Below are 57,671 nucleotides of genomic sequence, written 5' to 3'. Positions count from 1 at the left end.
TGATGTATGAATTCATGGTCGGCTTCAAGCATTACGAATTAAGCAGTTCCAGCAAGCTGGCCCAGCATAATGCACAGGGCCAGGCTGATAAGGAGAAGAAAGGGGAGAGAAGCTATGCCGTACAGTGACGGATTGAACATCATGGCGACAGGTCTAAGCTGGCCGTCATTACAGCCCGGCGGCCTCAACACTTACTTCAAATCTGTATGTGAACAGCTGTCTACCCGCAACCGGGTGCATGCGCTGATCTGCAGCCAGGAGACGCCGCCAACCCCGGAGGAGCTTATTATCCATAATGCCGGTGATCCGAAAGACAGCATCTGGAAGCGCAAGGATGCTTTTCAGCGCAAGGCTGCAGAGCTGATGGGCAACGGCAGCGGACGTATAGACGTTTTATACTCCCATTTTGCACCGTATGGCATTGGCCCTGCTATTGAAGCCAAGAAACGGGGCATTCCGGTAATTATGACCTTCCATGGTCCCTGGAATGAAGAGATGAAGATCGAAGGCGCGGGCATTAAACACCGGGTCAAGACCACCATCGCCAAATCCATAGAACGTAAAGCCTACAAGCTGGCTGACAAATTTATTGTGCTCAGCGAGACATTCCGTGACATGCTGCATACGCTGCACGGGGTGCCGCTTCATCAAATTATTCTGATTCCGGGAGCCGCCAATGTGGGACGTTTTGTCCCGGCGACCAACAAGCTGGCGATCCGCCGGACGCTGAATCTGCCGGAGGGGGCTACAACGGTCCTGACTGTGCGCAGACTCGTGAACCGGATGGGACTGCTTCAGCTGCTGGAAGCTTGGCGGCAAGTATCGGAACGCTTTCCGAACGCCATTCTGCTGATCGGCGGCAAGGGGCCGCTGCGCGGGGAGCTGGAGGCAAAGATCGCCGATTACGGGCTCAGCAACAAAGTGAAGCTGCTTGGCTACATCCCCGATCATGAATTGACCTCGTATTATCAGGCTGCGGATATGTTCGTAGTCCCTTCCCAAGCACTTGAAGGTTTCGGTCTGATCACCGTTGAGGCTCTTTCAAGCGGGCTGCCGGTGATGGCGACCCCGATTGGCGGCAACAAGGAGATCCTCCAGGGCTTCCGTCCGGAGCTGCTGTTCAAAAGTGCCGCAAGCGACGATATGGCCGAAGGTATGATTCATATGCTCAGCAACCGCAAGCTGCTCCCGGGCCGGGACGAATGCCGGGGGCATGTACTGGAGAAATACACCTGGGAGCATGTAGCGGATCAAGTGGAGTCCGTCTTCCTGGAATCGCTCGGGAAAGGGGTGGCGGCCGGATGCTGAGAGTAGCTTATATTGACCACACCGCGAAATGGAGCGGTGGAGAAGTGGCCTTGTTCAACATCCTTACCAATATCGGTGACCAGATTGAGCCGCTTGTCATTCTGGCGGAAGAAGGTGCCCTGGCCGAACGGCTCAGGGAAAAAGGTATCGATGTCCGCGTCATCCCGCTCGATGAGAGCATCCGCAGCCGTGGCCGGAATGCCGTCAACCTGGGTGCACCTGCGGCAGCCATGGGGCTTCTGGCTTACGGCCGCAAGCTGGCCCCGCTGCTGAAGCAGGAGAAGGTGGACTGCGTGCATACCAATTCCCTGAAGTCGGCGTTCTATGGAGCCGTCGCCGCCAAAAAGGCGGGCATTCCGCTGATCTGGCATATCCGGGATCACATCGGTGCCCCGTACCTCAAGCCGGTGGTAGCGAAAGCGATCCGGTTAATGTCGCGGATGCTCCCGAATGGGGTCATCGCGAACTCCCATTCCACGCTGAATGCGCTGGAGCTGCCGCGTTCCAAAAAGACCCTTGTGGTCTACTCGGCCTTCGCCAAAGCGATTGGGAACGGCATCGGCCTGCGGGACCAGAAGGACTTCAATGTTCTGCTGGTGGGCCGGCTGGCGAACTGGAAAGGCCAGCATATCCTGCTGGAAGCAGCCAAACGTTTCAAGAATGACAAACGGGTGAAATTCTGGCTGGCAGGCGATGCCTTGTTCGGCGAAGAGGCCTATAAGCAGGAACTGATAGATACGATGGAACGCGAAGGACTCACGAATGTAAGTCTGCTGGGCCATGTGGAGGATATTCAGGGCCTGATGCAGACAGCCGATTTACTGGTACACACTTCGATTACGCCTGAACCGTTCGGCCAGGTGATTGTTGAAGGCATGGCGGCAGGACTGCCGGTGATCGCCTCCAATGAAGGCGGACCGGTAGAAATAGTAGTGCCCGGTGTAACGGGGCTGCTGATCCAGCCTGGCGATCCGGTCATTCTAGCGAATTCGATTTCCTGGATGCTGAATCATCCGGAGGAACGGAGAACGATGGCCGAAAGTGGAATGAGGCGCGTAAAAGAGCATTTTGTGATCGAGAATACGGTCAAGGACATTGTCAACTATTACAAAGGTCTGCTGGCGGGCACCTGAATCTAAACGATGATGCTCCATAAAACTTTGAGGATGATTCACATGAAAATTGCGATAGCACACGATTACTTAATCCAAATGGGCGGAGCGGAAAGAGTAGTGGAGGTATTCCACCAGATGTATCCGGAGGCTCCGATCTATACCACTGTTTTTAATGGAAGCGGCTTGACTGACAACCTCAAAGATGCGGATATCCGGGCCTCCTGGCTGCAAAAGATTCCGGGAGTCAAAGCCAATTTTAAAGGGGTATTGCCGCTTTATCCTATGGCAATCCGTGATTTGGACTTTCGCGGTTTCGATATCGTCCTGAGTTCAAGCAGTGCTTTTATGAAAAGCATTCAGGTACCGAAGCATACCTTTCATCTGTGTTATTGCCATACACCCATGCGGTTCGCCTGGGACTATGACACTTACATGGAACGGCAGTCCAATTCCGGCCTGTTCAAACGATTGCTGAAGGTATATATGCAGCAGCTCAAGACCTGGGACCAGCGCACTTCTAAGAATGTGAACCAGTTCGTGGCCAACTCTTCCGTGGTGAAGACGCGGATTCAGAACTATTATCACCGTGAAGCGGATGTGATCTTTCCACCGATCAATACATCCCGGTTCGCAAGCTCGAAGTCCATCGGAGATTATTATCTGATCGTGTCGCGGCTGGTGTCCTACAAGCGGATTGATCTGGCGGTAGAAGCATTCAACCGCAACGGACTGAAGCTGTATATCGTAGGCGACGGCCCGGACCGCAAACGTCTGGAGGGAATGGCTAAAGACAATGTCTCCTTCCTGGGAAGACTTGAGGATGAACAGGTAACGGGGCTTATGGCGCAGTGCCGGGCGTTTATTTTTCCGGGGGAAGAGGATTTCGGGATTACACCGCTGGAAGCCAATGCTGCAGGAAGACCCGTAATTGCCTATCAGGCAGGTGGGGCGCTCGATACCATTATCCCCTATGTCAACGGCGTATTCTTCAAGCATCAGGAAGTCGAAGACTTGCTGGGCGCCATTAACGAGGTGGAATCCTATGATTGGGATATCAGCCAGATCATGGGCCACGCCCAGAAATTTGATGAACAGAACTTTATGGTTCAGTTCAAGCAGTACGTCGAACAGGCTTATGTGAATTTTCTAAAAGGAGGATGATTGTATGAAGCTGGCAGTAATCGGTACCGGCTATGTCGGTCTTGTATCAGGCGTGTGTTTTACACTGAACGGTAATCATGTCATCTGCGTGGATAAGGATCAAGAGAAGATCAGCAAGCTGAACCGGATGGAATCGCCCATCTATGAGCCGGGGATTGAGGCGTTGATTGAAATGAATCTCCGTGAGGGAAGGTTATCCTTCTCTGCGGATCTTCAGGACTCGGTTCGCCGCTCCGACATCGTTATCCTTGCAGTAGGAACGCCTTCCCTGCCTAACGGTGAAGCAGATTTGCGCTATATCGAAGGAGCTGCCGCCGAAATCGGCCAGGCCATGGAAGGCTACAAAATCATCATGACCAAATCAACCGTTCCTGTAGGCACAAATGAGAAAATCCGCAGCATGATCGCCGCTCATACGAATCATCCTTTCGATATCGTCTCCGCTCCCGAGTTCCTGCGTGAAGGCTCGGCGATTCAGGATACGCTGCATCCCGACCGGATCATTATCGGCCTGGATAACCCGGCACTCGAAGATACCATGCGTGAGCTGCACAAAGGGTTCACCGACAATGTCTTTGTAACGGATATCCGCAGTGCGGAAATGATCAAATATGCGTCCAATGCCTTTTTGGCCACCAAGATTTCATTCATCAATGAAATTGCGAATATTTGTGAAAAAGTGGGAGCTGATGTGACCGAGGTGGCGCAGGGAATGGGAATGGACCGCAGAATCGGTTCCTCGTTCCTTCAGGCCGGAATTGGTTACGGCGGCTCCTGCTTTCCAAAGGATACCAATGCGCTGATTCAAATCGCCGGCAACGTCGATTATGAGTTCAAACTGCTGGAGTCGGTGGTCGAGGTGAATAAGGGGCAGCGGTTCATGATTATCTCCAAGCTGCACGAATCCCTCGGAAGCCTGCGCGGGGCGGTTATCGGCATCTGGGGGCTGGCTTTCAAGCCGAACACCGATGATGTCCGCGAGGCGCCGGCCCGGGAAATCGTAGAGGCGCTTGTGGCAGAGGGTGCTACGGTTAAGCTCTACGATCCGATTGCGGCTGACAACTTCAGACAGCAATACGATCATCCGAATCTCCGCTGGTGCGGCCTGCCGGAAGAAGCCGCAGCAGGCAGCGATGCCGTCTGCCTGCTGACCGACTGGAGTGTCTTCAAGGACATTAACCTGCACAAGCTGGCGGAGAGCATGCGCCGCCAGGTACTGATTGACGGCCGCAATGTCTACTCCAAGGAGCAGATCGAAGGCACCGGCCTTACGTATCATTCCGTCGGCCGCCCGCAAATGGGCGGGCTCAGCGGGTACTCGGCGGATGCTGTCGGTGTGGTGTAGGGGTTACCTGCTGATCTTGGCGTCGATTAGCGGGAAAACCACCCGCTAATTCAGCGAAACAACCATTTATAGCCCAATCTCGCAAAATTAGCGGGCGGAATTCCCGCTAACTGACCAAAAGTAGCCAAAAGCAGCCCGTTAGCGGGTGGAATTCCCGCTAACGAGCCCTGGGAGTCCCGCCTGCGGCCGCCCGCAAATGGGCGGGCTCGGCGGGTACTCGCCGGATGCTGTCGGTGTGGTGTAGGGGTTACCTGCTGGTCTTGGCGATTAGCGGGAAAACCACCCGTTAATTCACACTAAGGACACCCAAATGATGAGTTAACGGGAAAAACACCCACTAATTCAGCGAAACAGCCATTTTTGGCCCAATCTCGCAAAGTTAGCGGGCGGAATTCCCGCTAACTGACCAGAAGCAGCCAAAAGCAGCCCGTTAGCGGGTGGAATTCCCGCTAACGAGCCCAGGGAGTCCCGCCTGCGGCTGGAACAGCCCGCGGGCATTGACTCCGACAGAGTTTAATCCAGCGTATCAGCTGGAAGTGGCGCACTTGCTCTTGACGTTGCCTTTGCTCTTAGCTCTTGACGTTGCTCTTAGCTCTTGACGTTGCTCTTGGCTCTTGGCGTAGCCAAACCAACCCGTTAGCGGGAGAAATTCCCGCTAACGGGTCCAGGGAGTCCCGCCTGCGGCTGGAACAGCCCGCGGGCAATGACTCCGGCAGGGTTTAATCCAGCGTATCAGCTGGAAGTGGCGAACTAGCTCTTGACGTTGCCTTTGCTCTTAGCTCTTGACGTTGCCTTTGCTCTTAGCTCTTGGCGTTGCCTTTTGCTCTTGCCTCTTGCCTTTAGTTCTTGCCCGTTCATTGCCGCCCATCCAAGCGGCCAATATGCGAATCTTTAGCAAGGAGTTTCACCGGAGCTGGGACAGCCCGATGGTGGATTGCCTTTAAAAAAAGAGTTAAGGAAGAGCGGAGAGGAATTTTGGAACTGTAGGAGCGTAGCGTCCGCCTTTGTCTCCGGATTTCTACCGCGGCAGTGGTATATCATCAGGAAATCTGGAGACAACAGCCGGCCGAAAGTCCAAACATTCATCGCAGCGGCCATCTTAACTATGGCTTTAAAGTCATTCCAGCTAGGCGTTAACAGCCAAGCTGAAGCTCATGTATAACCATTCCAATATTTCCGCGTCACAACATAACGAGGAGGGTTCACTATGAAACTGGTACTTTTATCAGGCGGTTCAGGTAAACGGCTCTGGCCACTATCCAATGACTCACGTTCGAAGCAATTTCTAAAGGTCCTGGAAAGCCCGCAGGGTGAGCCGGAATCCATGGTACAACGAGTGTGGAGACAATTGCAGGAGACAGGAATGGCCGACTCTTCCTACCTCGCTACAGGACGGGGACAGGTAGAAATGATCCAAAGCCAGCTGGGCAGCGAAGTGCCGATCATCGTTGAGCCGGAGCGCCGTGATACCTTCCCGGCCATTGCCCTGACCGCTACTTATCTGTATTCGGTAGTAGGGGTATCGCCTTCGGAGACGGTAGCTATTTTGCCGGTCGATCCATATGTGGAAGCGTCCTTCTTTGAAACTGTAGCGCAGCTGGAACAAACGATGCAGGAGAGCGGTGCGAATCTGGCACTGATGGGAGTAGTCCCTGAGCATGCTTCGGAGAAATACGGATATATCATTCCCACCACTGAACAGGCAGGGGAAAGCGGATATATGCGGGTCAGCCATTTTCAGGAGAAACCGGAACGTAAGCAGGCCGAAGAGCTCATAAGCCGCAATGCCTTGTGGAACTGCGGCGTGTTTGCCTTCCGTTTGGGATATCTGCTCGATATTTTGCAGCGTAAAGGGCTGCCTCTGAATTATGAAGAATTGCAAAAGCAGTACAAACTGCTGTCCTCCATCAGCTTTGACTATGAAGTGGTGGAAAAGGAAGAAAATATCGTGGTTCAGCCCTACGCCGGATTCTGGAAGGACCTGGGCACCTGGAACACGCTTACCGAGGAAATGAGCAGCAACCATGTAGGCAAAGGGTTTGTGACCGCCGACTCCGAAGGGACCTGCCTGGTCAATGAGCTGGACATTCCGATCACCGTGATCGGGGCGAAGGATCTCATTATCGCGGCCAGCCCGGACGGCATTCTGGTGACGCACAAAGCGGAAAGCCCGCGGATTAAGGAAGTGCTGAAGTCTTTTGAGCAAAGACCGATGTTTGAGGAACGCCGTTGGGGTCACTACCGTGTCATTGATTATGTGAAATATGAAGAGGGCAATGAAGTGCTGACGAAGCGGATTTGTATCTCTGCAGGCAAAAATATCAGCTACCAGCTGCACCGCAAACGCAGTGAGATTTGGACCATTATCAGCGGGGAAGCAAGCATTGTGCTGAATGAAAAAATGCATAATGTGAAGGCAGGCGATGTGGTGCGCATTCCGGAAGGGACCAAACATGCCATTCTGGCCCTGACCGATGTGGAATTTATCGAGGTGCAAACCGGCTCGGAGCTGGTGGAAGAGGATAATATCCGCATTACGCTGGACTGGGAAGACATAGAACTACAGCAGTTTATCTCATAGGCCTAAACTATCTATTTAACCAAACGGCAGCTGGATAAAACAGGTAAAAAGACTCATTTATTATAGAACTTTCGCAAATACACTAAACTATAATTTCATAGAGTCGATACTTACGTTAAGAGGGATGGAATTCCTTCAAAAACGAAAAGGCAAACCTATCGAAAGGTAGGGACGCAAAGCTATAGGGCCTTCGCAAGAGTGGCAGCCTGGCTACCGAAAGGAAGATGAATTTTGAAAGCTTATCGTACGTATCGACTTCTCTGCATGTGCCTGTCCTTTGTCTTGTTGCTGACGGCCATTCCCCTGGGAATGGGGTTGGCACCTTCAACGGCAGGAGCAGCCTCCGGCACTGACGCTCCGGTGAATGCACGGGCTTCGGCTGAAGCTGCTGAACTGCTGGAGTACCTGTATTCCATTTCCGGAAAAGCGACCATTGCTGGACAACACGACTATCTGGAAAGCCCGGATGAATTCAACAACAAATTGAAAGCAACCAGCGGCAAATATGCTGCACTGCATGGGTATGAGCTTGGGGCGATCAGCGGACAGTCTTCCGCCGCCGTGGCGTGGTATCGTCAGAATGTCGTGAACAGTGCCATAAAGTGGAGTAATAACGGCGGGATGGTCACGATGACCTATCATGCAAATCTGCCGGGTACCTCCTACGATTGGTCCAATGTCTCCAGAAGTCTCAGCCAGACGGAGTTCAATAAGTATGTGACACCGGGTACGGTGCAATACAACCACCTGATTGCCGAACTCGACAAGGTAGCCGTATCTTTAAAAAGCCTGCGTGATGCCGGTGTGCCCGTATTATGGAGACCTTACCATGAGATGAACGGGAACTGGTTCTGGTGGGGGAAGAAAAATAATTTCTCGACACTATGGAATATTATGTATGACCGTTTTGTCAACGTTCATCAATTAAACAATCTGTTGTGGGTCTGGAGCCCGAACGCACCGAATGCCTGGGCTGATCCTTATGCCCTGACCTATCCGGGTGCGGATAAGGTTGATATCCTGGCAGCAGATATATACGAAAATGATTATAGACAGAGCTATTACGACAGCTTGGTGAGCCTGGCCGGGAATAAGCCAATCGCCATTGGAGAGAACGGGGAAATGCCCGACCCGAATAAAGTGCTGCAAAAGCAAAACAGATGGGTATATATGATGAACTGGGGAAAAATGCTGTATGAGAACAACAGCAATACCACCATCAAAAATTTTATGAACAGCGACGTGACATTGACCCGGGAGGACTATAAATCGGGAGTGATCCCATCCGCTGCACCAACAGTAAAGCCGGCACCAACAGTAACACCGACACCGACACCGACACCGATAGTAACACCGACACCGACAGCCAAACCAACGGCAATCCCGACTACAACACCCGTTGTTTCCAAACCGACTCCTTCCCCTACCCCTGACGATAATAATGGAATTGAGCTTCCGCTGGTGAATGGGTTGAAGGGGGAATATTATAGCAATGCCAAGCTGTCCGGCGCTGCTGCTGTGACCCGGAAGGATAATGCCATTGATTTCAACTGGCGGCAGGGAACTCCGGATCCGGCACTTGGCGTGAACTATTTCTCCGTACGCTGGAGCGGGAAAATCAAGCCATTATACACCGAAACATATAATATTTACACGACTTCGGATGATGGCATCCGGGTGTGGGTGAACGGCCAACCGGTAATTGACAGCTGGGCCAAGCAGAGCGGCACTGAACGTATGGGCAGCATTGCTCTGAAGGGTGGCCAGCTGGCTGATATCAAAGTGGAATATTATGAAAATGAGGGAGATGCGCGGGTACGCCTGCTGTGGGAAAGTTCCAGCCAGGTTAAATCAATGGTGCCTTCCAGTGCATTGTTCTTAAATCCGCTATCTGCAAGCGAAGATGCAGCGGCCCTCCCTGTTGTGGAGATTACTGAGCCAACGGCTGCACCAACTGCAGTGAATGAGGCCACACCGGTCCCAACAGCGACCCCGGCTGCCACAAATGAGGCCACGCCGGTACCTGTACCGACACCAACTGCTGCAATTGAAATCACGCCATCACCTGACGTGACATCGGTACCCATGCCGGAACCGCTGCCTGAAATTATTGTGGAGCCTGCTGATCCGCAGCCTGTACTGAACGGGCTGCAAGCAGAATACTTCAATAATATGCAGCTTTCCGGTGAGCCGGAGGTGAGGCGGACCGATGCACAGCTTGATTTCAATTGGCGGTTGACATCGCCGGATGAGAGCAAGCTGGGCGCCGATTTCTTCTCGGTTCGCTGGAGCGGACGAATCAAACCATTATATAGTGAAACCTACCAAATCTACACGACTTCAGATGATGGTATCCGCGTCTGGATTGACGGCAATCTGATCATTGACAGCTGGGTTAAGCAGAGCGGCACCGAGCGCCAGGGAAGCATTAGTCTGGACGCCGGACAGCTCTATGATATCAAAGTAGAGTATTATGAGAATCAGGGGGACGCCAGAGCGCGGCTGATGTGGGAGAGTCCAAGTCAGTTGAAGGAAACCGTTCCTGGCAGTGCGCTTTTTCTCCCATAGGCTTTAGAACCCTGAACGCTGACATCCGCATGTCCCACAGCCGTTGATACCGGTTAAGCAGTTACGAGAATTCTTAATAGTCGAGCCTAAAGTGGCCCTGCTTATGGCAGGGCCACAAAGCTATAGTCCACATGGCCTCACAAGATGCTTGTCCTAGAAAAGGGTCATCATTCAGTGATGCCATGAGGGCCCAATGGCCAACGAAAGGGGAATTACGTTGAACACTTACCGTAAATATCGTCTGTTTACTATGTTTTTGCCAGTAGTACTGCTAAGTTTGCTCCCGTGGGGAGAGGCGAAAGACCTTACTCCGGTTACCAGTGCCACCTCGAAAGTCTCTTCAGTTTCCACCACGGTGAAGTTCGGCCATCCCGTCAATCCTTCGGCATCCCCTGAGGCCCGTGAGCTGCTAAGTTATCTGGTGAATCTCAGCGGGAAAGGCATGATATCGGGCCAGCATGATTATTTGGAGAGCCCGGATGAGTATAACAATAAGCTGAAGAAAGCCAGTGGCCAGCATGCATTTCTGCATGGCTATGAACTCGGCGCACTGAACAATCAGTCTGCGGAGAAAGTGGCCTGGCAGCGCCAAAACGTGGTGGAGAGCGCCATAAAATGGCATGAAGGCGGGGGCATCGTAGCGATGACCTTCCACCAGAATTTGCCGGGCACCTCGCCCGAGTGGTCCAATGTGTCCATGAATCTGAGCCAGTCCCGGTTTGACAGATACGTTACTCCGGGAACCTCGGAGTATAAGAGCCTTCTTGCCGAGCTGGACGATGCGGCTGTATACCTGGGAGAACTGCGTGATGCAGGGGTTCCTGTGCTGTGGCGGCCTTACCATGAAATGAACGGCGGCTGGTTCTGGTGGGGGAAAAAGGACAATTTCTCCGAGCTCTGGAACATCATGTATGATCGTTTTGTAAATACACATAAGCTGGACAATCTGCTGTGGGTCTGGAATCCGAATGCGCCGAATGATTGGGCCGATCCCTATAACGGCTACTATCCCGGAGCAGACAAAGTGGACGTACTGGCGGCTGATATTTACAACAACGATTACAAGCAATCCCACTACGACAGTCTGCTGGAGCTTGCTTCAGGAAAACCGATCGGAATTGGTGAGAGCGGAGAGCTTCCGGATCCGGCCGTCTTATCCGAGACTCAGAGCAAGTGGGTCTATATGATGACCTGGGGTAAAATGCTGACAGAAAACAACAGTACGCAGGAGATCAAGAGCTTCATGAGCAATCAATACACGGTCTCCAAAGAAGATTATTCCAAGGCGGCCCCACCCAAGCCTGTACCAGAGCCTGCGGAAACGGTCTCGCGCAATGGTCTAAAGGCAGAATACTTCAACAATGCCGAGCTGTCGGGTCAACCGGTGCTGAGCCGCAATGACAGCCGGATCGATTTCAACTGGCATAAAGACTCACCGGGAACCGGATTGGGCAAAGATTCCTTTTCAGTACGCTGGAGCGGCAAGATCAAACCGGTGTACAGTGAGAAATATACGTTCTCGGCTTCTGCCGATGATGGGGTCCGTGTTTATATCGACGGCAAGCTGGTCATTGACAGCTGGAAGAACCAAAGCGGAGTGGACCATAAAGGAAGCATTATGCTGACTGCCGGGACACTTTATGATATCAAGGTCGAATATTATGAGAACCGCGGGGATGCCAGTGTACGTTTGATGTGGGAAAGCGAGCGCCAGAAGTTGGCCATTGTTCCCCGAAATGCACTATTCTTTCAATAATGAAATAGTACATTATGGGCAGACATTCCGAAAGAAAGCGAGGCCAAGGGAATGAGGACGAAGATAACCACAAACAAAATCTTGAAGATTATTATAAAATTCGCAGCATTGACTGTCTTGTTTCTATTAACTGTCTCGGTCTTCGGAACGGATGGAACGAAGCAGGATAATGTGGAGGTTGACATGTCCGAATGGTCGGCGGCCAATGAGGCAGGTCCGGAAATGCCGGAAGGTACACTTCTGTGGAAGATGGGGGAGCATGACGGATCGTCGCGCGAGTTCGCTGAAGCGAGCTCTTCCCGTGCCAAGGGGACTCTGGATGTAACCTCTTCCTCTTCAAAGACTGCAAGGCTGCAGAGCATCCCCACCGGGCTGAACGGAGCGACCAACCCCGAGCTACGGATTAATTATCAACTGGATAAGATCCCGGCCAACGGGGTCTTATTCCGCGTAGGCATTATTGAAGCCTATAAGTCTGTACCGCAGATGAGCGTCTTTTCCAACCAGCAGCTGTCGGGCATCATTCAGATTGCAGGGGTTTCGGGGACAGACAATGATTACAGTTTCCGCAAAACCTATGAGCTCTACATCCCGAAGGAGCAGCTGCAGACAGGCACGAACGAGCTGAAGCTGCAGGCGGCCAGAGGGCTGTACTCCTCGGATAAAGAGGATCAGTACAACTGGTGGACCTGGGATGATTTAAGTCTGGAAGCGCTGAATGCTCCGATTAAGGAACCTATTCATGGCAGTTATACTCTTACGGGCACTATGGTGAACAACAAGCAGTTTTATTTTGACGAAGGCGCGGTTTCCCATCTGCCCTATATTATGAAATGGCTGGGTGTAGCCTACAGCGGAAATATTATGCGTACCAGTTGTGCCAGTGATGTAGGGCGCTCCTGCTCTAACATGGAGGAGTATTACAAGGTGCTGAAGGATTACAATATGCAGGCGGTTGCGCTGTATTTGTATACCGGAGATATCAAGCTGGAAGCGGACGGGTCGCTGCCGGAGGATGCGGAGAAAAAGCTGACGGATTATTTTGAGAAATACAGCCCGTATTTCCAGTATTATGAGGTCGATAATGAGCCGGGGTTATTCAACCGTTCCAAGGCAGTTAATCTGGCCATTGCCGAATGGCTGAAGTCGAAGGGCAAAACGATTGCCCCGCACCTGCAGACAGTTGCTCCGGGCTGGGCCTACTGGCCGGGCTTCAAGGAGGATACCTGCGGCAACCAGAAAGGCGCGGTTCGCCAATGCGGCGATCCGGATGGCTGGGAACGTGATCCGGATCAGCGGCTGGAGCTGGAGAAAGTAACGGATTTGACCAACGGGCACTCTTATGGGGAATCCTATATTTTCAGCGGCGGCGGCAGCTTTACAGAGAATTTGAAGACATTTGGCGGAGCGACAAACGGACTGAGCAAAAAAATGCTCACCACCGAATTCGGAACCTCCGACAGCCATGTCGATGCCTATCAATATGGAGCCAAACAGCGGACGTCGGCGGTGTTCGACCGGATTATGCGCGCGCATGTGGGTTATGCCGATATGTTTGTGCAGCATGCTGCTTTTTTCAAGGAATTCAGCTTGTTCAAATACGGCTTTAACCTGGAAGATCATGACCCGGCCCAAACAGAGATTTATTACACCAAGGAGGGTGAAGATTCACGCGTCAGCATCATGAGAAGACTTAGTCTGGCCTATGCCACGCATGGGGCTCCGCTGACCTACGAGATCACGAACAAAAACGATCTGGCCGACAAGCTGGTTTATGTCCGGGCTGTGGATACCTCAACTCTGGAGCCGCTTGCGGGTACAGGGGCGACCTCCAATAAGGTGCTGGTTAATTTTGTGAACTTCGAAAATACACCACAGACCGTCAGCGTAAATGTAACCATGCCCAAACAGACGGTATACGAAGGCGAACGCTTCGGCAATGGAGATACGTATGAGCAGGCCCGCAGTTATGTAACAGGTAAAAAAGCTTCGCCTGTGATGACCTTTACAGAGACTTTGGCCCCCGGTGAGGCGGTACAGTATATTCTGGAACCGTCCTCGGAGCTGAAGGCCTCTGCCCCGCAAGGACTCAAAGCTGCAGCTGCAAAAGGTTTAACTATGCAGCTCGGCTGGCTGGAGGCCCCGGGAGCAAGTTATGATGTGCTCCGGGCCGACGGCTCAGGCGGTGAACTAAAAGTGGTAGCTTCCAAAGTCAAGAGCACCCAATTTACCGACCGCAATCTGCAGGAGGGCGAAGTGTACACGTATGCGGTAAGAGTCACCGGGACAACCCTAAAATCCGAAAGTGTACAGATTACGGCGACCGGACTGGTCCCGCTGGACCGGACGGATTGGACGGCCACTTCGAATGTGAATCAGAAAGGCTCTAATCCGTGGAGTGCCATTGACGGGGACAGGCGTACCCGCTGGGATACCGGGAAACATCAAGCCTCCGGTGAATATTACCAGATTGATCTGGGGAAAGCCTATAGTATTGAACGGATTGACCTGGACAGCTCCCTATCCGCTTATGATTACCCCAGGGGATATGAAGTGTTGGTCTCGGATGATGCGAAGAACTGGAAGCGGGTAGATTCCGGCAAAGGTAAAATGGAGATGACTACCGCTCTATTCGATGCTGTAAAAACAAGGTATGTAAGAATTTTGCAGACCGGCTCTGGCGGAAACTACTGGTCCATCCAAGAAATTCAGATTTATTCCAGAGAATAAAGGGATCAGGCGGTGAGAATTCCCGTGCGTCTTCCTCCGAACAGCCTCCGTGCGCACCTAAGCCGCTGAGGTTTTTTGTGTTGTATGGGGGGTTGTCTCAAAAGTACCTTTTCTACTGGATTAGCAGCTTATGGGTGAAGTAGGGGGAAGCGCCCAGCGCTGGGGGGCCGCCACGAGAGGCATAAATTATTGCCTCAGGATGTGCCATATGGGCCAGATCGGCACGAACGAAAGGCAAAAATGCCTCAGGATGTGCCGTGTAGCCCAGATCGGCACGAACGAAAGGCAAAAATGCCTCAGGATGTGCCGTGTGGCCCAGATCGGCATGAATGAAAGGCAAAAATGCCTTAGGATGTGCCATATGGGCCAGATCGGCACGAACGAAAGGCAAAAATGCCTCAGGATGTGCCGTGTGGTCCAGATCGGCATGAACGAAAGGCAAAATGCCTTAGGATGTGCCGTATAGCCCAAATCGGCACGAATGAAAGGCAAAAATGCCTCACTTTTCGCCCAAAGCCGCGCCAAGCGTCCCGCGAGGAGGCATTTTGAAATGGTTGATCCGCACTTCCCGTTTACAAAGGGCGGTTTCCACATTGCTCATACATGTACCTCAAAGAGGCGTCCCTAGCAGCCACTTCATGGCTTCTGGCACCCCCTTTAAGGTGAAGAGATTTAAATGAAGTTCAGGCCCGACAAAAAAGGGAGGGGCAGCGTCCGGTGGGGATCTTCCCCCGGCGCATCCGGAGTCCGCAGCGGACTTGCCGGATCGAACAGCAGCGAGATCAGCGCGGCATCATCAGCATCTTCCGGTATGCTGATGTTCCTGGCGGTCCGCTCAGCAAAGGTCTGCTGCAGCAGCGCATCACGGTCGGCGATGCAGACCGTACCGCTGTTCGCGCCGCCGGCTACTGCGGCGCCGGCCTCCCGCAGCAGCGCCAGCAGGCTACGCTCCTGCCAGGGCACCGGCACGTGCAGCGCGTCCGTATTGCTGCACGTGGCCGCCTTGGCCAGCAGCGCCGCAACAGCCTGCGGCCGGCCGGCCCATTCCAGCGCCACCGCCGGGCGCGGCGCGGAAGACCCGTCAGCCGGTGGCAGCGCCACGGCTGCGAAGCCCTCAATGCTGCCGTCCCGGACGGCTACGAGCGTGCGCTGCGCATGGCGCAGCACACCCGCGTAAGCCCCGGCCCCCAGCAGCAGGGCCAGTTCAGCCGGACTGTGCACATGTCCGGCCTCCCGTTCGCCGAGCAGCCGGTTCACCTCGAAGAGGTCGCCCGGCTGCATCGGCCGCAGCGTCCAGGCGTTGCCGGACGCCTTAGCCAGGGCTTCAGCCGAGCGGCTGGACAGCTCGGCAAGGAGCGTGCCTCCGAACGGCACGCAGCCCGCACGGGTGTATAGCGAGCGGTCGCCGGAGACGAAGAGTAACGATCCGCCGGCACGCGCGGCATGGCTGCGGCATAAGGCGAAAAGCCTCCCGGCCAGGCCCTGGCCGCGATAAGCGGGGGCCGTGCAGACAGCTCCGAGGGAGAAGACATTCAGCAGAGAGCTTCCGGATTTGAGCGAGAACGGCACCAGTCCCATAAAAGCCGCCAGTGTTCCATCCTGGTCAAAGGCGGCATACGAATGGGAAAGGCCGGGCCGGAACAAAAGCGGGAATAAATCCTTCATAGAAGTGTCGCCGGGAGAGCGGAAGATGGAGTCGGCCAGTAGAGCCGCCTGATCCAGCTCGCGGGTATGAATTAATCTTAATTCCATATACAGTCAGGCCTCCTAGGAAGTATAAGCGGTTATAAGAAGCAGTTCACCTAAAGTATAAAGTTGATGAGAATTAATATCCAGTCTTGTCCATACTATTCAGTGACTCAAAAGGATGCCGATCCGGGTAATGAATGAAGTGAAAACAGAGAACGCGGCACATATCCTTTAATTAATGAAAGGTGTGAAGGAACGGACAATGACCCACCTTGCGGATCAGACTATTTTATTGCTGGCGGCTTTGCTGCTGGTAGGCGTGCTTTCTACCAAATTCTCGACCCGATTCGGGATGCCTGCGCTTGTGCTGTTTATTGCGGTGGGGATGGTGCTCAGCCATTTCATTTACTTTAATAATGCTGCCCTGACCCAAATTGCCGGAATATTTGCACTGGTCATCATTTTGTTTGAGGGCGGCATGCAGACAAGCATGAAGGATATCCGTCCAATTCTGCGTCCGGCGTTATCCCTGGCAACCGTTGGTGTGCTGCTGACCACTGCGATTGTTGGGGTTTTTGCCAAGCTGATTCTGGATGTATCCTGGGCGGAAAGCCTGCTGTTTGGCGCAATTGTCGGTTCTACGGATGCGGCGGCGGTCTTCTCTGTGCTGGGCGGTAAAAATATTGACAAACGCCTGACCTCCACCCTTGAAGCAGAGTCGGGCAGCAATGATCCGATGGCGGTATTCTTGACCGTGTCCCTGATTGAATGGATTCAGCATCCCGATACGGCTATTTGGAGCCTGGTGTTATCCTTTATCTGGGAGATGGGAATCGGGCTGCTGGTTGGGCTGGTCATCGGCAAGCTTGCCGTCTACCTCATTAACAGAATCAATCTGGATTCCACCGGTCTGTACCCGGTGCTTGCGATCGGTTTTGCCGTCCTGACCTACGGAGCGGCGGCCATGTTCCACAGCAGCGGTTTGCTGGCGGTCTATGTGATGGGACTGACGCTTGGCAATTCCGAGCTGGTGTATCATCGGACCATTATGAATTTCAATCACGGGTTTGCCTGGATGATGCAGATTGTGATGTTCATTCTGCTGGGACTGCTGGTTTTTCCGCAGGAACTGGTCAACATCGCCTGGCAGGGCATTCTGCTGTCCGTTATTTTGATGGTGGTGGCCCGGCCGGTCGGCGTATTCATCAGCCTGCATTTTGCAAAGTATTCCATTCGCGAGAAAACACTGATTTCCTGGGCCGGACTTCGCGGCGCGGTCCCGATCGTTTTGGCCACCTATCCACTGCTGGCGGGTCTTGAGAATGGCGGGCTTTTCTTCAATGTCGTGTTCTTCGTCGTTTTGACTTCGGCGGTCATTCAGGGAACCAGCATATCGCCGCTGGCCTCGCGGCTCAAACTGGTCGGAGATGGGGATTCACAGCCGTCACTGATGGAACTGGTGGCCCTGGGCAAAACGGACTCCGAATTTACCCATATCGGCATTGAGCATCACATGCCGGTTGCGGGGATGCGAATTTCGGGAATTGGGCTCCCGGATGATATTCTGTTTACTGCGATCATCCGCGATAAGAGCATTATTACGCCGCACGGCAGCACCATAATTGAGCCGGGCGACACGGTCTATGTGCTTAGTCCCAAGAACAAACGCGATGAGATGAAGTCCATTTTCCGCAGCGGGAAAGGAAAAGCGGCGGAAACAAATCTTCCCATCGATTAACTTTTAAGGGTGCCGTGGAGGCGCCTTTTTTTGTTTCCGTACTTTGCACAATGAACCCGGAAGCACTGAACGTGACGCAAGTAACAGGTAGGACAGGGTAGGGTATGATAGAATTTGCAGCAACAAATCCACAAATGTTGCAGACATGGATTGCATTTTAGCTCAGTGTGTGTTAAATTGTATATAGATTTAGAATGAGTCTAAATACAATATCATATAATTTCAGGAGGTTTTATACATGACTGCACAAATGACTGCTCAAGACCAATTGCAAGCTGCCTTAAACCGCCAAACGGCGAACTGGTCCCTGCTTGGCGTTAAGCTGCACCACTATCACTGGTATGTGAAAGGAGCACAATTTTTCACGCTCCATGCCAAGTTTGAAGAGCTATACAACGAAGCTGCCGCATATGTCGACGAATTGGCGGAACGCGTGCTGGCGGTTGGAGGGCAACCAGCCTCAACCATGAGACAGTACTTGGCGCTCTCTGAGCTCCAGGAGGCACGCGGCGGCGAAGATGCCAAGGAAATGGTGGGACAGCTGGTCAAGGATTTCACAGCTATCGGTGGGGAGCTTAAAGAAGCTATTACCGCTGCGGAAGAACAGAACGACCAGCCCACAGCGGATCTGCTTATCGGCATCCGCAGCAGTGTGGAGAAACATGTCTGGATGCTGACCGCTTATCTGGGTTAAGCGGCCAGCCGGGAACGGGAAGAAAGGTACGAAGAAGCGCCTACGCCTTGAATTACAAGTCGTGGGCGCTTTTTGCGCGGCTATTTAATAAAGACACCGCCGAAGGGCAACGCTTCGCGCAAGAAGCGCTTAACGATCCCATCCTCGTTGTTCTCCCGCTCAAACCGCCGGTTCTGCCGTCCGGCCTGGAACAGCACCGGCCCATGGCCTGTCATTTTCCAATGATAACTCATATGCTGGCTGGCCAGATGATTGCCATATACGGTAAGCTCCAGCTTGGCATTCTCGGGATACGCGATAATACTGCCCGCATCGACGTACAGCGGGTCAGATGGATGAAGCTCAGCTTCGCATACCGTTCCTTCCGTCAGAATGCCGATATTGCCCTTGCCGGAGAACTTGACCTTGATCATATCCCGGGTAATGAACATGTTCTTCATGCTCAGCACCCGGGTCTGCATTGAGATTCCCTTGCTGTAGTAAAAAAGATGCTTGAAATCATACAGCAGATCACTTTTGCCGTCGAGCCACATGGTCTTGACCCGGTAGCCCGGCGGCAGCGCGGCCACGAACTGGCAGGGGCCGGACATATCCGCCCGGATCAGCTTGCGCTTGCGGTACATCCCCTTTACGTCCATTAACCGGTCTGCCCGGCCTGCAGAGGGACCTTGGTAGGCAATAATCTGCTGCGGGTGCAATACATGAACCTGTTCATTTGCTGCAATAGTAAAGGCTACGGCCTGCCCGCTGCCGCTGTCTCCGTCATCCTGGATATCGACATTCATTTTTACACCCCCTGGGCTTTATCCTTGCCGTTTCCGGCCGCTGCTTGCGTCTACCGCAGCCGTTCTTCTTTTCGGGAGCGGTGGCGCATGCCCAGGCGTATGAGCCTGATGAATACGAAATACCCCACAACCAGGCCGATCCCCGTGTATATCGTAACTTTTATTTTATTATAATAGTTCTCCCTTGACTCACGGTCATCCCGCAATTCGTCGACTACTTGGGTCAACTGGCGGTTCTGCTCCTGAAGCGCGGCATTCTGGGCCTGAACATTCTGCATTTGATCTTGGGCGTTCCCGAGCGCATCTTTGGTCTTCTGAAGTTCCTCTACAGTCTGCTGATAACTCTCCTGCAATTGATTGACTTCTCCGGGAAGCTCCGAGAACTTCTGGAGTCCGTTATATAAATCATTGAAATAATTGGCCTTTGCTGCTGGCAGTGGGAGGATGGCTGTGCTCCCCAGCAGCAGTAGAGCCGCACATAACAACTTAAACCCTTTGAGCCTGCTGACTTTTTTCACTAACAATCACCACCTGATATAGGCTTGTACATCTTATATTTTAGCATAGCTTGACATCATCTGACAGCATGGGGATAGGCGGACGGCGGGCTGTGCCGCTACTCGACATAAATGGCCTTCTGAGCCTTTTTTACCCGGCAGCCCGCAGCCATAAACGATTATACGCAAAGCTTAAAGAGCCGTTTCTTAATCATTGAGAAGGGATTGCTTTTATCGTATACTTTGGACGGGAAGGGGGATAAATCCCTATGAATAAATGGCTCAAAACCATATTGATATTAACCGGTTCGGCAGTGTTAACAAGATTCATTCCGTTCTCATCCTTGTTTCGGAATTTGGACACGATGATTCATGAATTTGGCCATGCGCTGGTCACCTTGCTGCTCTCGGGCAATGTGCTGCGTATCGAATTGTATGCCAATCACAGCGGGGTAACCTATTCCGCGGTTCAAGCCGGTGGACGGTCGATACTGATTGCACTTGCCGGGTATCCGCTGGCTTCACTGTTTGCGCTGCTGTTGTTCTATTTATATAGGAAGGGACATCAGAACTGGGGGTTATGGCTGGCCAGCGCCGTGGCATTAATCATGCTGGTGCTGTATGTACGCGGGGGGTTTGGAATGCTGTGGCTGGCCGGCTTTATTGCGTTGAATGTGGCTATGCTGGTCCTCTGGCCCAAAATCAGCCGGTACTACTACCTGCTGCTGGCTTTTTTGACCCTGGAGGAGTCTGTAGTGAGTCCTTTGTATCTGGTCTGGGCCGCTATAGCTGCACCGTCCCGGGCCGGTGATGCCAGTAATCTGGCGCGGCTTACCCCTGTCCCGGCCTTGTTATGGGCGTTGCTGTTTTCCGCTTTTGCCCTATTGTGTGCTACCTGGGCTGTCAGTCTCTTTTTTAAGGGAGACCGTTTACGAAAAGCCAAAGGCAGCAGGTGAATGATAAACTACAATATTCGTCATAATTAGACAAAATCGCAGCGGATATAAGAGTCAGTCTCCTGAAAAAGGTGGCCTGGCTCTTTTTTTGTCGAGATTCTGAGGACGAACATATATTCCATGACAAGGAGTTGTCCGCCATTATTGGTACATTAATAGAAGACCCAAAAAAAGAAAGAGGTGGAAATATGCAAGCAAGTATTCAGTCCATATTTACCTGGAGCCAAAACCGTATTTTTGCAGGCGGAAGTCCTGAGATCGTACTGCTTGTGGAATGGAGAGGGCTATCTCCGGCGGATAAGCAGGGCAAACAAAGCCGTAAAGTGGTGGCCCGCGAAATCGAACTGAGAATTTGGCTTGAACCGAATGTGGAGCTTGTGAATGTCCTTGGCTGCAAGGCCGAAGAGGAAGAGGGGAATTCACTGCTGCTCCGGCTGGGAAAGATTCATTCTGGACAAAGAAGATTTGCCGGACTGGAGTTTAAAATATCACCTATGCCTGCCGGCAGACACAATGTGCTTTGGCTGCAATGGCAATACAAGCAGCCTCCGATAGAACGTATCCGCGAGCTTCCCGTACAAAAGCTGAACCTGGAATATACGCATCATACCAGCGTACTGCGCGATAGCTGCAACAGCCATGTTGAGAAGCATATGGCACTTCTGGAAACGGAGGAGCTGTTGAAACGGGCGGTAGCCATGCGGGCGGCAGGGCAGCAAATGCCTGCTTATGAGATGATCTGCCGTCATGCGGACAAGCTGCTGCTGCTGGCCACACGCACGGGTGATCTGCTGATGCTGAAAGAAGCGGAATCTCTGTATAAGTACAATGAATTGGAGCTTAGTCCACATGATAAGGCAGCTGGCGAAATGTAATAGGCCTGACAATGATGAGATTATGCGCAGAAGCGAAACGGACTATACATAGCTGAAACTTTTCATCAATGGGGCAAACACGTTAAAGAAAGCAAATATATTAATGTGGTAATATAGTAAAATAATTCTATTATATTTCCTGATTTATACTATCACCTCTTCAAAAATAGATATATATAACCAGATAATCAAAAAGATAATAGGTCTATTCTACCACGAATCAAGGAGAACTGAAAATGACAGACCGATTAATCCGGTTGATGCGCATCATCACGCTGGTTCAGGCCAAGCCCGGAATTTTGGCTAGGGAGTTAGCGGTACGTTGCGGAAACAGTGAGAGGACGATTTACCGGGATATGGACGCGCTCAGTGCAATGCATATCCCCATAACCCACCTGGGGCATGGAAAAGGATATGCTTTTATCGGCAGTTTTGCACTCTATCCCTTGGACTGGTCGGATGAAGAGGCGGCGGCATTTTCACAAGTTCGTTATAGGATGGAAGAGATCAAACCTCTGCTGCCCCCGGGTTTTGAAGGTGCCTATGAAAAAGTAATGGCAGCCGGATATAAACAGAAAGCGGAACGGGAAGAAAAGCTGGAGACTGCGGCGGCTAGAGAGACCGGACCGGTCTGGATGGACAGAAGCGGCCTCCCTTCGGAACGGCCGTCTTTTTTGTCAGACATCCTGATTTGCATGATGAAGCAGGAGAGCATACAGGTGGATTACAGTGAAAATACTCATAAACAAAAGGGGATTGTCATCGATCCTTACTGCCTGGTTCCATTGGAGAATCGCTTTCATTTAATCGGCTTCTGTCATCGCTTTGGACTCATCCGGACGTTTCATATTCAAGGCTTTACCAGCGTGGAGCCGCTGAAGCAGCGTTTTTCCAAGGAGAAATTCAACCTGCAGTCTTTTATGGAGCAGAAATGGTCGCTGGACCAGGACAGCTTGCAGGTAGAGTTCAAAGTCCGGTTCTCGGAACGGATCATGAATGAAATCACTGCGGAAGAGGTGCCTGTTAAGCCCAGCAAAGTGGACCGTGAGACCTTTTGTGTTCATTATAAAATGTCGGTAGAGCAGGACATTGGATTCGTGCGATGGATACTGAAATTTGAAGAAGAAGCGGAGATTGTGGAGCCATATTACTACCGGGATATGATGAAACGGCAGTTGGAGAAATGGCTTTCGCTGTATAAGTAAAGATTGGATCTAATGGAAGAAAAGTTTCATATTAAGTTATGTTTAGGGAAGAACCTGTCGGGTAATCCTCTGCGCAATTCCAAATTGCTGACAGAGGGTTGCCGGAAAGGTTTTTTGCTTGGTACGGGATATCGGGCCAAAAGTTAGGCTCTACCTCAAAATAAGCGGTTGACAGACTTCACGGACCGGAGAAACGTTATTTCACGAAAAAAGCTCATTTTTCTGGTCAAACGGACTCAGGAGCCGCTAAATGATCCATTGACCCTCGTTTTAGGCTAGAGAACATAAAATCAGATCCCCTCAGTCCGTATAAAAGGACAACACCCTTCGTTGCCTCAAATAAGAGCACCTGAGTCCGCTTCCTTGCACGGCCGGCCCCGGTGACGAGTGGTTTACCGGGACCAAGTCAACCGCTGATTATGTATATAAGCCAAAAGTGAAATGCTATTTATGTCTAATTATACACAAACATAACTAAACATATAGATGGATGTACTATTATGTGCTAGAATAGCACCTAAATACATAGGATTTGATCTATGGGAGGAATGGAATGTGCTCAAGAAATGGATAATGAGCCTACTGGTGCTCTTGATGGCGGCGGGTTTGTCGGTAGACCCGGTGGGGGATGCTGAGGCAGCGACCAAAAAGACGGAGATCATCATCTCTGCTGCAGCAAGTCTGAAAGACAGCCTCGACGAGATTGCGGCTCTGTATGAGAAGAAACATCCCGGGATTAGGCTTGTATTTAACTACGCGGCATCCGGTACGCTCCAGAAGCAGATTGAGCAGGGCGCCCCGGCTGACCTGTTCTTCTCGGCCGGCGATAAGCAGATGAATGTGCTGGTGGATCAGGGCCTGATTGGGGACCACAAGAAGCTGCTGAAAAATCAGCTGGTAGTGGTGGTTCCTTCCGATTCACAGGCCAAGCTGACAAGCATCACTGCGCTTACAGCTCCAGCTTTTAAGCGGATTGCTATAGGCCAGCCGGAATCGGTGCCTGCCGGCCAATATGCGCAGCAGTCGCTGGAAGCCAAGAAGGTGTGGGACCGGCTGCAGGGCAAACTGGTATTTACCAAGGATGTCCGTCAGGTCCTCTCCTATGTGGAGACAGGGAATGTTGATGCCGGTTTTGTCTACAAGACCGATGCACTGACTTCGAGCAAGGTGAAGATTGCCCTTGCGGTTGGCGCACATGTGCACAAGCCTATCCAGTATCCGGCCGGTATTGTCAAGGATACGAAACATCCGGAAGAGGCTAAGGCCTTTTACAGCTATTTGCAAACCAGGGAAGCCCGCAGTATCTTCACCAGCTACGGCTTTCTGCTTCCTTAACGACCAAATTATTACGTAAGCGGGTTGAACGTCTATGAACATGAATTGGAGCGAATTCCTCGCCCCGGTAGGGCTGTCTATCAAAATCGCCGTAGTTACGAGTATCATCGTATTTGTATTGGCATCCGCAGCGGCCAAGGTGATGGCAGGCCGGAAGTTCCCGGGACACAACCTGGTGGAGACAGTCCTGCTGCTTCCACTGGTATTGCCCCCAACCGTGGTGGGCTTTGTGCTCCTGGTTCTGCTGGGCCGCCGGAGCTGGATCGGCAGACTGTATGAGCAGTTTACCGAGCAGACTCTTCTGTTTACCTGGGTCGCCGCCGTAATAGCGTCGGTTGTGGTGGCTTTTCCGCTGGTGTATCGCACTGTGAAGGCGGGCTTTGAAGGGGTGGAGAAGGAACTGGAGGATGCGGCGCGTGCGCAGGGAGCGAGCGAACTGCAGGTGCTGCGCTATGTAACGCTTCCGCTCGCGGGCCGTTCACTTTCTGCGGGTTTTGTCCTGGGTTTTGCCCGCGGACTGGGTGAATTCGGGGCAACCCTGATGGTTGCCGGGAATATCCCGGGCCGCACGCAGACCGTGCCTACCGCTATTTATGTTGCGGTGGACGGCGGGAACATGACCCTGGCCTGGTTATGGGTAGGCTCTATTATTGTCATATCGTCCATTATGCTGATGTTCGTGAACCGCCGTTCCTGATCAGGTCTCATACAGGATGGAGCCGGTTTCGCTCAGATCATAGCCGTGGATGGAACTGAGCTCATCCTGGAATGTCGAAGAACGCAAAGTATCAATAACTGTTTGTATCCAGGGCTCCGTACTGGTGTTTTTGATCATTACCAGATCATAACGCTCCCGGATCAGCGGAATAAACTCAAGACCGTCAATAATTTTGGCGGCTTTTTCTATGCCTATCCCCACATCGGCTTCACCCCGGGCCACTTTTCCGGCTACTGCCAGATGGCTGTTCTCCTCCGTGTCGTACCCGGCCAGTTCAGCGGCAGGAATACTGTGCAGACGAAGCTGTTCGTCTAGCAGCACACGCGCGCCTGAGCCGCGTTCCCGGTTCACCATCACCACCCCTGTCCGCCGCAAAGCGGACCAGTCCGTAATTCCTTTGGGATTCCCCTGCCGGACATAGAATCCGGCATTCCGGGCCAGCATGTGAACTACAACATAGGACAAGCCCACGAGCAGCTTGCGAATGTAAGGCAGGTTGTATTGTCCCGTGTCGCCGTCAAGCAGATGTGTGCTGACAATATCCGATTCGCCGTGATACATGGCAATCAGGCTGTCCAAACTGCCCGCATAAGAGCGGAGCGGACGGGCTCCGGGCATGCTGCGCTCCAGATGGGTGGCCAGGATATCCAGAGACATATCCTGGCCGGTAATCACAATACTGCGACTGGCAGGTTTGCTGCTGTACGGGGCAGGAGCCGCGGAGGGGACTCCGCCGCCGGGAGTTGCGGGAGCGGCAACGCCATGCCGTGAATTTTGCTTGTAGGCTTCCAGATCAGAGAGATCGACCCGCATTTGTTTGCCGACCCGGTAAGAGGGCAGCTCGCCTTTTTTAATGAGGTCATAGACTTTTAACTTGGATATCTTGAGCAACCGGGCAATTTCTTCGGTCGTAAAGGATGTATTCTCAGGCATGTGAAAGCCTCCTAGGATGAACTGCTGCAGCAGCGCAGGAACGTTATACTAGGACAAGACTACCTTATTTTGTTGTCGTGTGCAATTTCTTAGCCGCCTGTTTGAGTATAGGGTGCATACTTTGCAGACGATAATATCATTACGGATTTCGTATGAAATGCCTTATAATAAATTACTAAATACTGATCTGGAAAAAGGGGGCAGCGGATATGACACTAATTGAAAAAAGAGAGCATCGCCAATATCCGGAGATTACCCGCCTGGAAACCTCAAGAGCCGCTTATGAACGTGATTATTCGCGCTTGATCCATTCGCCGACCTTCCGGCGGCTGCAGGGCAAATCACAGGTCTTCGGCGCAGGCACCGGTGATTATTACCGGACGCGCCTGACCCACTCGCTGGAGGTTGCTCAGATTGCCCGTGAGGCGGCTAAAAGCCTGCTCCGGTCTTACCCGGAAGTGGAAACCGGACAGGCCGACAACCCGGGGCTGGTGATTGATCCCGAGGTGGTGGAATGTGCGGCCATTGCCCATGATTTCGGCCATCCGCCGTTTGGGCATAAAGGGGAAGAGGTGCTGGACACCCTGCTTGCGAAGCTGATCGAAGACAAAGCCGAGGCGGAAGCGCTGAAGTCCGGAGCCGGCCCGCTGCAAAAGACACTGATCCATGAGAATATGAAGCGGCGGTACGAGCATTTTGAAGGCAATGCCCACAACTTCCGGCTGATTATGTTTCTGGAGAAAAGAGAGAATATCGACGGGCTTAATCTATCGGATGCAGTCCTGCTGGGCATTAACAAATACCCTTTTCCGGGTACCGTGCTGAAAAAGGGTTTGTATCTGCATGAATGGAATTATATCTCGGAAATTCGCAGCGATTGGGGTCTGCCGGAGGGCAAGAAGACCCTGGAAGCCCAGCTTATGGATCTTTGCGATGATATTGCGTATTCCGCGCATGATCTGGAGGATGGCATCAAGGCCGGCAAGATTGAGGTTCATGAGCATTTTATGCATGACACCTATATCCAGAAGCTGATTGTGGAGAAAATTACAACCCTGGACGATTTCTACTGGAAAGGCTGGGAGCAGGAAGGCATCTGCGCAAAAGTCGCAGAGGTCTTGGACTCCTTTCTGCGTGTCTGGAAGGAGAAGCTGCCGACCTGCGAGAACGACTATTCCCGCACCCGGCGTGAGGTGAAGGCTTATTGGGTCAGCACCTTTGTCGCCAGTCTTGGCGTTATTCAGGACGGGGACTGGAAGAAGGTAACCTTCATGAAGGATGGCCGGGAGGATGAGGATATGCTGCGGACCGTAAGTGTGCTCAAAAGTTTTGCCTGGGTCACCATGATCCGCGATTTGCGCGTGCAGCGTTTGCAGAAAAGGAGTGAATGGATTCTCAGGCGGCTATGGGGAGCTTTCCTGGACCCGGAGACCTCGAAGGCGATTATTCCATCGGACTGGCTGCAGCGCTTTGAAAAGGATCAGCGGCAGCCTAAGCCGATATGGACCTGGGAGCACATGGTGATTGATTATATCGCCGGGATGACCGATGCGTTTGCCGAGAAGATATATAATGAACTTTACGGCCTGAAGGTCGGTTCCATTTACGATCTGGATTGACAGTATGAATAACAGCCTCAGCAGGTTCATTTCTGATTTAATGAACCTGCTGAGGCTGTTGTCTATTCAGTCTTGTATTAGTATTGCCGGGCATAATCAACCAGATTGCGGGAAGGGGTGCCGGAATCCAGATAAGCTTCCAGACTGTCCGTAAAGATATCGACAACCCGCTCCGCATAATAGTCGGTGGTGCCGGCCGAGTGAGGGGTGATGATAACCTGCTCCATATTCCAGAGCGGGTGGTCCTCCGGCAGCGGCTCGGTCTCAAAGACATCCAGTCCGGCTCCGCGGAGTTGTCCGCTGTTCAGGGCAGCGATCAGAGCTTCTGTATTCGTGGTAGCCCCCCGGCCAATGTTGATATAATAAGAGCCCTGCTTGAATGCCGAGAAGATGTTTGCATCGAAGAGCTGTTCGGTTTCATCGGTAATCGGCAGTGTGTTAATGATAAAGTCGCCTTGGCTGACCGCCTTGTCCAGCTCAGCAGTGGTCATGACCTGGTCAAAGTCCGCAACGGGTTGCCCGGAACGGCTGATGCCCAGGGTCTTCATACGAAAGGCCTTGGCAATTCTGGCCGTCTCGCTTCCAATGGCACCGGTTCCGGCGATGACTGCGGTCTTGCCGGTGAGCTCGCTCTCCTGGCCGTCCGAGTGCCAGCGGCGGTTCAGCTGATTGCGCATTGCAGTGTGCAGATTCCGGGTGAACATGAGGATAAAGCCAAAGATAACCGCCGAGATGGGTTCGGCGTGTACACCGCTGGCGTTGGTGAGCAGGATGCCGCGTTCTTTGAACCTCTCGAGCGGCAGCTTCTCTATGCCGGCAGACCAGGTCTGCACCCACCGGAGAGGGGATTCCGGACGCAGCAGGGTTTCTCCGATTCCTTTTGCCCAGCCAATAATAATTTCGGCTTCGGCCAGAAGCTGCAAGTCGGGAGCTTTGGCGTTTGCGAGTGTGAGTGTATAACCAGGGGCGGCGGCTCGGATTCTCTCTTGCTGCTGGGATGAAAGCGGCTGTAGACATACAATGGATTTGGTCAAGATAGTTCCCTCCCGTTATACGAATAGTTGGATGTGGATAATATATAGGATAATGATAAGGATACCAAATCTACTAGGAAAGGTGAAATGCAGATGAACACACAAAAGCCGGATGGTGCTAAGAGTGAACGTTTGTTCATTGCTGTAAGATTGCCCAAGGAACTTCAGGAGGGCCTGGCCAGAGAATGCCGGAGTTTGTCCGAAAAGATGGAGTTTGCCAAATGGGTTCATCCGGAGGATCTGCATATCACACTGCAGTTTTTGGGTGATACGCCCGTAAGTGATATTCCTGCACTCCTCCAGGCATTAAAAGAGAAGGCGGCTTTGTTTGCTCCTTTTCAGCTGGCCGTGGGCGCTATTGGAACCTTTGGAGTTCCGGCAGCGCCCCGGGTCCTGTGGGCCGGAATTTCCGGCCAATTGGACAAGCTGAACCAGCTCCAGCAGACCGTAATCTCGGCAACTCTCCCTTTGGGATTTATACCCGAGAACAGGGAATATAAACCTCATGTTACGCTGGCGCGAAAATATCGGGGAAATTCCTCATTTCATGCAGAAAAGCTTGATGCCTTGCGGTTTTCATCGCTGTTAGAGGCATCCTCACCTCCTGTCAAGGGGTGGACGGTCGACAGCATTGTAGTGTATGCTACCAGAATGCATGCCATTCCTATGTATGAAATGATTGAAAAAATTACATTTTGTTAAAAAAATCGACAAGTTAGTTTTCAAAGCTTCCATTTTCGGTTACATACAATAGGAATGTGCCGTTAATTAGGAGGTAAATAATGGTTATTTTTAAACAAAACCGCTATATTGCGCTGCTTGTTGGTGTCATTCTAGTGTGTTTCTCTGCTATAAACCTACTTCATCCCGGACAAGTTGCCGAGGGGAAGCTCAATACAGTGCAAATGTCGAATCTGCAATCCGGTGGAGGGAGCCGGCAGCCCCTTCAAATCACTTATGGAACCCTGGCAACCCAGAAGAGGATAAGCGGCATCCAGCATCCCAAGCTTTCTGCTGCAGCTGTGGCTCTGAGTCCCTTGTGGAAGACGGAAAAGCTGAACCTGCATCAATTAACGCAAGTACGGGCGAAGGCCAAGCCGGCCACCGTGATCCAGGTGAAAGCTGCTGCACTCAAACCTGCGCCAAATGCGCAAAAGATGCAGCAAAAGACAGCAACTGCAACAAAGGGGAGTCAGACCGCTGTTAAGAAGGTCGCGGCAACTCAGCTCAATCCCCCCACAACATTGTTCTTCTCCCGGACGAAGCTATTAAGTCAGGATCAGCGCAGCAAAGCGACCTGGCACTACGCAGTATCCGAAGAAGACCTGCTCCTGCTGCAGAAGATTGTTATGGCAGAAGCGGAAGGCGAACCGTACCAGGGCAAGGTGGCAGTTGCCAACGTTGTTCTGAACCGGCTGCGGTCAGCCAATTTCCCCGACACGATTTACAAGGTCATCCATCAAAAAAGGCAGTTCAGCCCTGTGGCTAACGGGCGGCTTAAACGTGTGAAGCCCAATGCTGACAGTATCAAAGCGGTTAACGCGGCCCTCTCCGGTGTAAAAGAGGTGACCGACGATACCTATTATTTCCTGTCCCTTACACTCGCTCAGGATCTGACGGTTCATCATTCGCAGACCTATGTCAAAACTATTGGCAATCATACTTTTTATAAATAATTGCAGACATACCTGGGAACCTCTGCCCCATATAGGGTAAACTTAAACTATATGAACCAGGAGGTGTATCAACGGTTATGAAAATTACTTACTACGGACATTCAGCCTTGCTTGTTGAGAGCGGGGAGACACGCGTTATTATCGACCCTTTTCTGTCAGGCAACCCGAATTCGGGCATTACCCCTGAGGATATTTCAGTAGACGCGGTTCTGCTTACCCATGGACACTCCGATCACTTTGGAGATGCGCTGGCCATTGCAGAGCAGAATGGTTGTCCCATATATGCAGTTTTTGAGCTGGCCGAATATTGCCGGATCAAGGGGGCGGCCGTCAAGCATATGAACATCGGCGGCAGCCATACGGATGGGGAAATTACGGTTAAATACACCCAGGCCTTTCATTCTTCCTCTATCCAGGAAGGGGACAGTTGGATCTATGCAGGACAGCCTGCGGGCATTCTGCTGACGATTGGGGGCAAGACTGTGTTCCACTCGGGCGATACGGCGCTCTTCAGTGATTTGCGGCTGATTGGCGAAAGGAATGCGATCGATCTGGCCGCCTTGCCGATCGGGGACATGCTGACCATGGGGCCTGACGATGCGCTGCTGGCAGCACGCTGGCTGCGGGCAGAGAAGGTCATCCCGCTGCACTATAATACCTTTCCGGCCATAGCCCAGGACGGGGAGGATTTCTGCGACCGGCTGCGTCAGGAGGGAATTGAAGGATATCCTCTGCGGGCAGGGGAGAGCGTAGAGATCTGAGGCATACGCAGCAGGCAGGGTACCAGGACTGCAGATGAAGTTCTCTTGGCACAAAAAAAGAACCTCCATCTTCACGGACAACCGTGGGATGGAGGTTCTTTCTGGTGTTACGGCGTCAGATAGACCGCCTCTTCCGTTCGGTGCTGAGCCCGTGCAGCCGCACGGGATTCAATCATCGCTTCATCTGCCGGCTTGCCCAGAAGCTCCAGTACAGTGGCGGCACAATGATGTGGCTGATGCCGGTCAAAGGCAAGTCTCCGCCGACGCTGCTCTTCGAGGGACGAATCTTCATGAAGCAGCAAGGAGAACCATTTATTCACGATGGCAGGATCAAGCACCTCGGCCAAACCTAGCTCGACGAAATATTGGCAATTCTTCTCTTCCTGGCCCGGAATAGCTTTATAGAACAACATCGGGATACCTTTGGCCTGGCCTTCCGTGCAAGTCATGCCACCGGGCTTGGTAATCAGCAGATCCGAGGCATCCATCAGCTTATTGATCTCGCTGGTGTAGCCGATAATCCGGATATTGGGATGACGGAACAGGGGGTTGGCCTGCATTTTGGCTACGAGCTTATCATTGCTGCCCATGCAGAAAACCAGCTGTATCTCATCCATCCTGGAGGTAAGGGAGTGCATGACATCTTTGCCGAACATGAGTCCCCAGCCTCCGCCCATAATGAGGACGGTAGGCATATCCGCGAGCCCGAGCTCCTTGCGGAGCAGCTTCTTGTTGGAACGTTCCCAGAACTTCGGATGCACCGGAATTCCGGTGACCGTGACATATTCGGACGGGACACCCCGCCCCGTCAGTATCGACTTGACCCTTGAAGTCGATACCAGATACCGGTTGGCCTCATCATTGACCCAGCTTCCGTGTGCATCATAATCTGTAATTAATGTGTAAAGCGGAACTTTCAGTCCGCGGCGTTTGAGTCTGGAGATCACGGCGGCCGGTATGGGATGTGTACAGATAATTAAATCAGGCCGGAGCTGTTCAATAACCTGGGAAGCATGTGTATAAAAAATCCGGTGAAGCGCCAGCTTGGTCAACCGGTTCAGAGATTTATGATATTGTGTCTTATACATCATGCCGACCAGCTTGGGCTGGCTGCTGACTGTTTTTCGGTAAGCGGAAAGAATCCAGGGAGCAACCGTCGGATTCAGAAATTTGCCAAGTTCAATGACACGGCACTGAACATCCGGATTCAGCAGCTTTATTCCTTCGGCCAGAGCATAGGCTGCTCCTGTGTGGCCCGTACCGAAGCCCTCCGAAAACAGCAGTACTCTTTTCTTTCGCATAAGTTCACCTGCTACTTTCCTTCATTAGATAGAATAAGATAGAATAGGAAACCTTCTTCTAAATCATACTAGGGAAATCATTACTCTTCCCACATTATACAAATAAGACGTAAATAGAAAGTTAAAACACTGCAATATTTTAAAAAATAAACATTGCCCCAGGGTATTGCCATTATACAGGCAAAGTGGTAGAGTAATAAATGACCGACTGACCGTAATAGTAAACTGGTCAGTCAGAGAGTGACAGTGATTATTTTCTGGAGAAAGGGAGTGGGCAAGTGGCCGTGGTAGACCGAAGGCAGCAAGTGCTTCAAGCCGCAACTAAATCATTTTCATTATTCGGTTATAAGGCAACAACGATGGATCAGGTTGCAAGAATCGCAAATGTCGGCAAAGGAACCATCTATACCTTCTTTACGAATAAGGAGCAGCTGTTTGATGAAATCCTGCACGATGTGATGGCCGATATGAAAATTATTGCTGAGCGGGAGATCAGACGGGATAAGCCATTCTTTGATAATCTGCACCGTGTGCTGGATGCCTTGCTGGAATTTCGGAGCGAACACGAGCTGTTCATTAAACTTTCCCAGGAGAATCGCGAATTCGGCACGCCGCAGGCCCAGGAAGGACTCGACAAGATGGAGAATGTCGTCCTGGAATATTTGGAACGGGAGGTGGCTCACGCGATACAGCAGGGGGAGATCAAACCCCTTGATCCCAAGATTGTATCTGTGGTTATGTTCAAGCTGTACATTATCCTGACTGCTGAACTAAACAAGCTGCATACACCGCTGGACAAAGAGCAAATCAAAGCCTACTTTCATTTGTTTTTGGCCGAAGGGCTGGCACAGCAGCAGATTTAGGCGCCATATAGCAATTGCGTAAGACTCCGTGAGGAGTTTTTCTTATGCCCTTGATTGACCAATTGGGGAAAACAGTCATATGGTGTTACAGTAAAATTTCATAGTAAGAGCATTAGAGAGAGAAGCATTAATAGAGCATATGATTAGAAGGAGAGAACCAGAATGAAATCATTATCCGTATTTGCGAAGGATTTGGGGGCAGCGCTTAAGAATCCCAAAGTGTTGATTCCTATGCTTGTTGTTCTCTTCATTCCCGTGATGTACAGCGGACTGTTCCTGAAAGCCTTCTGGGACCCTTATGGCAAGATGAACGAACTGCCGGTCGCTGTTGTGAATGAAGACAAAGGGGCCCGGTATGAAGGCAAGGAGCTCACTGCCGGGAGCGATCTGATGCGGGAACTGAAGCAGACCGACGGTTTCCAGTGGAATTTTGTCACCCGTGAGCAGGCGGAAGCCGGCCTTGATGACAGCACGTATTATATGGCGATCATTGTGCCGGAGGATTTCTCCGCCAAGGCTACCACTCTGCTGGACGAAACGCCGCAGCCGGCCACCCTTGTATATGAGCCGAATGAAGGCTACAACTTCCTGGCCGGCCAGATTGGCGGTACAGCCGTGAAGGATATTAAGACTAAAATCTCCGCCAAAGTTACGGAAGCCTACACCAAATCCGTTATGGTCAAAGTTACCGAAATTGCGGACGGACTTGGCGAGGCAGGCGACGGAGCCGGCAAGATTGCCGAAGGTGCAGGCAAGCTTGATGACGGCGCCCTCAAGCTGATGGATAACCTTCTTGTATTGACGGACGGCACGGGCAAGCTGCTGGACGGTGTGAAGCCGCTCACCAGTGGCGTAAGCGAGCTGAACAGCGGAGCATCCGCGCTGCAATCCGGCAGCAGCACTTTGGCCGGAGGACTTCAGCAGCTGTCTGCCGCGCATCAGCAGCTTCAGACAGGTGTGGCCCAAAGCACTGCCGGAAGCCGGGAGCTTAGCGGAGGCTTGAAGAAAACGGTCGCCGGTACCGTGCAGCTCCAGAATGGAACGCAAGCGGCAGTGGAAGGCACAGCGAAGCTGCAGGACGGAACGAAGTCCGTCGTTGATGGCAGCGCCAAATTAGCCGAGGGCCTGACATCTTCCGAAGCCGGCAGTGCCAAACTTACGGCAGGCCTGCAAGCTTCGGCCGACGGCAGCGCACAGGTCACCGACGGCGCCAAAGCGGTCGCTGCGGGCCTTCAGCAGCTGGCGCAGTCCAATCCGCAGCTGGCGGCTAGCCCGGCGGTGCAGCAGCTGCTGCAGGCCAGTGCAGCCGTGGCTGAAGGCAGCGAGAAGCTGCAGCAGAGCCAGCAGCAGCTGGTGCAGGGCGCAACTGCCCTGCACAGCGGCCAAGAGCAGCTGCTGCAGGGAGCCGCGCAGCTGCATGCGGGTTCGCAGCAGCTGGATGCGGGCGTGACCGCTCTGCACAGCGGAGCACAGCAGCTTCATAGCGGCAGCACGCAGCTGCTGGAAGGGCAAAAGCGGCTGGCGCAAGGCGCGGCGGCGCTGGAGACCGGCGGCGGCAAGCTGACCGCCGGCATGCAGCAGTTCGGCACGAAGCTCAGCGAAGCGGCGGCCGGCGGCAGCAAGCTTGCCGAAGGGGGCAAGGCGCTGGAAGCCGGAACTTCGGCTTTGCTCAGCGGCGCCCGCAAGCTGGGAGATGGCCTCAGCTCGGTGGCTGACGGCTCCAAGCAGCTGGCAGCTGGAGCCGGTGAGCTGAAAGAAGGAACGGCTGAGCTGAAGTCGGGCTCAGGGAAACTGGCTGATAAGCTTGGCGAGGCTGCCGAGAAGACCAGTGCCGTGAAGCAATCGGACGCCATGATCGAGATGTTCGCCCAGCCGGTAAAGATCGAAGAACACAGAATCAATGAGGTGCCGAACTATGGCACAGGGTTTGCCCCGTACTTCCTGTCACTTGGCTTGTTTGTAGGTGCGCTGATTTGCACACTGGTTATTCCCATGCGGGAATCGGCAGTACCGGGAGCCAGCCGCCTGAACCGCTTCATCAGCCGCACATTGACGTTCTCATTGATGAGTATTCTGCAGTCACTGCTTGCAGCCATCATTGTCTTGTACGGTCTTGGGCTTGAAGTACAGAATATAGCGCTGTTCTACACGTTCACCTTCATTACCAGCATCGCTTTCATGTGGATCATTCAGGCCATTGTCACCTGGCTGGATCAGCCGGGCCGTTTCGTAGTCATCGTGATCCTGATCTTCCAGTTGACGACCAGCGCCGGAACCTTCCCGCTGGAGCTGATTCCGGACTGGATGAAATTCTTCAATCCGCTGCTTCCAATGACGTATAGCGTCAGAGGATTTAAGTCCGTTATTTCTACCGGTGACTACAGTCTGATGTGGAGCGATGCGGGAGCCCTTGCCATATATGGCGTTGCCTTCCTGGCTCTGACTCTGGGCTACTTCATGTTCCATAACCGGGATAGCGAAGCTGCTGTCAAAAGTGAACAAGTTCTGACTGTATAATCGGGTATTGTCGATTCATAGCGTACCCGCCGAAAAGCACCTCTGAGGAGGTGCTTTTCAACATTTTCAGGCAAAGTACAGTAAGAACTGTTTAAAATCAGCATAAGAAGAAAACGGATAAACCGTTTTCATTGCATAAGAGATTATTCGTTAAAAGTGTATAATTATACAGTGAGGAGTTTTTTTACGCTTTTACTCACTAAAGCTGTACCGTAAAAACAATTGTTAATCAAACTCATAAAAAAGTTTAAATTGCGCTCATGTCAGCTCGATGATAAAATAATATAACCAATCTGCCTTGAATATTTATTAAGATTTTAATGTGAAAATTTTCTTGCGATCATGTCCTACTTTATAATAGAAAGGTTGCGTATGATGAGACACACTGAACTGCCCGGCAAACAGGGCCTGTATGACCCCCAGTTCGAAAAAGACGCTTGCGGCATGGGGTTTGTAGCCCATATTAAAGGCAAACCGTCCCATGATATTGTAAGTAATGCTTTGACCATGCTCCTTAATATGGAGCACCGGGGAGGCCAAGGAAGCGAGCCGAACTCTGGTGACGGAGCCGGCATCATGCTGCAAATTCCGCACCGTTTTTTTGCCGGCGAAGCGAAGAAGCTTGGCTTTGAGCTGCCGGAACAGGGTCACTATGGCGTGGGCATGATCTTTTTGTCTCATAATGAGGAGATCCGGACCCGCCATGAAGACCTCCTTAGCGAGATCATCGCTGAAGAAGGCCAGGAAGTGCTCGGCTACCGCGATGTGCCAACCTTCGACGAAATGCTGGGCAAGACGGCCAAAGCCGCCAAGCCTTATGTACGTCAGGTCTTTATCGGCCGCTCGTCCGGCATCCCGGATGATTTGGCTTTTGAGCGCAAGCTGTATGTCATCCGCAAACGCGCCGAGCTTGCCATCCGCTACGGCGGGGTGGAAGAGGCGGAATCTTTTTATATGCCAAGCATGTCCTGCCGCAAGATTGTATACAAAGGCATGTTGACCACGGAGCAGGTAGGACAATTCTATCTGGATCTGCAGAATGAAGAGCTGGAATCGGCCATAGCGCTGGTTCACTCCCGGTTCAGCACCAATACCTTCCCGAGCTGGGAACGTGCCCACCCGTACCGCTTCATGATTCACAATGGTGAAATCAATACGCTGCGCGGCAATGTCAACTGGATGCATGCCCGCCAGTCCCTCTTCAAGAGCGAGGTGTTCGGCGAGTCCCTGGATCAAATCAAACCGATTGTCAATCCGGATGGTTCCGACACAGGCATGTTCGACAACACCTTTGAATTTCTGTATCTGAGCGGCCGCTCTTTGCCGCATGTGGCGATGATGATGGTGCCGGAGCCTTGGAGCAACCATGACTCAATGGATGCGGAGAAGAAGGCATTCTATGAATACCACAGCACCCTGATGGAGCCGTGGGACGGACCTGCCGCCATGGGCTTTACGGACGGTGTGCAGATCGGTGCCATTCTGGACCGCAACGGCCTGCGTCCTGCCCGGTATTATGTAACCAAAGACGATATGATTATTTTGTCCTCCGAAGCAGGGGTGCTTGATATCCCGGCGGAGAACATTCTTTACAAGGACCGCTTGAGACCGGGACGTATGCTGCTTGTGGACACACAGGAAGGCCGTATTATTTCCGATGAAGAGGTTAAAGCGGGAATTATCTCCGAGCAGCCGTACAGCGAATGGCTGGATGAGCACCTGATCGGCCTCGATGAACTGCCGGACGCGCCTGAACTGCCAAATCCGAAGCATGACAATGTACAGCAGCTGCAGCAATCCTTTGGCTACACCTTCGAGGACTTGCGCAAAGTGCTTGAGCCGATGGCCTCCTCCGGCGCTGAAGCCGTGGTGTCCATGGGTTATGATGCTCCGCTGGCTGTAATGTCGGATCGCCCGCAGCGGCTTTACAATTATTTTAAACAAATGTTTGCCCAGGTAACCAACCCGCCGATCGATGCGATCCGCGAAGAGCTGGTAACCTCGACAGCAACTACCATCGGGCCGGAACGCAACCTGCTTAAGCCGGAACCGGAGAGCTGCCGTCATATCTCGCTGGCTTCACCGATTCTTTCCAATGAGGATTTTGCCAAAATCCGTCATGTCCGCCGTGCGGGCTTCAAATCGATGTCTATCCCTATTCTCTTCCCGGCTGAGCTGGGTGCGGAAGGGCTGCGCATTGCTCTGGAGCGGATGAACGAAGCGGCAGACCGTGTTATGGGCAAAGGACATAATATCCTGATCCTGTCGGACCGCGGCGTTGACCGTGAGAATGCGGCGATTCCGGCATTGCTTGCCGTGTCCAGTCTGCATCACCATTTGATCAGACAGGGAACGCGGACCAAGGTCAGCATCCTGCTGGAGTCCGGGGAACCCCGTGAGGTGCACCACTATGCGCTGCTGCTCGGCTACGGCGTAAGTGCGGTCAACCCTTATCTGGCCTTCGAGAGTCTGGATGACATGATTGGCCAGGGCCTGCTACGCGGTATCTCGCATGAGAAGGCTGTGAAGAACTATATTAAGGCAGCTACCAAGAGTGTAGTCAAAATATTGTCCAAAATGGGAATCTCAACCATTCAATCGTACCGTGGGGCTCAAATCTTTGAGGCGGTGGGACTGAATTCGGAATTTGTGGACCGTTACTTTACCTGGACGCCTTCCCGTATTGGCGGAATTGGCCTTGAAGAAGTAGCCGCTGAGGCGCTGATTCACCATAATCGTGCCTTCACTGAGAAGGATGGCAATGACAAAGTGCTGGATTCCGGCGGCGATTACCAATGGCGTGCCGACGGGGAAGAACATTTGTTCAACCCGCAGACCATCCATCTGCTTCAGAACTCTGTACGCACCGGAGATTACGGGTTGTACAAGAAGTATGCTGCACTTGTGCAAGGCGAAAGCGAGAAACACCTGACACTCCGCTCCCTGCTGCAGTTCAATACACCATACGAGCCGATTCCGCTCGATGAAGTAGAGCCGGTGGAGTCGATCATGAAACGCTTCAAGACAGGCGCCATGTCCTTCGGCTCGATCAGTAAGGAAGCGCATGAGACCTTGGCAATCGCAATGAACCGCATCGGCGGCAAGAGCAACACCGGTGAAGGCGGCGAAGATCCGGCGCGCTTTATCCCGGACAGCAATGGCGATTCCCGCCGCAGTGCGATCAAACAAGTGGCATCGGGACGTTTCGGGGTCACTTCGAACTATCTGGTGAACGCGGACGAAATTCAGATCAAGATGGCGCAAGGCGCCAAGCCGGGTGAAGGTGGGCAGCTGCCTGGACGTAAGGTCTACCCATGGGTGGCCGAGGTCCGCGGCTCGACAGCGGGAGTAGGTCTGATCTCCCCTCCGCCGCATCATGATATTTATTCGATTGAGGATCTGGCGGAGCTGATTTATGATCTCAAGAATGCCAATCCGCGTGCCAGCATTAATGTGAAGCTGGTGTCTGAAGTTGGAGTCGGCACGATTGCTGCCGGTGTGGCCAAAGGCCGCGCCGATATCATCCTGATCAGCGGTTATGACGGAGGAACAGGGGCATCCCCGATGAACTCCATCCGCCATGCCGGCCTTCCTTGGGAGCTTGGCCTTGCCGAGACACATCAGACGCTGATGCTGAACAACCTGCGTGACCGTGTGGTCCTGGAAACGGACGGCAAAATGCTGAGCGGCCGGGATTTGGCTGTGGCGGTGCTCCTCGGTGCCGAAGAATATGGCTTCTCGACCGCACCGCTCGTAGCCGTAGGCTGCATCATGATGCGTGTATGTCAAATGGATACTTGTCCGGTTGGGGTAGCTACACAGAATCCCGAGCTGCGCAAGAACTTCATGGGTGATCCGCAGCATGTTGTGAATTTCATGACCTTTGTAGCACAGGATCTGCGGGAGATTATGGCGAGTCTGGGCTTCCGCACCATCGAAGAGATGGTCGGACGTACAGATTGCCTGAATGCCGTGAAAGCTTCCTATCATTGGAAGAAGAAGGGTGTGGATCTCTCCAGTCTGCTGCATACACCGGAGCTGCCGGAAGGAAGCACACGTTTCCGCAGCAAGACCCAGAACCATGGCCTGGAAGAAACCATCGACGTTTCCAAGCTGCTTGATCTTGCGGCACCGGCTCTGGAATCGGGAACACCGGTAGAGGTAGCCCTGCCGATTACGAACGTCAACCGTGCGGTTGGAACGATTCTGGGCAGTGAAGTGACGCGTAAATACGGTGCAGCCGGCTTGCCGGATGACACGATTCGTCTTCATTTCACGGGCTCTGCCGGACAAAGCTTGGGCGCATTTGTGCCGAAGGGAATGACGATAACCGTCGAGGGAGACTCCAACGACTATGTAGGCAAGGGACTCTCAGGCGGCAAACTGATTGTGAAGCCGTCCCCTAAGGCGACCTTTGCTGCCGAAGATAATATCATCATCGGCAACACGGCGCTTTATGGAGCGACCAGCGGTGAAGCTTACATCAGCGGAATTGCCGGTGAACGTTTCGCGGTCCGGAACTCCGGAGCCAAAGTGGTGGTGGAAGGCGTAGGCGACCATGGTTGTGAATACATGACCGGTGGACGTGTGGTTGTGCTCGGTGAGACCGGGCGGAACTTTGCGGCAGGCATGTCAGGCGGTATCGCCTACGTGTATGACCCGGAAGGCACTTTCTTCAGCCGCTGCAATATCGAAATGGTATTGCTGGAACGGGTAGAGGAGCCGGAAGAAATCGAAGAGCTGCGGGAACTGATTGCCCGTCACACAGAGCTTACGAACAGTATGGCTGGACAACGGATTCTGGATCAGTGGACAGAAAGCCTGCCGAAATTTGCCCGCGTAATTCCTAAGGATTACAAACGGATGCTGCAGCAGATTCGTAAGGTGGAGCAGACCGGCTTGACCGGTGAAGCGGCACTGATGGCTGCATTTGAAGCGAACATGCGTGAGCTTGCACGTGTGGGCGGCTAACGTTAGTTTAGAACTTTTATAGAAAAGGACCCGATCCGCTTCCAGTGAGGAGGCGGGCCGGGTCTTTTTTGATGCCTCAGTTTGCTTAACAATTAGGGCAGTCCGTGGAACGGGAAAGGAGGAATGTGGAATGGGGACGGTACCAACCGCACCCTTTTTGCGGTAAAGGCAGTTCTTGCAGTTCTGATGCATTTAGTGCAGTATAATCGCTCTGGGGTGGCATGAAAGTTCATTCTGATGTATTTCGTACAGTAGAAATTTAGAAAACAGGCGTTTCCTGGTCTTTTTTGCTATTCCTAATGCATTAAATGCACTCTAATCGAAAAAGAGCCCGGTTGCTAGCAGTCCTGATGTACAAAGTGCAGTGAAAAAGACTATGTTACTCAAAACCATATTGTTGCGGCCATCAGCGGATCAGCGAATCAGCGGAGAGGAGGTACCGGCGACGGCTTTTATAATTGATTTCATGTAATGAATTTATGGATTTTTCGCGAAAAAGGCTATATGTGGTAAACTAGGTGCAGGAAAGGGAGTGGGATTATGTCTAATATGGCAGAACAGTTAGAGCCGGTTGCCCGTCTGCAGGGCCTGACCAAAAAAATCGGCTCCAAAACCCTTGTCAGCGACCTGACGCTGGATATACCGACCGGGCAAATCTTTGGATTCCTCGGGCCCAACGGTGCGGGCAAAACGACTACGATTCGGATGATGGTCGGTTTGATTTCAATCAGCCGCGGAGACATCCGGATTTGCGGGTACAGCATTAAGGACCATTTTGAAGAGGCTGTTGCAAATGTAGGCGCGATTGTCGAGAATCCCGAGATGTACAAATTTCTGACCGGATATCAGAATTTGCGCCAATATGCACGGATGGTGTCCGGTGTTACCAAGCAGCGGATCGATGAGGTGGTGGCGCTGGTAGGGCTGGGGCAGCGGATTCATGACAAGGTGAAGACGTATTCGCTTGGTATGCGCCAGCGGCTGGGCGTGGCCCAGGCCCTGCTGCACCGGCCGAAGCTGCTCATCCTGGACGAGCCTACGAATGGCCTTGATCCACAGGGCATTCGCGAGCTGCGGGATTATCTGCGGCGGTTATGCCGGGAGGAAGGGACGACGGTATTCGTCTCCAGTCACCTGCTGTCCGAGATGGAGCTGATGTGTGACAGTGTGGCCATTATCCAGAATGGCAGACTGGTGGATGTGAAGCAGCTTAAGCAGGTCGGAGATGCTGTTATTGCGGATGAGGAGACGTTGTTTGAGGTGGACAATGCCGAAGCGGCACTGGCCCTGCTGGGCCTGGGAGCGCTCAAGAACGGCGGGCTTGCCGTCGAAGCTACCCGGGAGGAGATCGCGGAGCTGAACGCACGCCTGGTAGCAGGCGGAATCAAGGTGTACAGCATTCATGCCTTGTCCCGTTCGCTGGAGGATCAATTCTTGGAAATGACCGGAGGTGAAGGCATTGGGTGAGTTCGCAGGGCTTGTACATAATGAGAACATCAAAATATACAGCCGGGTCCGCACCTGGATCATGTTGTTTATTCTGGCGGTGATGAGTGCACTCATGCCGGCATTGGTCTATTTCACATCAGACAGCGTCTCTTCTTTGATGGGATTATGGGAATCGTTCCAAATGGCGGTGAGTATCGCGTTCTTTCTGAATACGATTTTTACTGTGGTGGTGGCATCCGACTCCGTAGCGGGCGAATTTTCCTGGGGAACCATCAAGCTGCTGCTGATCCGCCCGTGGAGCCGTTCCAAGATCCTGCTCTCCAAATATATTTCCGTCATCCTGTTCAGTCTGCTCAGCTTAGTCGTGCTGGTGGCGTTCGGGTTAGGTTCATCGTATCTATTCTCGTCTTCAGCCGCGGGGCTGCTCCCTGAAACAAACGGCTGGAGTCCGGCACAATATGCGTTTATGGATTTGCTCTGCCGGTATGTGGAGCTGTTCCTGACCACTGCGCTGGCTTTTATGGTATCCAGTGTATTCCGTGCCAGCGGTCTGGCGATCGGATTATCCATGTTTATTATGTTTGCCAAAAGCATTTTTATCATGATCTTTAATCCGGACCGCTTTGAATGGGCCCGTTACCTGCTGTTCACCCATATGGATCTGCGGGGTTACCTGGTTTCCAATGCAGGTCCGGGAGACTCGACGCTGGGATTCTCCATCGCCGTGCTGGCCATCTATTATGTCCTTTTCCTCGCTGTTACATGGTACGTTTTCAGCAAAAGAGATGTAGCTGCCTAAGACGCTGCGGACAGTCCGCAGGACATCCAAGTCCAAGGATTTAACCCGCTTCACGTGCAGCTTGAGCTTTGGAACGCTTGCCTGCCTTGTCCTTCTGTTTCTCGTGCCCGCCCGCTTTTTCCGGGGCGGGCTGTTCTTTCATGTCAACCGAACCGCTCAATACCCCGCCTTCCATAATGCTGAGGCTCCCTGCGGAGATGCTGCCGTGCAGCTGTCCGGTGCAGGTCATAACCAGCCGGCGGTCTACCGTCACATTACCGAACACTTTGCCGGCAATAATGATCTCCTGCGCAATAATGCTGGAATGCACCAATCCATGCTCCCCTACGGTAACTGTTCCGGTGCATTCAATCTCACCGCTGAAGCTGCCCTCAATCCGCAGATTGGTATCGCAGTGCACTTTACCCTCCAAGGTTCCCCCGTGTCCAATCAAAGAGTCGGTAGACTTAAAGGGGAGCTGCTGCTTTTTTTTCCACATTTCAAATTCCTCCCGTTCTCCTGTGAATAGATTGGCTGTTGGTTTACGGCTTTACATAGGTCAAAGGATTAACCGGCTTGTTATGCTTCACTACCTGAAAATGGAGATGGGGACCCGTGCTGCGTCCGGTACTGCCGATCTGCCCGATATTCTGGCCTTTCCTGACTTTCTCTCCGGCAGTTACGTTCATTCCGCTTAAGTGCATGTACCAGGTCTCCAGTCCGCCGGGATGCTCAATGACAATATATTTGCCGCGCGCCCCTTGCTGATCCACTGCAAGTACGGTTCCGCCCAGCGCTGCGTATACAGGGTCACCTGAAGGGGCGGCAATATCAATACCCGAGTGGAAGGCGGAACTTCCCTTGAACGGATCGGTGCGGTATCCGAAGCTGGATGAGATCATTCTGGACTGGGTAGGCCACTGGGCGACGGAATCGAGCTTCGCTTGCCGCGCCCGGGCCTGCTGGGCCTGCACTTTGGCCTGGGCGGTATTCACGGCCTGGGCTTCGGTGATTGTATTTGAGATACTGTGAACCATCTCATCGAGCAGACTGCGGATTTCCTGGAATTCATCCCTGGTTTGCTCCACCATTTGAAAAGGATCCTGCTGGTGAACCGCGATGTACTCCCCTCCAACCTGCGGAGGGGCAGAGGTGTTTGAGGCAGCATCGGCAGCAGTGCCGGAAGAGAAGTTCTTGCCCTTGTCGATCAGGGATTGAAGCTTCTCTTCCAGCTCGCTTACATTTTTCAGCTGGTCTTTGATACCTTCCGCTTCCTCCGAAAGCTCCGTCACCTGACTGCGAAGGCGCAGCAGCGCCTCATCCTTATCGGCAACCTGCATTTCCATACGGAGATTGCTCAGGGTGAGCGCGGCGGCTTCGGCTTCCAGCTGCGAAATGGACTGTGAGGCATGAAAATGCATTGAGGTGACCAGACTGGAGATGGAGAGGGCAGCAACTGCCGGCAAAGCCAGAGCCAGCGGCTTGGATAGCTGAAGTTGTCTGACCGGACGTCCTGCCTCCCGGACGACCAGCAGCGTAATCTTGTTATGATCAGGCCTGTTTTTCATGGTGCCTCCTTCCTGCGGCTTGCGCCGCCACCTGTGTTCCTGTGTACCCTGTCTCTTCTTCCCGGCGGGCTCATCCGATATTGTCCTATTACTCTATGTATTCCGGCACTTTGGGGAACATGACAACGGTTTACTTGAATAAACAAAGAGAGTTACGGCAAAACCTGTACTAGAGTCGGCATAGCATAGCCATGCTCCGGCTTTCTAGCTTCAAGTTAAGGGAGGGACCGAATGAAGATACTTGCGATCATTTTGATCCTAATGATTATACAGATTGCCCTGATTTTAATCCTTGAATACCGGCGTCCGCAAAGAGCTATGGCCTGGCTGTTTATTACGTTCCTCTGTCCGCCTCTCGGGCTGGTGTTCTATTGCTTCCTGGGCCGCAACTATTGGCAGAATCGCAAAATCAGCAGAAGAGGCATCTCACTCTTCCGGGAGATTCGTACCCATGTGAAGGGGCGGAGCACCCTTGTGAATAATGTGGCGGACAGCGGCAATCCGAAGTATGCCTCGCGTCCAGGTTTGCTGCGTTTGCTTGCCAGTCTGTCCGACAGTCCGGTTTCCGGCCGAAACCGCATCCGTATACTGTCGACCGGCAGAGAAGCCTTTGATGCGATGCTGGAAGCGATGGAGGCTGCGAAGGAACATATTCATCTGGAATTTTATATTTTTCGCGATGATGACATCGGCTGCCGCTTTCAGGAGGTTATGATCCGCAAGGCGCGTCAAGGGGTCAAGGTGCGTCTTTTGTGTGATGGTCTTGGCAGCCATAACCTTAGCCGCAGCTTTGTCCGCAGATTCAGACAAGCGGGGGTGGAGTTTCACTTTTTTTTGCCGCCTTTGACTTCTCTACTGGACCGCCGCTTCAATTACCGCAATCATCGTAAAATTATGGTGGTGGACGGGCTTGTCGGCTTTGCCGGAGGGATGAATGTGGGGGATGATTATCTTGGCAAAAGCCCGAAGATGGGCTATTGGCGTGATGCACACCTGCGTCTGGAAGGGGATTCAGTCTATTATATCCAGTATGCCTTTTTGAAGGATTGGCGGCTCGCATCAGGTGAAGGGATGAGCCACCCCCGGTTGTTTCCTGGACATTCCTGTGAGAGCCGGCAGGCGGTGCAAATTGTGGGGAGCGGGCCGGACGGAGATATTGATGCCACTCAGGAGATGTATTTTGGTGCGCTGAATGCAGCAGAGCGGCGGATCTGGATAACCTCCCCCTACTTTATCCCCGATTCGGCCATTTCCCGGGCCCTGAAGAGTGCTGTGCTCAGCGGAGTGGAGGTGAAGATTATCATTCCGGCCAAGCCGGATAACAAGCTGGTGTATCATGCTTCGCTGTCCTACCTGGAGGATCTGCAGGATGCCGGAGTGAAATTCTACCGCTACACCAAGGGTTTTATGCATGCCAAAATCATGATCGTTGACGATCTGCTGGCGACGGTAGGAAGTGCGAACCTGGATATGCGCAGCTTCTACTCCAACTTTGAGCTGACAGCCGTGCTGCTTGATCCGCAGACTATAGAGCAGTTGGCCTCGGGCTTTGAGTCGGATCTGAACGACAGTGAATATATTGACCCCATAGTATTCAGAAGGAGGGGGCGGATTGTCAAGCTGGGTGAAGAGCTCTGTCAGCTGTTATCCCCGCTTTTATAACTGGAAAGGAGGCAAAGATCAAACTTTTCAAACGATATTGCAGGTTTCACTCCTTAGAGAACGCCCTTTTATGATATAATGAAGTGTACTAAAAGAAATATAAGAAGGTATAGTAACCAATATACTTCGAATGTTTCACACTATACTGCTATTGTAGGGGGAGTTCTATGACTGTAAGTGATCAAGTGTTTACGAAAGAAGGGCAGAAGAGACCGCAGAAATCAGGGGCTTTTAAGGCAGCGAAGCAGGCACAACGGATCGTCATGCTGACCATTGGGGCGGCAATGATGGCTGTTGCACTTGAGATTTTCCTGGTTCCCAACAGTATGATTGATGGCGGGATCACGGGCATATCCATTATGCTGTCGCATATTTTTCATATTCCTCTGGGGATCCTGCTGACCTTGCTGAATCTTCCGTTTCTGGCTATCGGGTATAAGCAAATCGGCAAGACCTTTGCCTTATCCACCTTATATGCTGTCGTTCTAATGTCTATTGGTACCCAGCTTCTGCATCCTGTAAGTGCCTTTACCTTTGAGCCGCTGCTTGCTGCCGTCTTTGGGGGCATCATTCTCGGGGTTGGCGTCGGTCTGGTTGTGAGGTATGGCGGATCACTGGATGGTACGGAAATTGTAGCGATTCTAATTGCCAAAAAACTGCCATTCTCTGTTGGTGAAGTGGTCATGTTCTTCAACCTGTTTATCTTATCCGGTGCGGGATTTGTTTTTGGTTGGAACAATGCCATGTTCTCCTTGATTGCGTATTATATAGCGTTTAAATTGATTGATATTACTCTCGAAGGTCTGGATCAATCGAAGTCGGTATGGATTATCAGCGAGAAATTCCGCGATATCGGAGAAGCACTGACCGAACGTCTTGGACGTGGTGTTACTTATCTGGATGGGGAAGGCGGATTCTCCGGCGAGAACAAAAAGGTGATATTTGTAGTCATCACCCGTCTCGAAGAAGCCAAGCTGAAATCCATCGTAGAGGATTGGGATTCGGATGCATTTGTGGCCATTGGCAATATACATGATGTCAAAGGTGGCCGTTTCAAGAAAAAAGCCATTCATTAGCGGGACTCCTTGGGGGTTCCAATTTACCGAAAGAAGGTATGTTTACGAATAGTGTAGCAATATATACAGCCTTGAAAGTACAAGTTGCTGTATTCTCATATATAATACCTTCAGTCCCCGAGCGGGACGCCTGACAAGCCCGTAGCGTAGATGCTGCGGGCTTGTTTCATTGTCTTTGGCACTGCACAGCCTATTCAGGACAGCTGCGTAATGATAGCCTCCACCGGCTGCGGCGGAAGCTGCTCAATCAGATCACCGATGCTGCGCAAGCGCTCTTCAATGTTGAGCAGATGGAAATCTAAAGGGGACACATTCCGCTCTACCTCTTCCCACAATAACGGAGTGGATACAGTCGCCTGTGGACGGGCGCGTGGGGTATAGGGGGCGGCCAGGGTTTTGCCGCCGTAATGCTGCAGGTAATCAAAATAGATCCGGTCGCCGCGATTTTTTTTGAGCCGTTCCAGTGTAAACAAGTCCGGATGTTTCTCCGTGACGAAGCGGCCGACAAAGTGGCCGATCCGGCGCAGTTCCTCAAAGGTGACCCCTGGATGGACGGGCACGATAATCTGCACGCCGGTGGCTCCCGAGGTCTTCGGGACCGACAATAATCCAAGGGATCTCAGCACCTGGCCTACAATGGAGGCGGCTTCCATGATCCGCGGCTCGACTTCCCGGGACGGGTCCAGATCAATCATCCACTCACAGGGCAAAGTGCTTCCGGCATAGTGCAGCGAAGGATGGAATTCCAAGGCGGCCAGGTTGCCCAGCCATAACAGATCAGGCAGTCCCTGCAGCGTAATATAGGTAATCTTCTCATGGACGGCCGTCCGCACAAAGGGAGGCAGCGGTTCGGGCGCATTTTTCTGATAAAAGGACATACCGTCCACTCCGTGCGGATAGCGGATAACCGTCAGCAGGCGGTCACGGCAATAACGCAGCAGGTAAGGGGAGAGTACAGCGAGCTTTTCCAAATAGATTCGTTTGGTAATCCCCATATCCGGCCAGAGCGGTTTGTCGGGATTTGTTATTGTGATTTCCTGGCCTTCTACAGTGATGGAGCCTTTGACGGCGACAGCCATTATAGTTCCTCCTTTCTCCTTAATCAAAGACGGCAATCGAGCGGCGGAAGCTCAACCCTCCCTTGAAGCACAGGCTGGCGGAGAGTGCCGGACGTATTCCACTCCAGAAAATGAACCTTAAAAACAAGCTCGGGCCGGATCCAGAATGCTCCTTTGACCCGTTCGGGCAGCGTGGCAAATGGCATCACCCCGGAAGCCAAGCTGTGTGCTTCTAAAGTCAGATCCCGCCAATCCTGCACAGTCAGCCGGCCTGCCCCGGCATGTCCGATGTAATGCAGCTTGCCTTCTTCATCATAAAGCCCAAGCAGCAGGGCATTTACGGTACCGTCACGAAAGGTAACTCCTCCTGCTACAGCTGTGAGGTCGGAGATGATTTTTCGTTTCTGCCAGCGTTTGTCTTTGCCGCCCAAAGCATAGGTACTGGAGATATCTTTGCAAACAATGCCTTCAAGCCCCTGGCTCAACGCGGCGGCGTACAATTGTTCCGGGTCCGTATAGCTGGGAACGGCCTGAACATGCGGGTGAGGCAGCAGCATATCGGACAGCAGCTGCTGCCGCGAGGATAACGGCTGGTCAAGAGTCCAAAGGCCATTGCAGTACAAAATATCAAACACCATATAGATCACGGGCACTTGATGCAAAATGGCCAGGATGGCAGACTGGTTCTTCCGGCTGTCCCGCCGCATGACTTCATGGAAAGAAGGCTTGCCCTGATGAAGTGCGATCACTTCACCGTCAAGAATCACCGATTCCGCTCGGCAATACGCCCTGATGTCAGCCAGCTCGGGATACTGCGGGGTGCGGCGGTTGCCGCGCCGGTTGATGAGCTCGGAGGTATGTCCGTCATAATAAGACAACATCCGTACCCCATCCCATTTAATCTGGGCAATCCACTGATCGCCTTGGGGAAGCTGTGCAGCCAGAATGGGCTCAAAGGGAACGACAGGTTTGAGGCTCATCCGTACCGCCTCCTAGGAACCCGTCTCTTTGCTCTTGGCGGTGCGGCGTTTGGGTTTGGGGGCTATGACCGGAATCGGACCGGTGGCGGTGTTTCCCTGGGCGGCAGGCTCTGCAGCCGGGCCTTTGGCTTTACTTGTTTTTTTGGCGCCGGCAGCTGCCGTTTGCGGCTTGGCTTTGGGTTTGCCTGCGGCCTTGGAAGGGCCCGGGTCGGAAGGAACATGCTGAACCGCCTCGATACTGGCCTGCAGCGCTGCCATCAGGTCAATAACATTGCTCTCCTGACGCGCAGGCGCAATATGAAACTCTTCACCCGATACCTTGTGGGAGATCAGATCCAGCATCCGCTGCCGGTAATCATCGGTATACTTGGCCGGCTCAAACGGCGTGGACAGCTGGGATATCAGCAGCTTCGCCATGTCCAGCTCCCGGTCGTTTACGATTCCGGCCTCCGGGAGATTGGGAACCTGGGAGGCCGGACGCACCTCATCGGGATAAAAAATAGTCTCAATCGCGAGACATTCCTCAAGCACCCGAATCGCCGCAAGACTGCTTTTGGAGCGGATTGAGATTTTGGCAATGCCGATTTTTCCGGTCTGCCGCATCGCTTCCATCAACAGCCGGTACGCTCCCGCGCCGGCTTGGTCCGGGGACAGGTAATACGTTTTCTGGAAATAAATCGGGTCAATCTCCGTCAAATCCACAAAATCTAGAATGGTTATGCTTTTGCTGCTCTCCTCAGTCAGCTGGTCCAGCTCTTCTTTATCAAACACCACAAATTTTCCCTTTTCATACTCATAGCCTTTGCCGATTTCTTCCCAGGCCACTTCTTTGTCGCATACGGGACATTTGCGCACATAAGAAAGCGGACTGCCGCATTCTCTATGGATGTAACGCAAGGAAATGTCCTTGTCCTCCGTGGCGGAGAACATTTTAACCGGTACATGCACCAGACCGAAGCTGATAGCCCCTTTCCAGACAGTGTGCATGAGGGAACGCCTCCTTAAAAAATTCGGATGATTGCTTTGGCTTAGTATGAGATGGAAGGCGGATTTCTAGCCGGATGTATCTTCTGAGAATTGTGGGAAAAAATAAAGGCGGACCGGTAATGGCCTGTCAAAAAATGCCGGGTGAAAAAGGAAACGGCCATCGGAGGGACAATATGGAGCTGGGAATGGAAGGTTGGCGCGATCTCTTGACAGGGCCGGCGATTCCTGCGGAAGCCGTCAATTGGGAGCGTGTGGTGGCTTACCCTGAGGAAGCTGCGGCCAGTGAGGATACCGGCAGGCTTGATGCGGAGGATACAATTGGTGATCCGCCTTTCGAGGAAAAAGACGATGAGGAATAACACAACGCGAGGAGATGAAATTCCATGGATGTAAAGCGGGCCCAGGATATTTATAAGTCAAAAGAGACCATAGCCGTTCATTTGGACGGGGAGCCGGTGTGGATTGAGCATGTGGATGCGGATAATGGAATGGCGACGGTGCAGGTCGGTTCCCGGCCAACCAATACACATACGATCGCCGTGGACCGGCTGGAGGAGCAAGCCCGGTAAGCAAAGCGTGCAGCAGGAAGCAGAATACAGACACAGGGGGCCATGCGCACAGTGCTGCGTTGTGGCCTTTTTTGGCGTGGACCGCCTGCTAGCCCTAAAGTTAAGGGTCTGGAGTTCAGGACAGTTGTTGCGGTGAGAGTTTCATACCGATATAATTAGAAGTATTGTAATTCGGGGGTTATTGGGAAAGGTGGTCAACAGGGTTGGATCATAATGTGGAAACGGTGTTTACTTACCGTTCATACCGCCCGGAGGATACCGAGCTGCTCGCTGCAGCCCTGGCGGCTGCAGCCTCGCCTGGCCTTGTGATCGGGCTGGACGGTGATTTGGGTGCGGGCAAGACGGCATTCTCGCAAGGTTTCGCACGCCATCTGGGAGTCAAGGACCTGGTCAGCAGTCCTACCTTCACCATTATTAAAGAGTATGAAGGACGACTGCCGCTGTACCATATGGATGTATACCGGATTTCGCTTCAGGAAGCGGACGAGCTGGGGCTGGATGAGTATTTTTATGGGACAGGCATTTGTTTGGTGGAGTGGAGCAGTATTATTGCAGATTTGATGCCACCGCGGCATATGCACATATATATGGAGACAATCGGGCCGGATGAACGCTTGATAACGGTGACCGGAATCGGTGAACCTTATGGCGGGATTTGCCGGGGGCTGCTCCAGAAGTGGGGTTAATAACAATGACGAATCATAATAAAGAGCCGCGTAAGCGGTTCTTGGCGCTGGATACCTCTACGGCAACTCTTGGGGTAGCTGTGACGGAGGACGGGAATATTCTGCATGAGATTAATGCTTCCGGGGAACGGAACCATTCGGTGCATCTGCTGCCGATTATCGAAGAGGCGCTCCGGGCTTCCGGAACCACCGCCGCTATGCTTGGCGGTATTTCTGTGGGCGTGGGGCCTGGTTCTTATACTGGAACCCGGATCGCGGTTACTGCAGCCAAAACGCTGGCCTGGGCCTGGAAGGTGCCGGTAGCCGGCATATCGAGCCTGCATGCGCTGGCATGGGGAGGCCTGAGCATGGGTTTGGCCAATCCGGAAGGTTCCCTGCCAGTCACGGAAACCGGCGGAGATGGCCCGGACTGGATCATTCCGCTGATGGACGCCCGCCGCGGACAGGTCTATACGGCTCTTTTCGCAGCGGCAGGAGAGGAACAGGCGCCTGTCCGTCTTGTGTCCGATGGCATACGGCTAATGACGGACTGGGTACAGCAGCTGGCAGAACGCCTGGAGCAGGCGTCCGCACAAGGCGCACGGCCGCGCGTCCTCTGGTTCGTGGGAGAGACGGCGCAACATGGCAGCGCTGAATCGCTGCGCCCGCTGCTGGAACTGGGGAGTTTCCGCACAGTACCTTATGAGCTGGAAGGACGCTGGACAGGACTGCTGGGAGAGAAGCAGCTGCAAGCCGGGAGTGATGACCTTCACAGCCTGATCCCTAACTATACCCAGCTTTCGGAAGCGGAGGCCAATCTGCGCCGGAGCAGCGAAGGGAGCTTGAAACCACAATGACGGAAGCGGAATCTTTAAGAGAGCAGGGGGCGGGGCTTGTTTTTCGCCTGATGCAGTTGGAGGATATTCCGGCGATACTTGTCATTGAGCGTGAGGCCTTTACCATGCCCTGGACAGAGGAAGCCTTCCGCAATGAGCTGACACATAATCATTTTGCCAAATACATGGTGATGGAGCTGAATGGTTATATTATCGGCTATGCCGGAATGTGGGCGATTGTGGATGAGGCGCATGTGACCAATATTGCCTTGCTTGAGGCTTACCGGGGACGCAAATGGGGGGAACGGCTGTTGGATGAGCTTATGCAGACGGCGGCTTATTTGGGGATGAATTCTATTACGCTTGAGGTGCGTGTCTCGAATGAAATAGCCCAGAATTTATATCGTAAAAAAGGCTTCCGGTCAGCCGGTACCCGCAAAGGGTATTATTCCGACAACCGTGAGGATGCACTTATTATGTGGGCGGATCTGCCCGATTACGTGGAGCCGGGGAACAGGGAAGGAAGCGTGGACTAGATATGGAGAGAGAGAAGGGTACGGCTCAGCCTGTACTTATATTGGCGATTGAGACGAGCTGTGATGAGACATCGGTGGCCGTCGTCAAGGATGGCAACGAGGTGCTGTCCAATTTGATCTCCAGCCAGATTGAGACGCACCGCGCGTTCGGCGGCGTAGTGCCGGAGGTGGCTTCCCGCAAGCATGTGGAGGTTATAACGCTGGTCATAGAGGAAGCTTTGTCTGTGGCAGGCGTAGAGCCCGAAGAGCTGACCGCTATAGCTGTGACTCAGGGTCCCGGGCTGGTAGGCGCGCTGCTGGTAGGTGTGGTTGCAGCCAAAAGCCTGGCGCTGGCCTGGGGTAAGCCGCTGATTGGAACCCATCATATCGCCGGACATATTTATGCCAACCGTCTGGTAACGGAGTTGAAATACCCCTGCATGACGCTGGTTGTATCCGGTGGACATACCGAGCTTGTACAAATGGAGCGGGAGGGGGAATTCCGGATCATTGGCCGAACCCGCGACGATGCGGTGGGCGAAGCTTATGACAAAGTAGCCCGGGCGCTTGGATTTCCTTATCCCGGCGGCCCCCATGTAGACCGCCTGGCCCGCGAGGCGGAAGAGGCTGTACCCCTGCCGCGGGTGTGGCTTGAGCCGGACTCTTATGATTTCAGCTTCAGCGGACTGAAATCGGCTGTGCTCAATGTGGTGAACCAGAGCCGGATGAAGGGGTTGACACCGGATGTAGCGGGCATCGCACGCGGCTTTCAGGAGTCTGTCGTGGAAGTGCTGGTAGAGAAGGCTATTCGTGCGGTGAAATCCAGCGCAGCGAAGCAGCTCCTGCTGTGCGGAGGGGTCGCAGCCAATGGCGGTTTGCGTACGCTGCTCACGGCCCGCTGCGAAGCGGAAGGAATTGAGCTGATTATTCCGCCGCCGGTATATTGCACGGATAATGCGGCTATGATCGGAGCTGCCGCCTATGTGAAATGGATACATGATGGGGGTACTCCGCTTGATATGGTGGCCGACCCCGGCTTCTCGCTGGAGAAGTGGTCTGTGTAAACTTTATTGAAAAGTTGCACTGGTGCCCATTGACAGCTCTGGGACTGCCAGTTATAATCAGTTCAATTATACAAAGCAAAACGCGATGAGCGGAAGCAGTAGGGGAATTCCGGGATAAGAGAGCTGCGGTAGGGTGCGACGCAGTCGAAGGAAACCTGAACTCGTCCGGGAGCGGAACGATGGAAGCGGGCAATCCTCAGAGCAAGAGAGGATATGAATCTGCCCTCACATGGTTACGGGTAACCTCCGTGAGAGGGTGGTCGAATAAGCATGAAGCACAGGGCGTGGCATGAACGTCCGGCGGATTTTATTCGGCTATTGAGTGGATATCGTAAGGATGGCGTAGGATCAGCCGGTCCCTGGATATCAACAAGAGTGGTACCGCGAGGGTGAACAGCCTGTCGTCTCTTGAATGAGATGGCAGGCTTTTTGGTATGGATAGAATACATGCAATGAACGGGAACAGTAAAAGGAAAGGGGTGCACAGAGAGCTGCGGGGGGTGCGACGCAGCCACCCGAACCTTTGAAGCTCGCCCGGGAGCAGAGCGGCGGAACTTGAAGTTGATTGTACGCCGTTACGGAAGTCCCCGTTATCGGACCTTTCCCGGATAGGCATCGGGGAAGTGAGCTGGACGCAGCTATGGGTAGCCCGAAGAGGTTGCCCATGCGTCAAAAAGAGTGGTACCGCGGAGGGGAAACCCGCCGTCTCTTTGTAGAGACGGCGGGTTTTTGTGTTCCTTGCCCCAGCAAAACCGGGAGACCGGCATTGCTGGAGGCGAGGTAGGCGAGTGAAGATTCCGAAGAATGCAGCGGAATCTCCACTCCATGGGAGCTGCCGGCAGCAGTGGGTGGGAAGAGGCAGGGCCGCAAGTCGACGTGCGGTCCAGGCAAAAGGTAAAACATGTTATGGAATATCGAAGCATAGTTTAAATCCCAAGGAGGAATTCCCTATGATAATTCCGGTAAAGAACCGTATTCAGATCTTTGATACTACGCTGCGAGACGGTGAGCAGGCACCAGGTGCAAGTCTGACTCCCGAACAGAAAATATTGCTGGCCTACAAGCTGGCCGAGCTGGGTGTGGATGTGCTGGAGCCCGGGTTCCCGATATCCAGCCCCGGAGACTTTGCGGCCGTGGAGACGATCTCCCGCAAAGTGCGCAATGTGGAGATTTGCGGTTTTGCCCGCGCGGTCAAAGGTGACATCGATGCGGCTGTACGGGCCACACGGGATGCGGAACGCCGGCGGATTCACCTGTTCATCTCTTCGTCGGATATTCATCTGCAGCACCAGCTGCGGATGAGCAGGCCGGAGGTGGTGGCCGTTGCCCGCGAGATGACGGCTTATGCACGCCAATTCAGCGATGTGGTGGAGTTCACGGCGATGGACGCTGCGCGGACGGGGATTGATGATCTGATTGAGATGGTCGAAGCTGTGATTGAGGAGGGTGCTACGATCATTAACCTGCCGGATACGGTCGGTTATGCGTTGCCGCAGGAATATGGAGAGATGTTCCGCCGGGTCCGCCTTGGCGCCAGAGGTGGAGATCGGGTCATCTTCAGCGCACATTGCCATAACGACTTGGGCCTTGCTACTGCGAACAGCCTAGCGGCGATTGCGGGCGGTGCCACCCAGATTGAGGTGACCGTGAACGGTGTGGGCGAGCGGACAGGCAACTGTGCACTGGAGGAATTGGTTATGGCCCTGGAGACACGCGGCGATACGGTTGGGGCAGAGACGGGAATTGTGCTTGATAAATTGTATGATACCTCACGCTTGATCAGCGGGGCCATGCATTTCCCGATTGCCTACAATAAGCCCGTTGTCGGACGTAATGCCTTCCAGCATGAATCGGGCATCCACCAGGACGGACTGCTGAAGGACCGCAGCACCTATGAGATTATGGACCCTGAACGGCTGGGGATTCCGCGCAGCATGATCATTCTTGGCAAGCATTCCGGCCGACATGCGCTGAAGGACCGGGCTGCGAAATATGGCATTACACTTGCAGCGGCGGAGCTTGATGCGCTGTATGAATCCTTCAAGGAGATTGCTGACCGGCAAAAGGTGGTTAGTGACGACCAGCTGCTGCAAATGGTCAGCAGCACGACCGGACAGCAGGCCCAGGTCTACGGGCTGGGTGAAGTGCAGGTTCTGGCCGGCAGTGCCCAGCGGCGGGTAGCTGCAGTAACCGTCCGCCACCTGAAGAGCGGGCTGGAAACTTCGCATACCAGCACCGGTGACGGACCGCTGGAAGCGATCATCGCTGCCATCGGCCAAGGGATTGCCGAGGAGATCGGTTTTGCGGGACTTGAGCTGCATTCGCTGGGAAGCGGAGAGAATGCACAGGCAGAAGCGGCGGTTATGGTCGAATGGGAGGGCAACAAGTTCAGGGGAACAGCCACCCATCAGGATATTGTTATGGCGGCAGGGATCGCTTATATTGCTGCCTGCAATGCCGCGCTGCTCTCTGCACAGCTCGCGGGTGAGGTTGAACCGGCGGTTTAAAGAGCTTCAGCAGCCCTGATTGACTGCTTTTGGCATAGTCTGATCCGCTAAAACTTGCTTTGTCCGGAATAGCCCGCTGTCTCTACTGAGACATGCGGGTTTTCTTGGCCTAAAAGCCCACGACAAAAAGCGCCAAACCCCTTTTGTCAAGGTGTGGACAAAGTTATCCACATATTCTGCATGAATTGTGTAAAAACCGTGTAAAATCAGCAATAACGCTCTTTTTTTGGAGCAGCCTATGAACAGATAAGTTAAAGCAGAAATGTTGTGGAAATTGTGGATAATGTGGATAATTCGGTGGATAAAAAATGCTTGACAAACAAATAGTGATTTTAAGCCTGAAAAAAGGCCCCAAGGGCCTTTTATAAGCAAGAGTTATGCACGAAATCTGGGGACAGAGCTGTGGATAACTATTTATGAACAAATCCGTAACAGTGAAAAATTATTTAAAGGAAGGATTTACATTATTCGTCAGCCAGCGTTTCCCATTCGCTAAAATATTGAGCGAGCAAAGTTTTATTGGTTTTTAGCTCCTCTTCATGGCCCTGAAGTGCCAGATAATCCTGATATACTTCAGGTTTAGTCATTTCATTTTCGGTATGGGCGATTTGTTCCTCGACCTTGGCAATTAAATCCTCGATTTCGGCAATTCTCCGCTGTCGGTTGCGTTCCTCGCGTTTGGCCTGCTTATCGGCTTCATAGGAAGAAGCGGTGCCCTTGTCCGGGACGGCAGCTTCGATATTCATATTTCTGGAGGCGGCTGCGGAAGCGAGCTCGGCAGCTTCTTTGGCAATGTCCTCAAGTTCCCGCTTTTTCTCAACATAATCGTCATAATTGCCCAAATACTGGTCAATACCGGCAGGATGCAGTTCGAGTACCCGCTCGGCCATTTTGTTCAGAAAATAACGGTCATGGGAAATGAACAGCAGGGTGCCTTCGAAATCGATCAAGGCTGCTTCCAGCACCTCGCGGCTGACCAGATCCAGATGGTTGGTCGGCTCATCAAGGATAAGCATATTGGCGCCGCGCAGCATGAGCTTGGATAAAGCAACCCGTGCTTTTTCGCCGCCGCTCAGGGCAGCGACCTTCTTGAGGACATCTTCGCCGCTGAACAGGAAGTTGCCGAGAATCGTCCGTATCCGCGCTTCCTCCAGCATCGGGAACTCGCTCCACAGCTCCTCCAGCACGGTATTGCGCGGATTAAGCCGGGTCTGCTCCTGGTCGTA

The 57,671-nt window shown here is 52.8% G+C and carries 47 protein-coding genes, 1 riboswitch and 1 other annotated feature (2 of these 49 only partly in view); of the genes, 34 read left to right on the top strand and 13 right to left on the bottom strand.

Annotated elements, in window-relative coordinates; all coding sequences use genetic code 11:
• The 9 genes from IEY53_RS15095 to IEY53_RS15050 form a co-directional block, all read left to right on the top strand.
• Positions 1 to 128 carry the end of a glycosyltransferase family 2 protein gene (locus tag IEY53_RS15095; RefSeq protein WP_189026246.1) on the top strand. Its footprint begins 727 nt before the window's first position, so only the last 128 of its 855 coding nucleotides appear in the window; the start codon falls outside the window, past its left edge; it ends in the stop codon at positions 126 to 128.
• Entirely contained in the window at positions 115 to 1,308 is a 1,194-nt protein-coding gene (locus IEY53_RS15090; protein ID WP_189026245.1) for a glycosyltransferase family 4 protein, read from the top strand. The genes IEY53_RS15095 and IEY53_RS15090 overlap by 14 nt, the downstream gene beginning before the upstream one ends.
• Entirely contained in the window at positions 1,302 to 2,441 is a 1,140-nt protein-coding gene (locus IEY53_RS15085) for a glycosyltransferase family 4 protein (protein WP_189026243.1), read from the top strand. The genes IEY53_RS15090 and IEY53_RS15085 overlap by 7 nt, the downstream gene beginning before the upstream one ends.
• 42 nt (positions 2,442 to 2,483) lie before the next feature.
• Complete coding sequence (locus tag IEY53_RS15080; protein WP_189026241.1) at positions 2,484 to 3,584, top strand: glycosyltransferase; 1,101 nt, start codon at positions 2,484 to 2,486, stop codon at positions 3,582 to 3,584.
• A gap of 4 nt (positions 3,585 to 3,588) precedes the next feature.
• Positions 3,589 to 4,929: a UDP-glucose dehydrogenase family protein gene (locus tag IEY53_RS15075; RefSeq protein WP_189026239.1), complete on the top strand. Its 1,341-nt coding sequence runs from the start codon at positions 3,589 to 3,591 to the stop codon at positions 4,927 to 4,929.
• A 1,207-nt stretch (positions 4,930 to 6,136) separates the two neighbouring features.
• The gene (locus IEY53_RS15070; protein WP_189026237.1) at positions 6,137 to 7,510 is read left to right on the top strand and encodes a sugar phosphate nucleotidyltransferase; all 1,374 of its coding nucleotides are present in this window, start codon (positions 6,137 to 6,139) and stop codon (positions 7,508 to 7,510) included.
• A 138-nt stretch (positions 7,511 to 7,648) separates the two neighbouring features.
• Positions 7,649 to 7,728, top strand: a riboswitch (cyclic di-GMP riboswitch).
• Between the two features lie 13 nt (positions 7,729 to 7,741).
• A complete protein-coding gene (locus tag IEY53_RS15065; RefSeq protein WP_229696172.1) occupies positions 7,742 to 10,078 on the top strand; it encodes a PA14 domain-containing protein in 2,337 nt (778 codons plus the stop codon).
• Positions 10,079 to 10,271: 193 nt separating this feature from the next.
• Complete coding sequence (locus tag IEY53_RS15055) at positions 10,272 to 11,834, top strand: glycosyl hydrolase (RefSeq protein ID WP_229696171.1); 1,563 nt, start codon at positions 10,272 to 10,274, stop codon at positions 11,832 to 11,834.
• A gap of 183 nt (positions 11,835 to 12,017) precedes the next feature.
• Positions 12,018 to 14,564 (top strand): discoidin domain-containing protein, encoded by a 2,547-nt coding sequence (locus tag IEY53_RS15050; RefSeq protein WP_189026440.1) that lies wholly within the window; start codon positions 12,018 to 12,020, stop codon positions 14,562 to 14,564.
• 112 nt (positions 14,565 to 14,676) lie between these two features.
• On the opposite strand, the gene IEY53_RS15045 is transcribed toward IEY53_RS15050, so the two are convergent.
• Entirely contained in the window at positions 14,677 to 15,006 is a 330-nt protein-coding gene (locus IEY53_RS15045; RefSeq protein WP_189026235.1) for a hypothetical protein, read from the bottom strand.
• A gap of 230 nt (positions 15,007 to 15,236) precedes the next feature.
• On the bottom strand, positions 15,237 to 16,316 hold the full coding sequence (locus IEY53_RS15040; RefSeq protein ID WP_189026233.1) for a GNAT family N-acetyltransferase: 1,080 nt from the start codon (positions 16,314 to 16,316) through the stop codon (positions 15,237 to 15,239).
• Between the two features lie 199 nt (positions 16,317 to 16,515).
• Between IEY53_RS15040 and IEY53_RS15035 the strand changes: the two genes are divergently transcribed.
• A complete protein-coding gene (locus IEY53_RS15035) occupies positions 16,516 to 17,991 on the top strand; it encodes a potassium/proton antiporter (RefSeq protein WP_189026438.1) in 1,476 nt (491 codons plus the stop codon).
• Positions 17,992 to 18,229: 238 nt separating this feature from the next.
• Positions 18,230 to 18,685 carry a Dps family protein gene (locus tag IEY53_RS15030; protein ID WP_189026231.1) on the top strand — a complete coding sequence of 152 codons (456 nt, stop codon included), beginning with the start codon at positions 18,230 to 18,232 and terminating at the stop codon, positions 18,683 to 18,685.
• Between the two features lie 80 nt (positions 18,686 to 18,765).
• Here the strand turns inward: IEY53_RS15030 and IEY53_RS15025 are convergent, their stop codons facing one another.
• Positions 18,766 to 19,470 carry an AIM24 family protein gene (locus tag IEY53_RS15025; RefSeq protein WP_189026229.1) on the bottom strand — a complete coding sequence of 235 codons (705 nt, stop codon included), beginning with the start codon at positions 19,468 to 19,470 and terminating at the stop codon, positions 18,766 to 18,768.
• Positions 19,471 to 19,520: 50 nt separating this feature from the next.
• The gene (locus IEY53_RS15020) at positions 19,521 to 19,988 is read right to left on the bottom strand and encodes a DUF3450 domain-containing protein (protein WP_189026227.1); all 468 of its coding nucleotides are present in this window, start codon (positions 19,986 to 19,988) and stop codon (positions 19,521 to 19,523) included.
• A 248-nt stretch (positions 19,989 to 20,236) separates the two neighbouring features.
• Between IEY53_RS15020 and IEY53_RS15015 the strand changes: the two genes are divergently transcribed.
• The 5 genes from IEY53_RS15015 to modB all read left to right on the top strand — a co-directional run bounded on the left by IEY53_RS15015 (position 20,237) and on the right by modB (position 25,035).
• The gene (locus IEY53_RS15015) at positions 20,237 to 20,923 is read left to right on the top strand and encodes a M50 family metallopeptidase (RefSeq protein WP_189026225.1); all 687 of its coding nucleotides are present in this window, start codon (positions 20,237 to 20,239) and stop codon (positions 20,921 to 20,923) included.
• Positions 20,924 to 21,111: 188 nt separating this feature from the next.
• The gene (locus IEY53_RS15010) at positions 21,112 to 21,798 is read left to right on the top strand and encodes a hypothetical protein (RefSeq protein WP_189026223.1); all 687 of its coding nucleotides are present in this window, start codon (positions 21,112 to 21,114) and stop codon (positions 21,796 to 21,798) included.
• Between the two features lie 236 nt (positions 21,799 to 22,034).
• Positions 22,035 to 23,003, top strand: coding sequence for a helix-turn-helix transcriptional regulator (locus tag IEY53_RS15005; RefSeq protein ID WP_189026222.1), 969 nt, complete (start codon positions 22,035 to 22,037; stop codon positions 23,001 to 23,003).
• Positions 23,004 to 23,576: 573 nt separating this feature from the next.
• The gene (modA, locus tag IEY53_RS15000; RefSeq protein ID WP_373293866.1) at positions 23,577 to 24,338 is read left to right on the top strand and encodes a molybdate ABC transporter substrate-binding protein; all 762 of its coding nucleotides are present in this window, start codon (positions 23,577 to 23,579) and stop codon (positions 24,336 to 24,338) included.
• 40 nt (positions 24,339 to 24,378) lie between these two features.
• Positions 24,379 to 25,035, top strand: a complete 657-nt coding sequence (gene modB, locus IEY53_RS14995; protein WP_189026437.1) for a molybdate ABC transporter permease subunit — start codon at positions 24,379 to 24,381, stop codon at positions 25,033 to 25,035.
• On the opposite strand, the gene IEY53_RS14990 is transcribed toward modB, so the two are convergent.
• Positions 25,036 to 25,989 carry a substrate-binding domain-containing protein gene (locus IEY53_RS14990; RefSeq protein ID WP_189026218.1) on the bottom strand — a complete coding sequence of 318 codons (954 nt, stop codon included), beginning with the start codon at positions 25,987 to 25,989 and terminating at the stop codon, positions 25,036 to 25,038.
• 209 nt (positions 25,990 to 26,198) lie between these two features.
• Between IEY53_RS14990 and IEY53_RS14985 the strand changes: the two genes are divergently transcribed.
• Entirely contained in the window at positions 26,199 to 27,608 is a 1,410-nt protein-coding gene (locus IEY53_RS14985; protein WP_189026216.1) for a deoxyguanosinetriphosphate triphosphohydrolase family protein, read from the top strand.
• Between the two features lie 77 nt (positions 27,609 to 27,685).
• Here the strand turns inward: IEY53_RS14985 and IEY53_RS14980 are convergent, their stop codons facing one another.
• Positions 27,686 to 28,642: a D-2-hydroxyacid dehydrogenase gene (locus IEY53_RS14980; RefSeq protein WP_189026214.1), complete on the bottom strand. Its 957-nt coding sequence runs from the start codon at positions 28,640 to 28,642 to the stop codon at positions 27,686 to 27,688.
• Between the two features lie 93 nt (positions 28,643 to 28,735).
• On the opposite strand from IEY53_RS14980, the gene thpR reads away from it, so the two are divergent.
• The 3 genes from thpR to IEY53_RS14965 all read left to right on the top strand — a co-directional run bounded on the left by thpR (position 28,736) and on the right by IEY53_RS14965 (position 31,079).
• Complete coding sequence (gene thpR / locus IEY53_RS14975) at positions 28,736 to 29,344, top strand: RNA 2',3'-cyclic phosphodiesterase (RefSeq protein WP_189026211.1); 609 nt, start codon at positions 28,736 to 28,738, stop codon at positions 29,342 to 29,344.
• 80 nt (positions 29,345 to 29,424) lie between these two features.
• Positions 29,425 to 30,318 (top strand): cell wall hydrolase, encoded by an 894-nt coding sequence (locus IEY53_RS14970; RefSeq protein ID WP_189026209.1) that lies wholly within the window; start codon positions 29,425 to 29,427, stop codon positions 30,316 to 30,318.
• A 77-nt stretch (positions 30,319 to 30,395) separates the two neighbouring features.
• Positions 30,396 to 31,079 (top strand): metal-dependent hydrolase, encoded by a 684-nt coding sequence (locus IEY53_RS14965; RefSeq protein WP_189026207.1) that lies wholly within the window; start codon positions 30,396 to 30,398, stop codon positions 31,077 to 31,079.
• A 107-nt stretch (positions 31,080 to 31,186) separates the two neighbouring features.
• Here IEY53_RS14965 and IEY53_RS14960 read toward each other — a convergent pair whose 3' ends face one another.
• Positions 31,187 to 32,380, bottom strand: a complete 1,194-nt coding sequence (locus tag IEY53_RS14960) for an MGDG synthase family glycosyltransferase (RefSeq protein ID WP_189026205.1) — start codon at positions 32,378 to 32,380, stop codon at positions 31,187 to 31,189.
• Between the two features lie 278 nt (positions 32,381 to 32,658).
• Here IEY53_RS14960 and IEY53_RS14955 point away from each other — a divergent pair, with 278 nt between their 5' ends.
• The 5 genes from IEY53_RS14955 to IEY53_RS14935 all read left to right on the top strand — a co-directional run bounded on the left by IEY53_RS14955 (position 32,659) and on the right by IEY53_RS14935 (position 42,979).
• Positions 32,659 to 33,243 carry a TetR/AcrR family transcriptional regulator gene (locus tag IEY53_RS14955; RefSeq protein ID WP_189026203.1) on the top strand — a complete coding sequence of 195 codons (585 nt, stop codon included), beginning with the start codon at positions 32,659 to 32,661 and terminating at the stop codon, positions 33,241 to 33,243.
• Positions 33,244 to 33,405: 162 nt separating this feature from the next.
• Positions 33,406 to 35,760 (top strand): YhgE/Pip family protein, encoded by a 2,355-nt coding sequence (locus IEY53_RS14950; RefSeq protein WP_189026201.1) that lies wholly within the window; start codon positions 33,406 to 33,408, stop codon positions 35,758 to 35,760.
• Between the two features lie 375 nt (positions 35,761 to 36,135).
• Positions 36,136 to 40,731 carry a glutamate synthase large subunit gene (gene gltB, locus IEY53_RS14945; RefSeq protein WP_189026435.1) on the top strand — a complete coding sequence of 1,532 codons (4,596 nt, stop codon included), beginning with the start codon at positions 36,136 to 36,138 and terminating at the stop codon, positions 40,729 to 40,731.
• 549 nt (positions 40,732 to 41,280) lie between these two features.
• On the top strand, positions 41,281 to 42,198 hold the full coding sequence (locus IEY53_RS14940; RefSeq protein WP_373293864.1) for an ABC transporter ATP-binding protein: 918 nt from the start codon (positions 41,281 to 41,283) through the stop codon (positions 42,196 to 42,198).
• Positions 42,191 to 42,979: an ABC transporter permease gene (locus IEY53_RS14935; protein WP_189026197.1), complete on the top strand. Its 789-nt coding sequence runs from the start codon at positions 42,191 to 42,193 to the stop codon at positions 42,977 to 42,979. The genes IEY53_RS14940 and IEY53_RS14935 overlap by 8 nt, the downstream gene beginning before the upstream one ends.
• Before the next feature lie 40 nt (positions 42,980 to 43,019).
• Here the strand turns inward: IEY53_RS14935 and IEY53_RS14930 are convergent, their stop codons facing one another.
• Together IEY53_RS14930 and IEY53_RS14925 are read right to left on the bottom strand one after the other, a co-directional pair.
• The gene (locus IEY53_RS14930) at positions 43,020 to 43,457 is read right to left on the bottom strand and encodes a bactofilin family protein (RefSeq protein WP_189026195.1); all 438 of its coding nucleotides are present in this window, start codon (positions 43,455 to 43,457) and stop codon (positions 43,020 to 43,022) included.
• A gap of 43 nt (positions 43,458 to 43,500) precedes the next feature.
• Positions 43,501 to 44,526: a M23 family metallopeptidase gene (locus IEY53_RS14925; protein WP_189026193.1), complete on the bottom strand. Its 1,026-nt coding sequence runs from the start codon at positions 44,524 to 44,526 to the stop codon at positions 43,501 to 43,503.
• Positions 44,527 to 44,757: 231 nt separating this feature from the next.
• Here IEY53_RS14925 and cls point away from each other — a divergent pair, with 231 nt between their 5' ends.
• Entirely contained in the window at positions 44,758 to 46,188 is a 1,431-nt protein-coding gene (gene cls / locus IEY53_RS14920) for a cardiolipin synthase (RefSeq protein ID WP_189026191.1), read from the top strand.
• A 167-nt stretch (positions 46,189 to 46,355) separates the two neighbouring features.
• On the top strand, positions 46,356 to 47,264 hold the full coding sequence (locus IEY53_RS14915; RefSeq protein WP_189026189.1) for a YitT family protein: 909 nt from the start codon (positions 46,356 to 46,358) through the stop codon (positions 47,262 to 47,264).
• Between the two features lie 194 nt (positions 47,265 to 47,458).
• Here the strand turns inward: IEY53_RS14915 and ligD are convergent, their stop codons facing one another.
• From ligD to ku, 3 genes are read right to left on the bottom strand one after another with little or no spacing between them, the layout of a single operon-like run.
• A complete protein-coding gene (ligD, locus tag IEY53_RS14910) occupies positions 47,459 to 48,343 on the bottom strand; it encodes a non-homologous end-joining DNA ligase (RefSeq protein ID WP_189026187.1) in 885 nt (294 codons plus the stop codon).
• Between the two features lie 23 nt (positions 48,344 to 48,366).
• A complete protein-coding gene (locus tag IEY53_RS14905; RefSeq protein ID WP_189026186.1) occupies positions 48,367 to 49,302 on the bottom strand; it encodes an ATP-dependent DNA ligase in 936 nt (311 codons plus the stop codon).
• A gap of 12 nt (positions 49,303 to 49,314) precedes the next feature.
• Positions 49,315 to 50,289, bottom strand: a complete 975-nt coding sequence (gene ku / locus IEY53_RS14900; RefSeq protein ID WP_189026184.1) for a non-homologous end joining protein Ku — start codon at positions 50,287 to 50,289, stop codon at positions 49,315 to 49,317.
• A gap of 92 nt (positions 50,290 to 50,381) precedes the next feature.
• Here ku and IEY53_RS14895 point away from each other — a divergent pair, with 92 nt between their 5' ends.
• From IEY53_RS14895 to IEY53_RS14865, 7 genes are all read left to right on the top strand, one after another.
• Positions 50,382 to 50,648, top strand: coding sequence for a hypothetical protein (locus IEY53_RS14895; RefSeq protein WP_189026182.1), 267 nt, complete (start codon positions 50,382 to 50,384; stop codon positions 50,646 to 50,648).
• Positions 50,649 to 50,672: 24 nt separating this feature from the next.
• Complete coding sequence (locus tag IEY53_RS14890) at positions 50,673 to 50,858, top strand: H-type small acid-soluble spore protein (protein WP_189026180.1); 186 nt, start codon at positions 50,673 to 50,675, stop codon at positions 50,856 to 50,858.
• Between the two features lie 203 nt (positions 50,859 to 51,061).
• Complete coding sequence (gene tsaE, locus IEY53_RS14885) at positions 51,062 to 51,544, top strand: tRNA (adenosine(37)-N6)-threonylcarbamoyltransferase complex ATPase subunit type 1 TsaE (protein ID WP_373293858.1); 483 nt, start codon at positions 51,062 to 51,064, stop codon at positions 51,542 to 51,544.
• A gap of 5 nt (positions 51,545 to 51,549) precedes the next feature.
• Positions 51,550 to 52,380: a tRNA (adenosine(37)-N6)-threonylcarbamoyltransferase complex dimerization subunit type 1 TsaB gene (gene tsaB / locus IEY53_RS14880; RefSeq protein ID WP_189026178.1), complete on the top strand. Its 831-nt coding sequence runs from the start codon at positions 51,550 to 51,552 to the stop codon at positions 52,378 to 52,380.
• The gene (gene rimI / locus IEY53_RS14875; RefSeq protein ID WP_189026176.1) at positions 52,377 to 52,895 is read left to right on the top strand and encodes a ribosomal protein S18-alanine N-acetyltransferase; all 519 of its coding nucleotides are present in this window, start codon (positions 52,377 to 52,379) and stop codon (positions 52,893 to 52,895) included. The genes tsaB and rimI overlap by 4 nt, the downstream gene beginning before the upstream one ends.
• 2 nt (positions 52,896 to 52,897) lie before the next feature.
• Positions 52,898 to 53,938, top strand: coding sequence for a tRNA (adenosine(37)-N6)-threonylcarbamoyltransferase complex transferase subunit TsaD (tsaD, locus tag IEY53_RS14870; RefSeq protein ID WP_189026174.1), 1,041 nt, complete (start codon positions 52,898 to 52,900; stop codon positions 53,936 to 53,938).
• 443 nt (positions 53,939 to 54,381) lie between these two features.
• Positions 54,382 to 54,651, top strand: a binding site (T-box leader).
• Between the two features lie 237 nt (positions 54,652 to 54,888).
• Positions 54,889 to 56,445 (top strand): 2-isopropylmalate synthase, encoded by a 1,557-nt coding sequence (locus IEY53_RS14865; RefSeq protein WP_189026172.1) that lies wholly within the window; start codon positions 54,889 to 54,891, stop codon positions 56,443 to 56,445.
• A 464-nt stretch (positions 56,446 to 56,909) separates the two neighbouring features.
• On the opposite strand, the gene IEY53_RS14860 is transcribed toward IEY53_RS14865, so the two are convergent.
• A protein-coding gene (locus IEY53_RS14860) for an ABC-F family ATP-binding cassette domain-containing protein (RefSeq protein ID WP_189026431.1) crosses the window boundary here: on the bottom strand, positions 56,910 to 57,671 show its final stretch. 1,194 nt of this gene lie beyond the right edge of the window; 762 of the gene's 1,956 nt are visible here — the last part of the coding sequence; its start codon lies off the right edge, out of view; its stop codon occupies positions 56,910 to 56,912.

It is taken from the genome of Paenibacillus albidus, assembly GCF_014644435.1.
Lineage (GTDB): Bacteria > Bacillota > Bacilli > Paenibacillales > Paenibacillaceae > Paenibacillus_AQ > Paenibacillus_AQ albidus.
Note: the sequence above shows the minus strand (reverse complement) of the source record. Positions and strands in the feature narration are given on the sequence as shown.

What these genes read in the sequence shown, in the direction of transcription:
- IEY53_RS15055 (WP_229696171.1), top strand. Translation starts at nt 10,272, where the DNA reads ATGGCCAACGAAAGGGGAATTACGTTGAACACTTACCGTAAATATCGT.
- IEY53_RS14960 (WP_189026205.1), bottom strand. Translation starts at nt 32,380, where the DNA reads ATGCGAAAGAAAAGAGTACTGCTGTTTTCGGAGGGCTTCGGTACGGGC.
- IEY53_RS14905 (WP_189026186.1), bottom strand. Translation starts at nt 49,302, where the DNA reads ATGAGCCTCAAACCTGTCGTTCCCTTTGAGCCCATTCTGGCTGCACAG.
- IEY53_RS15070 (WP_189026237.1), top strand. Translation starts at nt 6,137, where the DNA reads ATGAAACTGGTACTTTTATCAGGCGGTTCAGGTAAACGGCTCTGGCCA.
- IEY53_RS14930 (WP_189026195.1), bottom strand. Translation starts at nt 43,457, where the DNA reads ATGTGGAAAAAAAAGCAGCAGCTCCCCTTTAAGTCTACCGACTCTTTG.
- modA (WP_373293866.1), top strand. Translation starts at nt 23,577, where the DNA reads ATGAGCCTACTGGTGCTCTTGATGGCGGCGGGTTTGTCGGTAGACCCG.
- IEY53_RS14985 (WP_189026216.1), top strand. Translation starts at nt 26,199, where the DNA reads ATGACACTAATTGAAAAAAGAGAGCATCGCCAATATCCGGAGATTACC.
- rimI (WP_189026176.1), top strand. Translation starts at nt 52,377, where the DNA reads ATGACGGAAGCGGAATCTTTAAGAGAGCAGGGGGCGGGGCTTGTTTTT.
- tsaD (WP_189026174.1), top strand. Translation starts at nt 52,898, where the DNA reads ATGGAGAGAGAGAAGGGTACGGCTCAGCCTGTACTTATATTGGCGATT.
- IEY53_RS14950 (WP_189026201.1), top strand. Translation starts at nt 33,406, where the DNA reads ATGAAATCATTATCCGTATTTGCGAAGGATTTGGGGGCAGCGCTTAAG.
- IEY53_RS15025 (WP_189026229.1), bottom strand. Translation starts at nt 19,470, where the DNA reads ATGAATGTCGATATCCAGGATGACGGAGACAGCGGCAGCGGGCAGGCC.
- IEY53_RS14925 (WP_189026193.1), bottom strand. Translation starts at nt 44,526, where the DNA reads ATGAAAAACAGGCCTGATCATAACAAGATTACGCTGCTGGTCGTCCGG.
- tsaB (WP_189026178.1), top strand. Translation starts at nt 51,550, where the DNA reads ATGACGAATCATAATAAAGAGCCGCGTAAGCGGTTCTTGGCGCTGGAT.
- IEY53_RS14890 (WP_189026180.1), top strand. Translation starts at nt 50,673, where the DNA reads ATGGATGTAAAGCGGGCCCAGGATATTTATAAGTCAAAAGAGACCATA.
- IEY53_RS15035 (WP_189026438.1), top strand. Translation starts at nt 16,516, where the DNA reads ATGACCCACCTTGCGGATCAGACTATTTTATTGCTGGCGGCTTTGCTG.
- modB (WP_189026437.1), top strand. Translation starts at nt 24,379, where the DNA reads ATGAATTGGAGCGAATTCCTCGCCCCGGTAGGGCTGTCTATCAAAATC.
- thpR (WP_189026211.1), top strand. Translation starts at nt 28,736, where the DNA reads ATGAACACACAAAAGCCGGATGGTGCTAAGAGTGAACGTTTGTTCATT.
- IEY53_RS14965 (WP_189026207.1), top strand. Translation starts at nt 30,396, where the DNA reads ATGAAAATTACTTACTACGGACATTCAGCCTTGCTTGTTGAGAGCGGG.
- IEY53_RS15010 (WP_189026223.1), top strand. Translation starts at nt 21,112, where the DNA reads ATGCAAGCAAGTATTCAGTCCATATTTACCTGGAGCCAAAACCGTATT.
- ligD (WP_189026187.1), bottom strand. Translation starts at nt 48,343, where the DNA reads ATGGCTGTCGCCGTCAAAGGCTCCATCACTGTAGAAGGCCAGGAAATC.
- IEY53_RS15085 (WP_189026243.1), top strand. Translation starts at nt 1,302, where the DNA reads ATGCTGAGAGTAGCTTATATTGACCACACCGCGAAATGGAGCGGTGGA.
- IEY53_RS15005 (WP_189026222.1), top strand. Translation starts at nt 22,035, where the DNA reads ATGACAGACCGATTAATCCGGTTGATGCGCATCATCACGCTGGTTCAG.
- IEY53_RS15075 (WP_189026239.1), top strand. Translation starts at nt 3,589, where the DNA reads ATGAAGCTGGCAGTAATCGGTACCGGCTATGTCGGTCTTGTATCAGGC.
- IEY53_RS14990 (WP_189026218.1), bottom strand. Translation starts at nt 25,989, where the DNA reads ATGCCTGAGAATACATCCTTTACGACCGAAGAAATTGCCCGGTTGCTC.
- IEY53_RS14865 (WP_189026172.1), top strand. Translation starts at nt 54,889, where the DNA reads ATGATAATTCCGGTAAAGAACCGTATTCAGATCTTTGATACTACGCTG.
- IEY53_RS15040 (WP_189026233.1), bottom strand. Translation starts at nt 16,316, where the DNA reads ATGGAATTAAGATTAATTCATACCCGCGAGCTGGATCAGGCGGCTCTA.
- IEY53_RS14970 (WP_189026209.1), top strand. Translation starts at nt 29,425, where the DNA reads ATGGTTATTTTTAAACAAAACCGCTATATTGCGCTGCTTGTTGGTGTC.
- gltB (WP_189026435.1), top strand. Translation starts at nt 36,136, where the DNA reads ATGAGACACACTGAACTGCCCGGCAAACAGGGCCTGTATGACCCCCAG.
- IEY53_RS15015 (WP_189026225.1), top strand. Translation starts at nt 20,237, where the DNA reads ATGAATAAATGGCTCAAAACCATATTGATATTAACCGGTTCGGCAGTG.
- IEY53_RS14915 (WP_189026189.1), top strand. Translation starts at nt 46,356, where the DNA reads ATGACTGTAAGTGATCAAGTGTTTACGAAAGAAGGGCAGAAGAGACCG.
- IEY53_RS15090 (WP_189026245.1), top strand. Translation starts at nt 115, where the DNA reads ATGCCGTACAGTGACGGATTGAACATCATGGCGACAGGTCTAAGCTGG.
- IEY53_RS14940 (WP_373293864.1), top strand. Translation starts at nt 41,281, where the DNA reads ATGGCAGAACAGTTAGAGCCGGTTGCCCGTCTGCAGGGCCTGACCAAA.
- IEY53_RS15030 (WP_189026231.1), top strand. Translation starts at nt 18,230, where the DNA reads ATGACTGCACAAATGACTGCTCAAGACCAATTGCAAGCTGCCTTAAAC.
- cls (WP_189026191.1), top strand. Translation starts at nt 44,758, where the DNA reads ATGAAGATACTTGCGATCATTTTGATCCTAATGATTATACAGATTGCC.
- IEY53_RS15050 (WP_189026440.1), top strand. Translation starts at nt 12,018, where the DNA reads ATGTCCGAATGGTCGGCGGCCAATGAGGCAGGTCCGGAAATGCCGGAA.
- IEY53_RS15080 (WP_189026241.1), top strand. Translation starts at nt 2,484, where the DNA reads ATGAAAATTGCGATAGCACACGATTACTTAATCCAAATGGGCGGAGCG.
- ku (WP_189026184.1), bottom strand. Translation starts at nt 50,289, where the DNA reads ATGCACACTGTCTGGAAAGGGGCTATCAGCTTCGGTCTGGTGCATGTA.